The sequence below is a fragment of the Rhodoferax sp. GW822-FHT04A08 genome (assembly GCF_058801025.1).
In genome coordinates this window covers 1-55,021 of sequence record NZ_JBXAMW010000012.1, presented here as the reverse complement: position 1 = coordinate 55,021, position 55,021 = coordinate 1, and the positions used below count along the sequence as shown (strand labels likewise).

The following is a 55,021-nucleotide window of genomic DNA, read 5'->3' as shown; positions in this document are numbered from 1 at the left end:
GCCACCCCGCTGTCAGCGACTGACCCACCACAAACGCGCGCAAGTCGGTATTCAAAAAGCCCCAAAGACGAACCAAGCAAACCATGACCGATCCACACCAAACGGCAGGCCGCGTCACCACCCCGTTGGAAAACACGCCCGCCAAACCCTGGGACCCCACGGCCCCCATACCGGCACCGTTACAACTGCACTCCCCCACCGTGTTGCCGCAATGGGTGGACTACAACGGCCACATGAGCGAGTCCTGCTTTCTGCTGGTGTTTGGTGACAGCTCCGATGCCTTCTTCCGCTTTGTCGGTATCGACGAACGCTACCGTGACGAACAGGGCCTGTCGCTCTACACGGTGGAGACGCATATCCACAACATACGCGAAGCCTCAGTGGGCGATCCGCTCAAGCTCACGCTGCAGGTGCTGGATGTGGACGCCAAACGCGTGCACATCTTCCACAGCATGTTCCACGGCAAGACCGGCGTGCTACTGGCCACAGGCGAACAGATGCTGCTGCACGTGGACATGAAAGCCGAGCGCGCTGCGCCCATGCCGCCCTGGCTGCTGGAGCGCATACAGGCCATCCACACCGCACACGCTACCCTGCCGCGCCCGGCGCAAGCGGGTGCCTCCATCGGGATTCGCCGCAAGGCCGTTTGACTCACAACGCACCAGAGACTGACCATGCACTTTCAACTCAGCCACGAACACACCATGCTGGTGGACACCGTGCGCAGCTTTATCGAAACCGAGATCTACCCGCACGAAGACCTGGTGGAGCGCACCGATGAAATCCCGCCCGACCTGGCAGCAGAGATCCAGGCCAAGGCCATTGAAGTCGGTCTGTACGCAGCCAACATGCCCGAGGAATATGGCGGCGGCGGATTGGACAACTTTGGTGTGACGCTGCTCGAGCGGGAGCTGGGCCGCGCTTCCTACGGTTTGCAGATGCTGGTGGCCCGCCCCAGCAACATCCTGCGCGGCTGCACCGGCACGCAGATCGAGGAATACTTGCTGCCCACGATTCGCGGCGAGCGCCACGACTGCCTGGCCATGACCGAGCCCAACGCCGGCTCGGACGTGCGCAGCATGCAGACCAAGGCGGTACGTGATGGCGACGACTACATCATCAACGGCAGCAAGCACTTCATCAGCCACGCCGATGTGTCCGATTACGTGATCCTGTTTGCCGCCACCGACGTGGAGCAGACCAAGGCCGGCCCCAAGAAAAAGATCACCGGATTTCTGGTGGACTTTGACACACCCGGTGTAACGCGCCGCCGCGGCCCGGCTTGTGTGTCGCACCGCGGCTACCACCAGTGCGAACTGTTCTTTGACAACGTGCGCGTGCCCGTCTCCAAACGCCTGGGCGAAGAGGGCAAGGGCTTCGACCTGATGGGCGAGTGGCTGGGTGCCACCCGCCTGACCGTGGCCGCCACCAGCGTAGGACGCGGCCGCCGCGTGCTCGACATGGCGACCGAATGGGCCGCCACGCGCAAGCAGTTTGGGCAACCGATTGGCCGCTTCCAGGGCACGGGCTTCAAGCTGGCCGACATGGCCACCGAACTCGAAGCCGCCGACCTGCTCACCCTGCAAGCCGCCTGGAAGTGCGACCAAGGCAGCATGACCGATTCCGACGCCGCCATGGCCAAGCTGTTTGCGTCTGAGGCGCTGGCACGCATCACCGACCAGACGCTGCAGATCTTTGGCGGCATGGGCTTGATGAATTCGCTGCCGATCGAGCGCTTCTGGCGCGATGCGCGGGTGGAGCGCATCTGGGACGGCACCAGCGAAATCCAGCGCCACATCATCTCGCGCGCCATGCTGCGTGCGCACGGCGCATGAACCGCCTCACGCAACTGTTTTCGCCCAAAAGCATCGCCGTATTCGGCGGCAACGCCGCAGCCGAGGCGATACGCCAGTGCCGCAAGCTGGGCTTTGCGGGCGACATCTGGCCGGTGCATCCCACGCGCACGGAGATGGAGGGCCTGCCCTGCTTTGCTGACGTTGCGTCATTGCCTGCAGCACCTGACGCTGCCTTTGTCGCCGTGCCGGCACTGGCAACCGTGGACGTGGTGCGACAGCTCTCGGCCCGCGGCGCGGGTGGCGCCATCTGCTATGCCTCCGGCTTTGCCGAAGTGGGTGAAGCAGGCGCGGCGCTGCAACGGGAACTGGTGGCCGCGGCGGGTGACATGGCCCTGATCGGCCCCAACTGCTATGGGCTGCTCAACTACCTGGACGGCGTGGCCCTGTGGCCGGACCAGCATGGCGGACACCGCGAGGAGCGCGGTGTGGCCATCGTCACGCAAAGTGGCAACATCGGTCTGAACCTGACCATGCAGCGCCGTGGCCTGCCTTTGGCCTATCTGATCACCGTGGGCAACAAGGCCGGCGACAGCATGGACGCCATCATCGAAGCCCTGCTGCTGGACCCGCGTGTCACCGCTATTGGCATGCATATCGAGGGCCTGGACGATGTGGCGGCCTTCTCGCGTGTGGCGATCAAAGCGCTGGAAAAACGCATCCCGCTGGTGGCCCTCAAAGCTGGCAGCTCGGAGTTGGGCGCACGCACCACCATGAGCCACACCAGCTCGCTGGCCGGGCCGGACAAGCTGTACGACGCCCTGTTTGCTCGTTGCGGCGTGGCACGGGTGACTGACGTGTCGGGCTTGCTGGAGACGCTCAAGTTCCTGCATGTGCACGGCGGACTGGCCGGCAATCGCGTCATCTCGGCCAGTTGCTCGGGCGGCGAGGCATCCCTGGTGGCGGACCTGGCCCAGACGCATGGACTGGACATGCCGGAAATCCCGCACGCAGCGCACGACCGACTCTTCAATGTGCTGGGTGAGAAGGTTACCGTAGCCAACCCGCTGGACTATCACACCTATATCTGGGGCAATCTGGAAGCGCAGACCGAATGCTTCGCCGGCATGATGGACTGCGGCTTTGATGCCCACGTGCTGGTGCTGGACTTTCCTCGTGCCGACCGCTGCAACGGAAGCACTTGGCAGACCACGCTGGATGCCTTTGTGGCGGCACAAGCCCAGACGGGCGCCGTCGCGGTGGTGCTCAGCAGCCTACCCGAAGGTTTACCCGACGCGGTGAGCGAGCGTTTGCTGCAGCAAGGTGTGGCGCCCATGCAGGGCACCGACGATTGCCTGGCTGCCATCGCGCATGCGGCCCGTATCGGTTTGGCCCAGGCGCGCCATGCTCAGATCACGCCCGTTACGGCCACGCCGTGGACCGCCAACGCTGCACCTGCTACGACCGAGGGCAGCAGCCACATGCTCAATGAAGTGGCCAGCAAGCAGGCGCTGCATGCCTTTGGTCTGCCGATTCCGCGCGGCGCCTGTGTCACCGAAGCCGCTGCGGCGGTCACTGCGGAGGCGCTGGGCTTTCCGGTGGTGGTGAAGGCGGTGTCCGACACGCTGGCACACAAGACCGAGGCCGGAGGCGTCAGGCTGGGCCTGAAGTCGGCCGATGCGGTGCAGGCGGCCATCGAGAGCATGCGCCATCTGTCGGGCGCCTTTCTGGTGGAGCAAATGGCAACCGAGGTGGTGGCCGAAATCATTGTGGGCATCACGCGCGATGCGCAGTTTGGCCTGGCCTTGACGCTGGGCACCGGTGGCATTCTGGTGGAGCTCATACAGGACGCGGCCACGCTGCTGCTGCCCGCGTCACCGGCAGACATACTCGCCGCACTGCAATCCCTCAAGACCTGGCCGCTGCTGAACGGCTACCGCGGCAAGTCCGCCGGGGACGTGGATGCGCTGGTGCAAGCCGTTGCATCCATCGCCACCTATGGTGCAGCCCATGCTGACGATTTGCTGGAACTCGATGTGAACCCCATCCTCGTGCTGCCTACAGGGCGCGGCGTGGTGGCGGTGGACGCACTGATACGATTGGCAGGAAACACACCCCATGACTGAAGCCGTACGTACCGAAGCCCGCGATGGTGTGCTCACCATCACCCTGGACCGTCCCAAGGCCAACGCCATCAACGTGCCCACCAGCCAGGCACTCTACGCGGCGTTCCGGCAACTGCAGGACGACCCGGCCTTGCGCGTGGCCATCCTCACTGGTACGGGACGCTTCTTCTCCGCAGGCTGGGACCTCAATGCCGCCACCGAAGGCGAAGCCATCGACGCCGACCACGGCCCGGGCGGCTTTGCCGGACTGACCGAGTATTTTTCCTTGAGCAAGCCGGTGATTGCCGCGGTCAACGGCCTGGCGTTTGGTGGCGGTTTTGAACTGGCACTGGCGGCCGACCTGATGGTGGTGGCCGACACCGCCGAGTTCGCCCTGCCTGAGGTCAAACTGGGGCTAATGGCCGACTCCGGCGGCGTGCTGCGCCTGCCCCGCCGCCTGCCGCGTGCCATTGCCACCGAGCTGCTGCTCACGGGACGGCGCATGTCGGCCGCCGAGGCAGCCCAATGGGGTCTGGCCAACCGGGTGGTCCCTGCGGATGCACTACTGCAAACCGCACAGGAGCTCGCCGCCCAGATAGTGCTGGCCGCACCGCTGGCACTGGCCGCCGTGAAAGAAGTGCTGCGCGCCACCGAAGGCCAGCCCCTGGCAGAAGCCTATGGCACGCTGCGCAGTGGCACCCTGCCCCAGTACCGCGCCATGCTCACATCCGAAGATGCCCAGGAAGGCCCGCGCGCCTTTGGCGAGAAGCGCCCACCGCGCTGGAGCGGGCGCTGAGGTGCAGCGGCACAGCCACGCCAAGGGTGTGCAGCTCTCGCTGCTGTGCCTGCTGATCCTGGGGCTGCTGCCCATCATCGCAACCCTGCGCAACGGCGAGGGAAACGCCATGGCGTTTTCCTTCTGGCTCTCTTTCTGGCAACTGGTATTTGCCGTACCCGTCTACCTGCTGCAAGGCAGAACACCGCAACCCACTCCCGAGGCGCACGCCGGCAAGCCGCACTTCAGCAAAGGGAGGACATGGGCTTTGGTGCTGCTGACCGGCACCCTGTTCGGTGCTGCCACCTTCGTCTATGTGCTGGCGGTGGACCGCGCCGGGCCGGTGACCTTTGCCGTTGCCGTGCAGGCCTACCCGCTGTTCGCCGTGGTGTGGGAGGCATTCTTTCTGAAGCGGCGCAAGTCCATGGCGGAAATCGGCCTGATGCTGGTGATTGCCGCCGCCATGGTCTATCTGGGCACCCAGGGCACGTGGCAGTTGTCCGCGATTACCGGCGGCTTCTGGCTGGCCCTGGTCGTGCCGCTGCTCTGGAGCATCGCCCACGTCATCATCAAAGAGATGATGAATGCCTCGGCCATCACGCCGTCGGAGGTCATCGTGACGCGCGTGCTGATCGCCACCGTGCTGCTGGGTGCGGCATGCGTAGGAAACCAGGGACTGGACGGGCTCGTGGCAACGGCCACGGCACCCCGCTTCCAGGGGATCGCTTTCCTGATGGGCTGCGCCTATTACCTGGAACTGCTGTCATGGTTCTACGCGGTCAAGCGCATCGACGTGTCCCGCGGCGCTTCCATCACCGCCCCGGCACCGGCCTTGACGCTGCTGATCTCCCTGGCGGTCCTGGGTCAGGAAGTGCACGGCTATCAGGTAGTGGCACTGGTGCTGGTGGTGGGCAGTGTCATCGGACTGATCCACAGTGGCCACAGGCGGGCCAGCACAACACCGTAGTACCCCAAAGCCGAAAACGGGAAGCAGACTTCGTCACCGAAGCGCTATGGCTGGAGCAGCCGCTGCGCGTGGACTGTTGCAGACCGCGCCAGCATGGCGGCCCGCGAATGGGGTTCGGGTTGTCCGGACAACTGCAAGGCCACGCGCGTGATCAATGCATGGCTGGGCGAATGGTCCACGCTGTACAAGGCCAGCGCAATGCAGGCTACTAAGACGCTCGCGACCACAGGACGATGGGGAAAAACCGCTGGTGCGGGGTGCCGATGCACCCACACCGCAACGCCGCCTCCCAGTGCCCAGCCCGCCAGCACTTCAGACGGGGAATGGGCATGCAGCACCAGGCGGGACACACCTATCAGCAGGGCCAAAAGACAGCCCACTGCGAACAGCATGTTTCGGCGGTGCGAAGCGACTGGCGAACCGAACAAGGGCAGCACCACGGGGAAGACAGCGGTTGCAAGCAGCGTGTGCCCGGACACACCGGTGAAGTTCAGGGCAGCAGAGCCCAGACCCCAGCCCATGAACAGCACCTTGCTCGCTGCAGTCACCGCAATCGCCACAGCCACGCCCATGGCCCAGCGCACTGCCAGCTGACGTCCACCGGGTTGGATGCACAGGGCCAACAGCGCCAGAAGCGCTGCTGGCAACACGACTTCAGCACCTCCAAAACGCGTGAGAAAAGGCCAGAAGTTCAATGTGCCGGGGGTGAGGGGTGGGGATGAAAATCGATTGTACGGGTCCCCTGTAAACGCCCGGCACTACGGCGCAGCCTCAGGCAGGCTGAGGCTTGCGGCGTTTCACCAGCGAGGCCACCAGCCCCAAGCCAGCGAGCAGCAGCACATAGGACTCAGGCTCCGGCACGGGCACCACGGCCAAGGAAGTGACAGCCGCACCGCCGTTGCCGAACAAGGCGATGCCGGTGTTGCCGGTAACGGGGGCGGACATGTTCACCGAACGCAGCAGCGTGGTGCCGTCCACGTCGTACAAATTGCCGGTGATGCCGCTTGCCAGCCAGCTGATGGACAGCTTGTACCACTGGTTACCAAAGCTGGCCGTGCTGGCCACGCCATCGCTGAAGCTGGGCGTTTGCGAAGCGATGCCAGAGACGCCTTGGAACAGCAACTGGTTGGTGTCGGACGCGGCGGTCAAGGCATAAGTGCTTGCACTATCAGAAGCAAAGCCCAGGCTGATGCGTCCGCCCTGGCTGCCGCCGCTGGCATCCGCGCTGGGGCCGGGATTGATCCAGGCGCTCAACACTTCACCCACATGGAAATCAATGGCGGTGTTGACCGACCAAGTGGAGTCGGTGAGGTAGATGCCGCTGGTGCCATCCGGTGCGGGCGACACAAAGCTGCTGGCATCGGCGCCAATGCCGACCGACCAGCCCGGGGTGGACAGTTGGCCGCCCGTGAACGGTTCCACCACGCTTGCGTTGGCAAGCCCTGCGACGGCCATCAAGCCGGCTGCTGCGATTTTGAAAAAGGGAGTCATGGTTTTCTTCCAGAACAAAAGATGTGGGGCTTAGAAATTGAAGAGGCTGGTCAAGTCACCGATGGCCGGCTGGTTGGCAGGCAGATACGGGTTGTTGACGTTCTTGACCGGGTTGGGCAGGTTGTCGCGGCTGCGGTTGGACAAGGTGGGCAGGCTCCAGTTCTTTTCAATGAACTTGGCGATAGACACATGGTCGTGGTAGACATGGTCCACATAACCCTTCTTGGCAAACGGTGAGACAGCAATCAGAGGAATACGCGGGCCGTCACCAAAGAAGTCCAGGTTCTGGATGGCGCCGGTATCAAAGTAGCCACCGCCTTCATCCGTGGTGATCAGGATGGCTGTCTGTGCCCACAGAGCCGGATTGGCCTTGACTTTGGTGATCAGGTCGTTGAGGAATAGTTCATAGTTGCCTGGAGCCGAATAGCCGGGGTGTCCGCTGTAGATGTTTTTGGGCACCACAAACGACACAGCAGGAACGGTGTTGTTGCTGATGTCGTTGTATAGCGTGGTCAGGCCTTGCAGGTTGTTGCGCAGCGCAGAGTTCACCACATTGGTAGACACGTCGAGCGGGTCGCCAATGCTGTTGTAAATCAGTTCACGCGTCTTGCTGATGGCCACCGGCGTTGCGTAGGTGGCAATCACGGAGTCTGGGGTTCCTGCGGGAAGCTTGGCCTTGACGCCCGCAAACACCTGTGGATAGACCAGTTGGTAGAACGGGTCAGACGTCACGTCCGCGTCCTCGCGACCACCCGTGTACCACTTCCAGCTCACGCCGTTGTTGGACAGTAGTTCGCCAATGGTAGGCACGGTCTGTGGCGGGTACACAAAGTTGCCGGAGGTAGGTGCCGTGGCATTGCCATACACGTCGTAGGCCGGCGTGTAGTTGTTCACCAGGTAGTAGGCACCGCCTTCGCAGTTGCTGCTTCTGCCCTTGGCGGCGAGTACCGCATGGATCTCGGCCACGCCCGGTTGCGAGGGGTCGGAGCAATTCACATACGAGCCACCGGAATAGCCATCGTTGGTGTAGAAGTTGTCAGTGCCCGTCTGCGGGTCCGGGTTTTCAATTTCGTTGGCCGGTGGCGTGGCCAGCACACCATTGACGTTGTAGACGGCGGCATCACCTGCCGTTGCCAAGGCGAAGAAGTTGGCGCCCGTTCCACCCATCACGGCCTGGTGGTAGTTGTCGCTGATGGCGTATTGCTGGGCCAGGGACTTGAACAGGGGTGCGTCGCCCTGGTTCATGTTGTAGAAGCCCATGAGCTCGCCGCCCTGCCCGGTGGAGGCGGCGGTCACTCCGCCGGTCGCGCCGCCCGTTCCCACGGTGGTAGCCACCCACTGGAACAGGTCATGCTTCTCATTGGTGCCACCAGTTTGTTGCCACATCTGGAAGAACCGGTGCACGGGATCACCCACGTCGGAAGTGGCCGTGCCATAGGGCACGTACTTGCTGATCTGGAACGGGCCGTTGGCGGTCAGACCGTTGAAACGCGGGTCCGGTGCTGTGCCATAGAGGGTCAGTGTTGTCGGGTTATACACACCGATCAGGGTGGGTTGCGGCAACGCAGCCAAAGGGCCCTGGCGGGTGGGCGTCAGCGTGTAGCTGCCGGTCCCATTGCTGGCCTGGCTTTGCACAGCCTTGCTGTAGTTTGCACCGGGCGTGCCGTCCGCTTTGACAATGCCCTGCGACAACAGGTTGAACGCAGACTGGCCGCGCGGCGGAATGTAAGTACCGAACACCGTATCAAAGGAGTTGTTCTCCCCCACAACCACAATCACGTGTTTGATGGGCGTAGTGGTGTTGGCATCACCCGCAAAGCTGGCCGGAACCAACGCGGCTCCAGACACCAACGCGGCAATACTTTTCAAAGCAGTGTGTTTCATGCAGCTTTCCCTTGATGAATATCGGTAAAAGAAATACGTTGTGACCCGATCAACGTTAAGCAACATTTGTTACGGCTTGAGGCCAACGAATGGGTTGGAGATAGTTCGATCGGATAGGATTTCGACAAATATTTCGCGCCCACTCCGTTAGAACTCACTTCCGTGGATGCCATTGCGCGGCTCAAGGTCGGGCTCTCCATGTGTGGAGCACCTGACGAGCTGAAAGCCTTGCGATCTAAAACCTGCACCGATAGCAGGGTTTTGCGCCACACAGCGCAGACCTGAGCGACATTTGACCCATCTTCGACTGGTGGTACATTGATCGCGGCAAAGCTTGAGGGAGGTTCCCCGAATGGACAATGCGAAGCAGCAGGACAGTCTGTCCCCCGCTCCAGGCGCTTCCACGGGCGAAACACCGCGCTCCACCAGGCACCTGAATATCCGCTACACGGACCGATTGCTTGCCTCGGCGGAAATGTTGCTTTCCTTGCGCGACCCGCAGGTGTCATCGCAGCAAGACACCCTGGCCTTGATCGCGGACCTGATACACGCGGCCACGCACGACGTCCTGACCGGTATGCCCACGCGCAGTCTGCTGCTCAGCAGGCTCGAGCATGAACTTACACGGGTGGCCATTGATGACGAGCAAGTCGGTCTGCTCTTCGTGGACCTGGACAATTTCAAACAAGTGAATGACACGCTGGGCCACGATAGCGGTGACGAACTGCTGTGCGAGGTTTCCAGGCGCCTGCATGAATGCGTCAAACCCGGAGTGGGCTCCATCGTGAGCCGCGTTGGCGGCGACGAATTCGTCATTCTGTATCCCCGTGCCACGATCGAATCGGAAGACGAGCTGGCAGCCCGCATTCTGCAAGCGGTCACCCAGCCAGTCCGGATTGCCGGCAGGGATGTTGCCACCTCGGCCAGCATTGGTATGGCCAGCTGTACCCCAGGGACGCAGACCGCCGAGGAGCTGATGCAAAACGCCGACACGGCCCTGTATGCGGCAAAGGCGAGTGGCCGCAACCGCATGGTGCGCTTCAACGATGAATTGCAGGCGCGCGCATCGCGGCGGATGCAGATCGAATCGGACCTGCGCGTGGCACTGCGCGAGAAACAGCTCTTTGTGCACTACCAGCCGCAGGTAAGTCTGGTGACCGGGCGACTCGTGGGCGTGGAGGCGCTGGCGCGCTGGCATCACCCCGAGTACGGAATGCTGTCCCCGCTGGAGTTCATTCCCATTGCCGAAGACAGTCGGCTCATCGGTGAGCTGGGGCGGCAGGTGTTGCGCTCTGCGTGTCAGCAACTTGCTGCGTGGGCGGTGGCGCTGCCCGGGCGGCCGCTGTCCTTGACCGTCAATGTTTCACCGCGCCAGCTGGGCGATCCCGACTTCATCACCGAGGTCCAGGCGATCCTCAGACAGACCGGCATCAACCATTCATCGCTGTGCCTGGAGCTGACTGAAAGCGCCTTGGCCAATCAGGATGCAGAAATCCTGGCCTCGCTCCACCGCTTGCACGAAATGGGCATTTATGTGGCATTCGACGACTTCGCCACCGAGTCGTCCTCGCTGGCCCGGCTGCGCGATCTGCCGATCGAGGTCCTGAAGATCGACAAGTCGTTTATTGACGGCCTTCCCACCGAGCCCGGAGACACCGCCGTGGTCTCATCCATCCTCAGCCTGGCGTTCGCCACCGGCAAGCATGTCATTGCCGAAGGCATTGAGCGGATTGAGCAGGCGCTTGCGCTGCGCAGCATGGGATGCCATGTGGCGCAGGGCTACCTTTTCTCCAAACCGGTGGACGCCGCATTGATCGTGCCCATGATGGATTCACCGCTGTGGCAGGCACCCGTGAGCTGGGGCGTTCAATCCGGCACGACCGCCTCCGCCAGCCTGACGCGCCGTGCACACCCGACTTTCATCGAAGAATTTCTGGACCAGATCGGCGTGCCTATGGGGGTCAAGACGGGGAACGCGACATGATGGCGTTCATCATCGGCATCGGCAATCTTCTGGTGGGCATGGCCTATGTGACGCTGGGCCTGCTCAGCACTTGGGAGGCAGCAAGCCAGTACCGGCGTCGCGGCTTGTCGCGATTTGGCATCGGCTTTTCGCTCATGGCGGCAAGCTGTGGACCACACCATCTGGTACACGGCTGGTGCGTGCTGCAGGGCGGCACGGTCTCCACTCCCATGCTGGTGGTGACGCTAACGGGCTTGCCCGCAGGCATCGTATTTTGCTGGCTGCGCGCCGAGGCAATGCGGGGCGGCCGCGGTGACCGCGCGGTGCCTGTCAATGGCTCGGTGATGGGGGGCGCTGCCATTGCGTCGCTGGTTGTCGTGGGTCTGCTGGCAGGTTGGGCCATGGCCACGCCCCCAGCGCCTGAGCTGCTCCTATGCACCACGGAAGGCATACGGTTGTGGCTGGGCGGCCCGGGTGCCACCCTGGGCCCCATGCTGGTGATGCTCAGCAACTTATGGGTAACCTTTACTTACTCGATGGTAGGTTGGTACCTGGGCGACACGCAGATACGGCGCTTCATTTCCACCCACACCTGGTCACTGTCAGGCCTGGCGCTCACTGCCGTCTTTCCCTCTTGCGCGGCCATGCACCTCATCCTGGCATTGACCAACGGCCAGCAAACCAGCACCTTGTTTTTCGACCTGATTGGCGTTCCCGCTTCGGTCTATTTCCTGTGGGTGGTCAAACAGCTGCATGCCGACGCCGCCATGGACTGGAATCGTCGCCCACTGGCAGGACTTGCCGCGTTTCCCAACCGCCCTTCGCCCTGGAGCGAATCCATTGCCGACGAACGTTAAGTTTCAGTAGCTAACCGATTTCACTCAACATATCTGCAGTGAATCCACACCGCGTCCATGTGCACCTTCGTACGCCGCAAGGAACCGGGCTTGTAAATCGGCGGAAGGCATGGGCCGGGCATGGAAATAGCCTTGCACTTCATCACAGGCATTGATCTGCGTGAACTCGGCTGCGGTTTCCACGCCTTCGGCCACCACCTCCAGCGAGAGGCTTCTGGCCAGGGACACGATGGCATGCACGATGGCCCGGTTAGCGGGCAAGGTGTCAATCCCCCGCACGAAGGACTGGTCAATTTTCAGACGATCAAAAGGAAAGCGCTGCAGATAGCTGAGGTTGGAAAAGCCGGTGCCAAAGTCATCGATGGCGAGCTTGACGCCAATGCCCTTGAGTTCGCGCAAGGTGTGCAGGACTTCATCTGCGTGATGCATCGCGACGTTCTCGGTCAACTCCAGCTCAATGCAACCAGGGTCTACGCCCGTTTCCACAATGGTGGCGCGCACCGTGTCGATGAAGTCCTCGCGGCGGAACTGCACAGCCGAGATGTTGACGGCCATGCGCAGCGGCAGCTTGTGGCTGGTGTGCCAGGCACTCTGCTGCTGACAGGCTTCCTGCAGGACCCACTTGCCGATGTCAACAATCATTCCGCTGTTCTCTGCGATTCCGATGAAGGCAGACGGCAGCAGCAGTCCCCTGCGCGGGTGTTGCCAGCGGACCAGGGCTTCGACACCGACAATGGCGCCCGTGGTCACGCTCACCTGCGGCTGGTAGTGCAGCACCAGCTCCTTGCGTTCAATCGCGTGACGGAGTTCCGCCTCCAGCGACAGGTTGTCGGTGGAATGCATGGACAGTCCGGGCCGGTAGATGCGGTAGGCATTGCGGCCACTCACCTTGGCCTCGTACATGGCAGCGTCGGCCTTTGCCAACAGGTTGTCACTGTTCTTCTCGTCCGTCGGGTACACGGACAGCCCCAGGCTGACGGTAATGAATACCTCGCGGTCCAGAATATTGAAAGGAGCCGCAAAGGATTCCACGATCCGTTGCGCGGTGATGTTGGCATCGCTGGCCAGCTCCAGGTTCTGCAGCAGGACTGCAAACTCGTCACCACCCAGGCGGGCCACGGTGTCATTGCCGCGTATGCAATTGCCCAGCCGCTCGGCAACGGCCTGCAGCAGAAAGTCGCCAAAGCGGTGCCCCATGGTGTCGTTGATCTGCTTGAAGCGATCCACGTCGATGAACATGACGGCAACCAGCGTGTTGTTTCGATCGCACTCCCGGCAAGCCATCTGCAGGCGATCGTTCATCAGCATGCGGTTGGGGATTTGCGTCAACTGGTCGTAATGCGCCAGGTAGTAGAGCTCCGCCTGTTTGCGCTGGGTGATGTGGTTGAGCAGGTCGTGCCCGTTTCCCACGCCCAGGTATCTGTCGTTCAAGGTCACCACAAAACCGCTGACCATATGGCGCATGCCGGCGTCGATGATGATGGCTGCCACGTCGTCAATGCTGGTAGCCGCATCCACCACAATCGGTTGCATGTTGATGAACTCGACCTCGTCCCCGAGCTGATCGAGCCGCTTCTTTCCAAAAAGCTCGTTGGAATACAGGCGACTGAAATACTCGATATAGGCGTAGCGCTCGATCAGCGCATAGGGCCTCTCCTCGTCGTCGACCACCGGAAGCGCTGCAAGGTCTTCGTTTTCAAGGAACAGCTTGAGCACTTCGCTGCAGAGCATGGAACCCTGTACCGGTGTCAGAACCTGGTGCAACTGCCTCACGGACGGAGGCTCTTGCATTGATTTGGAATTCAGATAGGCATTTCTTCCACCGCCTGCATGGAACGGACCAACGTGCGCCAACTTGATAGACGCAGCGCTGAACCAGGCAGCGGCGCCGGATTCTGATTTGAGCATGGATATTCCCGTGTGGCTTGAGTGACAAGCTTTGCAGAAAGTCATTGCATTTCCGTGACAGGGAGCCAACTTCGGCTGGCTATTCGCACTACCGAAGGCAATGCTTTTGGGTCAGGAGTACCATGGGAGCATCCCGTATAGCAAAACGGACGCTCGAAACCTAATAAAGTCTATTTGACCAAAGCACTTCCCCACACCGCCCCCGATCCCCGCCTGAACCAGATCCTTGCCGCACTGCCAGCGGCAGACTATGCGCGACTGCTACCTGACCTGGAGCGAGTGCCCTTGCCACGACGATGGACCATGTCTGAGTCTGGCGACCATGTCAACTACCTGCACTTTCCCACCTCCGGCATTGTTTCCTTGATCTATGCACTCGAAGATGGTTCATCCAGCGAGATTGCGCTGGTTGGCAACGAAGGGCTGATCGGCATCTCCATCTACATGGGCGGTGACAGCCTTCCTTCCAGCACCGAGGTGCAATGCGCCGGAGAGGCCTACCGCCTGAGCCGCAAAGTCATGAAGCACGAGTTCGCGCTGGGCGGCAAGCTGCAGCATCTGGCGCTGCTGTACACGCAGGCACTGATCGTCCAGACATCGCAAATGGCGGTGTGCAACCAGCACCATTCGGTGGAGCAGCGTTTTTGCCGTTGGGTTCTGATGACGGTAGACCGGCTGCAGGGTGACAAGATGGCCGTCACCCACGAACAAATCTCGCTGCTGCTGGGTGTCAGGCGTGAAAGCGTCAGCCTGACGGCTGCAGCGCTGCAGAACGACGGACTGATCTCCTGCGCCCGCGGCAGCATCACCGTGGTGGACCGCGCCCAACTCGAAGAGCGCGTGTGCGAATGCTATCTGGCCGTCAAGCAGGAGTGCGAGCGCCTGCTGCCTCCCCAGCACACGCCGAAGTCAGCTGCTTAGGTAGGTCGTTCCGCCCAAAGGTGGCAACCGAAAAATGGACACAACGTCCACCAGTTCCTTCGCCTGAGACTTGAGACTGACGGCGGCAGCGGCGATCTGCTCCACCAGCGCCGCGTTCTGCTGCGTCACCGAATCCATCTGCTTGACCGCTTCATCCACCTGCGACACACCGGTGCTTTGTTCGCTGCTGGCCGTGCTGATCTCGCCCATGATGGCGGCCAGACGCGCAATGGTCTGGACGATTTCCTGCATGGTGGTGCCGGCCCGGTCCACCAGGTCGGTTCCCTTTTCCACCCGCTCCACACTGGCGGTGATCAGCATCTTGATTTCCTTGGCAGCCTCCGCGCTGCGTCCTGCCAGTGACCGCACTTCGGACGCCACCACCGCAAAGCCGCGGCCCTGCTCACCTGCGCGCGCGGCCTCCACCGCAGCGTTGAGCGCCAGGATGTTGGTCTGGAACGCAATGCCGTCGATGACGCCGATGATGTCGCTGATCTTGCGGCTGGATTCGTTGATGCCACGCATGGTGTCCACCACCTGCCCCACCACCTCTCCACCATGAACCGCCACGCTGGACGCCTGTATGGCCAACTGATTGGCCTGCTGCGCGCTGTCCGCGTTCTGCTTGATGGTGGAATCCAGCTCTTCCATGCTGGCCGAAGTTTCCTCCAGCGCGCTGGCCTGGCTTTCGGTGCGTGCAGAAAGGTCCTGGTCTCCTTGTGCGATTTCCGAGCTGGCAGTGGCAATACTCTCAGAACCGTGGCGCACCCGGGCTACCACGCCAGCCAGGTGGTCCCGCATCTGGGTCAATGACAGCATCAGCTGTCCCAGCTCATTGGTTCCGCGCACCGGAACGGCCACGGTCAGATCCCCCTCGGCCACGGCCTTGGCCACTGCTACGGCCTCATGCACCGGGTCGGTGATGCTGCGGATGAACGCCATGGACAGTGCCACGGCCCCAGCGCCACACACCAGCAAGACCAGCAGCACCAGATAGGTCCGACTCTGCAATTGGCTTGCATTGGCTTCCAACCGCTCGGTCAACGCTTTCATGGCCAAGGCATTGAACTCGAACAAGCCATCAATGGTGCGCGTGAACTCGTCGAAGTAGTCGGTTGCGGCCAGCTTGACTTCGCTGGCACCTATGATTTCCTTGCTCGCCAGGTCCAGTGCCTTGTCCACAGCGGCGCTGCCTGCATCCGCGCTGGACTGCAGCGCGCTCTTCATGTCGGGATTGGTGTCGGTGGCTTTCTTCAGGTTGCGGAACATGTCGCCCTGCAACTGGCGGGCGCGATTTTGCAGGCCGGTGAGTACGGCCTTGCCCTCCGGGGGTACGCTGCCCAGCGTAAGGAAACTGCTGCCTTGCGCCCGCATGACGCCCAGGTTTTCGGATAGCCACGGCATGTTGACGAGTGAGGCCTGGATCAGGAAGTAGGTATCCACATTGGGGTCCAGGCTGAGGCCAAACTCATCAATGAGCTGCTCACTCAGCAGTAGCTCACCTGCTACCAACTGGGTGTGCAACTTGGTGCTCTCGGGAGCCTTGAGCTCCTTGCTGGAGACGCCTTGCTCGACCGAGGACCACGCCTTGCGCAACTCTTCCCAATGACCCATGACTTTCGGCGACGCCCCCACGCCCTTGAGCTCACCATCCAGTGCGGACATGGCGGCCGCCACCTTGTCACGCATGGCCGGTCTGCGCGCGGCCAGCGCTTCGTTACCGCTCAGCATGGCTGCCGAAAGGCCTCGGTGCGACTGGGTGAACTGCACCAGATGGTTGAGCAGGACCAAGGACTGTATGCCGCGGGCCTCTGTCTGTGCAGCACGGGTGTCCTGCAACGAACGGTTGAAGTACAGAGTGGTTGGCAGCAGGACCATCAGGATTGCAATGGTGCCCAGAATGGCAAACTTCTGTGCCAAGCCCAGCCTATGTAGCAGCTTCATCTTGTATCTCCCTCATTAAAATTTTTTGGTCTGCCCGTACGCCCCGGGCGATCAAGCCGTCAACGCTCGCCGGATATCGCGACCTCGTGGCATTCAGCCAGATGGGTTTCAATTGCTTCTACAACGCTTGCATCCAGCTTGCCGTTCGCGGCCTGCTCTTTCAGTATCAGCAGGATTTCTGCCGGCGGCAACGGGTCGCGGTATGGGCGTCGTTGGGCCAGAGCCTGGAATACATCGGAAGTGGCAATGATGCGGCTCTCCAGCGATATTTCGCCGTTGGACTTGTGGTACGGATAGCCGCTGCCATCGATGCGTTCGTGATGCTGCCCGGCCCACAGTGCAATCTCCTCCAGACCATGGATATTCTTGAGGATGTTGTAGGTATCGAAGCTGTGTCGCTTGACGCTGGCGTACTCCAGCAGCGTGAGCTTGCCCCGCTTTTCCAGCAGCTCATCAGGCACGCGCAGCTTGCCCAGGTCATGCAGCAGGCCGGCAAGTTCCAGCATTTCGCAGGTGCGCTCCGGCAGCGCAAACATCTGCCCCAGATAGCGGGCTAGCGCAGCCACACCTTCGGAATGCTTGCGTGTGAAGGAGCTCTTGGCATCGACTATGCGAGAGAAGACACGTACCAGACTGCGCAGCACCTGGAAGTCGATCTCCACATCGTTCGACTCGAACACCCAGCGCGCCACATAGCCGCTGACATGCTCGCTCTCCAGCGCGAACCAGAACCCTTCCTGGGTGGACACCGCCATGAAGCAGTCCACCAGAAGGGGATGGAACCAATCGTCCCGCTTCTCCAGAATGCGGTTGCGCACCGTGTCCTTCAGCAGCAGCAGGTTACTGGACGTGCCGCGCGCATTCAGGCACGCAATATCGATGCGGTCAGCAAGGTAGATGCAGTTGGCAGCCAGCTTGTCTTCTTCGGAGAGTGCAATGCCCTTGAGCTCCTCCCAGTGCGTGTGGTGGTAGCGCACCATATTGCCCAGCGGGTTCAGCAGATTGCAGGACGCGATGAGCTCGGCACCAAGAATGCAGTGCTCTGCTTCGTTCTCCCACTCAAACTGGGCCAGACGGGCATGGATCTGGGTCTTGGAAACACCGCAATCGTGAAGAATGGCGCCCTGGAACAGGTCATCCAGACGACGCCGGCTCCAGCCAGCGTACTTTGCAATCTCGGCGGCGATGTAAGCGACTCGTTTCCCGTGATGGATATGCGTCACGCCTACCAGGTCCAACGCATCCGACAGGGAGTAGATGGCCTCATGCAAATTGATCCGAAAGCTCGACAAAATTTCTCCCGTAGAGGCGTTACTGTACAAGGCAGTTTAGCGATTCGGGTCGGAAATGTCCCTGCATTCTTGACTTGGATCATTGCAATGTGTGTATGTGCGAGCTTTCGGGTGCTGGCGAACACACAAACCACCTCTACAGGAGCATGATGAAAACGACAATTTCGCAAGGAGAGCAACATGTCCCACTATCACGCCATCGTCTGGATCGACCATGTGCAAGCCCATGTCATGCACATCAGCCCGGATGATGTGGAGAAGTCCGTCATCCAGCCACACCACCCGCACCACAAGGTGCATTCCAAGGTGGGCACCCTGGGCGATGGCCGCGCGCCGGAAGACCAGGACTACTACCACCATGTGGTGCAAGCCCTGGAAGGCGCCAGCGAAATCCTCATCGTCGGCCCTTCGCAAGCCAAGCTGCAGCTCATCAAGCACATCCATGCCCATGACGCAGGTCTGGTGGACAAGATCGTGGGCGTGGAAAGCATAGACCACCCCACGGATGGTCAACTGGTGGCCTATGCGCGCAAGTACTTCCAGAAGAAGGACCAGATGATCTAGAGCCGCCCACAACGCAAAAAGCGCCCCGCTTGCATATCCTGCAAGCGGGGCGCTTTTGCTTTTGGGGCTAGCGGGCCTGGATCGCGCCGGTCTCGTCTGACAGCGATATCTCCACGCGCCGGTTGAGCTGGCGGTTTGCCGCTGTGTCGTTGGCAGCCACAGGCATGGCTTCTCCCTTGCCGCGGATAGCAATGCGGTCGCTGGCGATGCCCATTTCCAGAAGGCCAGTGCGCACGGCATTGGCACGGCGCTCCGACAATTCCTGGTTGTGTGCCGTGGTTCCGGTGCTGTCGGTAAAGCCTTCCACCAACACCTTGCGGCTGGGGTTCTGCTGCAGCAGCGTGGCCAGCTTCTGTGCGCTGCGCATGCCTTCGGCATTCAGGCGCGCCAGGTCGGTTCCAAACAGTACGTCACCCAATGTGATGACGATGCCGTGGTCGGTCTTCTTGGCGGCCAGTTCATTGAGCTGCGCCTGCAGCTGCGCATTGCGGTCCTGCGCATTCCTTGCCGCAAGCTGTGCCGCCGCAGCATCGGCCTGCGCTGTCTCGGTGATCTGGCGTGCGCCATTGGCATCCATCTGGGCTTGTTGGGCCAGCAACTTGGCGCGGTCCGCTTCGGCCGTGCGCTGGTTCAGCAGCATCTGGTCGCGCTGCTTGCCCGCATCGGCGCTTTCCGCTTCAGCCGACTTCTGCTTGGTCACTTCCCATGCCAGTGCAATCTTCTGCTTGGCGATATAGGTCAGCTTGTCGACCTTTTCCTGGCTGTCCTTGTGGTCAGCCGACGCATTGGCCTGCGCCAACGCGTCGCCAGCCTGCTGCAGCTCCAGCGGTGCATAGGTTGCGGCCTTCGGGCTGGACTGGACGACGCGGTAGTCTTCGCGTGCCTGGTCCAACAGGCTGGTCGATGGGGTGGTACTGCAGGCCGCGGCCAGCAGGGAGGCAGCCAGCAGGCTGAGTGTGAGGTGGTAGTTTTTCATGGTTGTTTCCTTGGGGTTTAAGCACTATTTGCTATTGCGTTCCAGCTCTTCGCGCAGCACGCGGATGTCGTCCTGTAGCGCGTCGGCCTGGGCCCGTGCCTTGGCCGAGTCAGCCTTGCCTTGCGCCAGCTTGGCGTCGGCCTGGGCTTGGCTGGACAGGCTCATGGCCAGCTTGTAATCCTTGGCCGCAAGCGCCTTGTTGGCCAAGGCCAGCTTGTCGCGTGCTGCCGTCATTTCTGCGGGTGCATATTCCAGCGCACCGGCGCCGCTGGCACTGGTCACTGCCGCATTGGATACGGCCACATCTGCCGTAGCCGGTGCCTTCATGCTGGTGCAGCCCACTGCCAGCAGGATGGCCATTGCGCTCATCACAGGGGCAGCCCAGTTTCTTACTACATACATAGTCATCGTGTTTCTCCATGGATCTGATGGGCCCCGGTGAAGTCACTGGGGGTCCCTGCGTTTGTAGGTGTTAGCTGCATGCACGTCCGTGCGCTGGCGCACCGGCCACCGGTTTGGCGTGGTCAACCTATGCCAATGCGCGCTGACGCACAGATGAAAGGCTGTAACAGGAACACATTCGCAGGGTGTTCTTCAACTACAACCCACAAGGAATCAGCACCATGCTCAAACTCCAACACCTCAACACCTTGCCGCTACGCATGCTGCCCGCCGCCGCACTGGCTGTGGCCGCACTTGCAAGTACCGGCACCGCACTGGCACAGCAGACCTACAAGCCCGCCGGTCCTGCCGCCTCCATGCTCACACCCGGTGACACCTATGTCTCGCTGAGCGCTGGCACTGCCGACCTGTCACGCCCCATCACGGCCTTCGGCCTGTTCGGTGGCAACCAGCAAGGCCAGGCCTATGGCGTTGCCATTGGCAACTACTTTGCCAACCACAACTACGGCGTGGAACTGGGCTACACCGACTTCGGCAAGGTCAACCGCTACGGTGGCAGCACCAAGGTGGATGGCATCAACCTGAGCCTGATTGGTCGCATGCCGCTCAATGCCAGCTTCAACCTGCTGGGCAAGGTCGGCACCACCTATGGCCGCACCGATGTCTCCACCGATGCCGCCAACAGCAATATGGCTGGCGGTGAACGTGGCTTCGACTGGTCTTACGGCATTGGCGCCGAATTGCTGATCACACCGCAGTGGTCCGCCGTACTCCAGTACGAGGAGCATTTCGTCAAGTACCCCACCACGGGCAGCGAACGGGTGAGCGACACCACCCTGGGTGTGCGTTACCACTTCTAAGCCAACAGGAACCACCTGATGTGCTGCACACCCTGCACCGGAACAGTGTTGTTCCGGTGCAGGGTGTGTACCTGCGTTTGCGCTACTTCACCAGAGCCATTGCATGAAATACGTTGACTACTACGCCGCGCTGGGGTTGCCCCGTGATGCCGATCTGGCTCAGATCAAGAAAGCGTATCGGGCACTGGCCCACCAATACCACCCGGACGTCTCCAAACACCCTGAGGCGGAAGAGAAATTCAAGAATGCAGCCGCTGCCTACGCCACGCTGAAGAACCCGGAAAAGCGCGCCGCCTACGACGCGCTGGGCCCCCAGGTGGAGGGTGCGAACATGGATGCGCCGCAGCACGCACAGCGCGGCGCGCATTTTGAGGACATGGACCTCTCGGACTTTCTGGACAGCCTGAGCAAAGGTGGCATGTTTGGCGAACGCCATAGCCGCGCACGTGGACCACAACGCGGCCAGGACATGGAAGACACGGTGCTGGTCAGTCTGGAGCAGGCCCTGCACGGGGCCACCATGAACATGGTGCTCACCGAGAACGGTGAGCGCCGTGAACTGGAAGTCACCATTCCTGCCGGTGTGCGCGCCGGGCAAAAACTGCGCCTGCGCGGCAAGGGTGGGCGTGGCCACAACGGAGGGGTCGATGGCGATTTCTATCTGCACATCGAGTTGACCCCGCACGCGCGCTTTCGGGTGGACCATCAGGATTTGTACTTTGATCTGGCGCTGTCCCCATGGGAAGCCATGCTGGGCGCCGAGGTCAAGGTGCCCACGTTGGATGGCGAAGTGCTGCTGACCGTGCCACCGGGTACCGGCAGTGGCAAGAAGTTGCGCCTGCGCGGACACGGGCTGCCGCTGGGCACTGCTGCCAAGCGCGGCGATATGTATGCGCTGGTGCGTGTGGATGTCCCCAAGCACCTCAGCGCCCAGGAGCAGACCTTGCTCGAAGAGCTTTCGCGCATTTCCACCTTTGCACCCCGCTCCACTTCAACCGGAAATTGACATGAACGCCCCTTCCCTGGATGAACTTGCCCCCTTCAGCGTCAGCTTTGCGGAGCTGTCCATTGCATGCTCCCTGAGTGTTGCCGAACTGCAGGAGCTGGTGGAGTACGGCGCCTTGCAGCCGGTGGACGCAACCCAGGCGGAGCCTGCCTTTGCCATCAGCTATCTGGAGCCCTTGCGCACAGCCGGAAAATTGCGGCTGGACTACGACCTGGATTTGTTTGTGGTGGTCATCGTGATGGACTACCTGAACCGCATCGGACAGTTGGAGGCCCAACTGCGCAGTCTGCAGGCCCAAAGCATGTCGGCGCACTGAATGCCCGAACGGCTCTTCGGACTCCTTGCCATGGCCCATCATCCCGCACGCACGCAAAGCCGACTGTGGCTTGTGGCCGTGCTGGGATTGGCACTGGCCGGCTGTGCCAACTCACCCACTTCCCCGCGCGAACGCGTGCCTCTGGACGTGCCACTGACATGGTCCACACCCTCCATAGGCCTCAATGACGCGCCCATCAACCTGCCGCAATGGTGGCTGCAGTTTGCCGATCCGCAGCTGACCGATCTGATCACTCAGGCGCTGGACGCCAATACCGACATCCTGTTGGCACGCGCTGCCGCACAACAAGCCCTGGCCGCCCGCGACACCGCCGCCGCTGCCACATCCCCCACGCTGAGCTTCTCCACCAGCGCACAACGCAGCTTCACAGGCGATGGTGGCAAGACCGACCTGTTGCAAGCCGGCCTGATCGGCAACCTGGACACGGATATCTTTGGTGCGCAGGGGAGCGCACTGGACGCCAGCACATCGGCCTTGCAGGCCACCCGCATGCGCCTGGGGCAAGCGCAGTCCCAGGTAGCCGCCAACGTGGCGCTAACCTACATCAGCCTGCGCAGTGCGCAAGTGCGCCTGTCCATTGCCAGCGACAACCTGGCCAGTCAGCTCGAGACACTGCAAATCACCCGCTGGCGCAATCAGGCCGGCCTGATCGGCAATGTCGAAGTCGAACAGGCCCTGGTCGCCGCAGGCCAGACCCGCGCCCAGCTGGCACCGTTGCGCAATGTGCGCGATACCGCCATGCACAGCCTGGCCGCACAACTGGGCAAGCCGCCCATGGCGCTGGTCACCGTACTGTTGCCCGTCAGCAGACTGCCGCAGGCGCCACCCAGCATGCCCACCGGTACGCCACGCAGCGCACTGGATATGCGAGCCGATGTGCGCGCTGCCAAATTCGAAGTCGACCGATCTCTGGCCCTGGTGGAGCAGGCACGCGCCGCGCGCCTGCCCAAGCTGGCACTGGGTGCCAATCTGGGTGTGGGAGCTGCTACGTTGCAAGCGCTCTCCACCAGCGCAGCCGCTGTGGGTGCGCTCGCGCTCAGCCTGACGGGGCCGATACTGGACGGCGGCGCAGGCGAGGCCAACGTGCGCCTGCAGCAAGCCGCCCTGGTACAAGCCCAGACCAATTACCGCGCAGCCGAGTTGCTGGCCTTGCAGCAATCGGAAGATGCCATGGGCACCTTGCGCTCCGACCAGGAGCAACTGGCACTGCTGCAGCAACTTGCGCTGGCAGCAGGTAATGCCGCAACGCTGGCACGGCAGCAGTTTGAGGCGGGCCTGGTGGACTTCCAGGTCGTGCTGGAAACCCAGCGCAGCCTGCTCAGCATCCAGACCAGCCTGGCCCAGTCCTATGCCGACGTCAGCACCGACCAGGTCCATATCTACAGCGCGCTCGGTGGCGGCTGGAACCCCAATGCGCCCGCTGTGGGCGCCACACCGACACCCTCCCCATGACCGAAGAACACACCAGCCCGCCGACCGTGCCCGCCACTGACGCAACGGCCAACCCCATCAACGTGCTGCTGGATGTGGGCACCCCGCCACCCTGGTACCGCCGCGTCTGGGTCTGGTCTCTGGTCGCCGCACTGGCGCTGGGCGGCGGGCTGTGGTGGTACTTGCACAGCCGTGCACTGGCCAAGGCTGCACCACACTATGTGACTGAGGCCGCCGCACGCGGCAGCCTGACGCTGACGGTGCTGGCCAACGGCACCATCCAGCCGACACGCTCCATCAACATCGGCAGCGAGCTCTCGGGTACCGTGCTGGAGGTGCGCGTGGACGTGAACGACAAGGTCAAGAAAGGCCAGGTCATGGTGGTACTGGATACCGCCAAACTGAGCGACCAGATCCTGCGCTCCACTGCCACGCTCACCGGCTCCACCGCACGCGTGGCGCAAGCCGACGCCACCGTCAAGGAAGCGCGTGCTGCACTGGCGCGACTGGAAGAAGTGGCACGCATATCCAATGGCCGCGTGCCTGCGCGCAGCGAACTCGACAGCGGTCGTGCTACGCTGGACCGCGCCGTGGCCGACGCCGACAGCGCACGCGCCGTGGTAAGCGACTCGCAGGCTGCACTGGCACTGGACCGCATCAACCTGGCCAAGGCCTCCATCACCGCTCCAGCGGACGGCATCGTGCTGACCCGCACGGTAGACCCTGGCAATGCAGTGGCCGCATCGCTGCAGGCCGTCACCCTGTTCACCCTGGCAGAAGACCTCACCAAGTTACGTTTATGGGCCTATGTGGACGAGGCCGATGTGGGCGTGGTCAAGACCGGCCAGGAAGCCAGCTTCACCGTCAGCGCCTACCCGGTGCGCAAGTACCCGGCACGCATCACGCGCGTAGGCTTTGGCTCCACCATCACCGACAACGTGGTGACCTACCTCACCTATCTGGACGTGGACAACAAGGACCTGAGCCTGCGCCCCGGCATGACGGCCAGTGCCAGCATCATCGCCACCAGGCGCGATGACGTGCTGCTGGTGCCCAACACGGCGCTGCGTTTCTCACCCGCCAGTTCCGCTTCCACGCTGGCCGCCGCTGCAGCCAAGGGCGGTGCCTTTGCCAACATGGGTCCGCGCATACCCGGCGGCAACCGCCATGCTGCGGCCCAAGGTGCCAGCACGGCCAGTGCCAAGGAGGTCTGGGTATTGCAGGACGGCAAGGCGGTCGCCGTGGCGGTGGTGCCGGGCATCAGTGACGGCCACTACACCGAGATCACGGGCGGTGACTTGAAGGTGGGGATGCTGGTCATCACCGATCAGAAAAGCGAGGCCGTCAAATGAGTGGCTTGGTACAGATACCTGACATGGCGGTTGCCAGAGTCGCGGTCGTTTCCGGGGCGTGTGCGTCCGGACTGCGGTCGACGCGGCACTCAGTGCCGTTCGTGTCCCCCGGCCTGCGGCCTCCTCCTTTACATCACCGCACAGAGCGCCACGCCGCCCGCAGTCAACCACCATTGTTGGCACGCAAAAGGTATTCAGACGTTTCGCACAAGTCGTGTTCGCTGCTGCTGGCACTGGGGCGGATGGTGCAGCGAAATAAAGGAGGAGGCCGCAGGCCGGGGGACATTCACGGAACCGTCTGCCCCAGTGCCAGCGGCATACACATAGCTCTGCAGCCGGTTTCTTTCAGCAGCAGCGTCAACAAGGCGACATTCCCATGACCGACCTGCTGATCCAGCTGCGCCAGGTCACACGCCGCTACGGCCAGGGCGCGAACGAACTGCTGGCGCTCAAAGGCATTGACCTCGACATCCACGCCGGCGAGTTTGTGGCCATCATGGGGCCCAGCGGATCGGGCAAGTCCACTGCGATGAATGTGCTGGGCTGCCTGGACACACCCACCTCGGGCGAGTACCTGTTCATGGGTGCCCATGTGGAATCGCTGCAGCGTGACCAGCGCGCACGCCTGCGCCGGCGCTACCTGGGGTTTGTGTTCCAGGGCTTCAACCTGCTGGCGCGCACCTCGGCACAAGAGAATGTCGAACTTCCCCTGCTCTACCGCGGCGACGATGCCGTCGCGCGCCGCACCAAGGCAGCCAAGGCCCTGGAATCGGTAGGCCTGGGTGGCTGGGAGAAGCACACACCGGCTGAGCTCAGTGGCGGCCAGCAGCAGCGTGTGGCCATTGCGCGCGCCATAGCGACCGAGCCTGCCGTGGTACTGGCCGACGAGCCTACCGGCAATCTGGACACGCAGCGCAGCCACGAGATCATGGGCCTGCTGCTGGCACTCAACCGCGACCAGGGCATTACCGTGCTGATGGTCACGCACGAACCCGACATGGCGGCCTACGCGCGACGCATGGTGCATTTTCTGGATGGGCGCATCGTCAAGGACGAGGCCAATACCAACCCGACCACCGTGATGCCTACCGACCTGGCCACACCGTCCGACACGGCGGGCACCACCTGATGCTGTTCAACGTCTTCATGCTCGCCCTGCGTTCGGTACAGCGCAATATGCTGCGCTCGTTCCTGACCATTCTGGGCATTGTCATTGGCGTGTCCGCCGTGATCACCATGGTGACGCTGGGCAATGGTGCGACTGCGTCGGTGGCTGCCAAGATTTCCGGCCTGGGCACGAATCTGCTGATGGTGTCGCCAGGCCAGCGCCAAGGTGGCAACGGCGGTGGCGGTGTGGCGCAGTTCACCGAAAACGATGCGCTGGCCATTGGCGGCGAAATCGGCGGCGTACGCGCCATCGCGCCGCTGGCGCGTACCTCCGCCACGGTGGTGGCCAATGGGCCCAACTGGGTTACCACGGTGGTAGGCAGTACCAACGCCTGGTTTGACACCGGCAACTGGGTGATGGCCAGCGGGCGCATCTTCAGCGAAGAAGAGCAGTTGGGCGGCTCGGCTGTGTGCATCGTGGGCGAGAGCGTGCGCCGCGAAATCTTCGGCGGCGCCATCGGGCAGACCGGGCTGGGCCAGCTGCTGCGGGTGAAACAGTTTTCCTGCACCGTGGTGGGCATTCTGGTGGCCAAGGGCCAGGGCGGCGCGGGCGACCAGGACGACACTGTGGTGCTGCCGCTGCACACCTTGCAGCGCCGCGTCACCGGCAGCCGCAAGGTCAGCATGCTGATGATTTCCATGGAGGAAGGCAGCGACAGCAAACCACTCAAGGCCAGCCTGACCCAGTTGCTGCGCGAGCGCCGCAAGCTGGCCGAGAGTGACGACGACAACTTCAACATCTTCGATACCCAGCAACTGGCCGAGACGCTGTCCAGCACCATGGGCGTTCTGACCAATCTGCTGGGCGCGGTGGCTGCCGTCAGCCTGCTGGTGGGCGGCATTGGCATCATGAACATCATGCTGGTGAGCGTGACCGAGCGCACCCGCGAGATCGGCCTGCGTCTGGCCATAGGCGCGCTGGAGCGCGAGGTGCTGCTGCAGTTCCTGATCGAGTCGGTGGTGCTGTCAGCACTGGGCGGGATGATCGGCATCCTGATCGCCACCGGTGCTTCCTTTGCGCTGTCGGGCTACATGGATGTACCCTACAGCTTCGACATCCAGATCAACATCCTGTCCTTTGTATTTTCCGCAGGCATAGGCGTGCTGTTTGGCTACTTTCCGGCCCGACGGGCTGCGCGCATGGACCCGATCGAGGCGCTGCGCCACGAATAACTCTTTACAGAAAGCACCCATCCCATGCTCCATATGAAAGTCGGCTTTGAAATCGAGTTCAACTGCCCTGCCCCCACACCCATGCTGCTGGCCCTGCATGTGCACAGCTCGCGTGCGGCCGACCTGTTGCAGCCCGAGCAACTGCACAGCTATCCGCCAGTGCCCATCCATTACTACCACGACATGTTCGGCAATTACTGCGGCCGCATCGTGGCGCCTGCAGGCTCGCTGGTGTTGCACAACGATGCATGGATAGGCGATAGCGGCCTGCCCGATACTTACGCACCCTGGGCTATGCAACTGCCGGTCGAGCAGTTGCCTGAGGACACGCTGGTGTATCTGCTGGGCAGCCGCTACTGCGAAACGGACTTGCTCAGCGAGATGGCCTGGCAGCGCTTTGGCCATGGCCCCATGGGTTGGGAGCGGGTGCAGGCGATCTGCGACTTTGTGCACGAGCACATTGCGTTCGGCTACCAGCACGCACGCCGGACCCGCACCGCCTGGGAGGCCTACAACGAGCGCCGCGGCGTATGCCGCGACTATGCCCATCTGGCCATTGCCATCTGCCGCTGCATGAACATCCCGGCACGCTACTGCACCGGCTACCTGGGCGACATCCGCATTCCACCCATCCCCGCGCCCATGGACTTTGCCGGCTGGTTTGAAGCCTATCTGGGCGACCAGTGGTACACCTTCGATGCGCGCAACAACACGCCGCGCATTGGCCGTGTGTTGATGGCCCGGGGCCGCGATGCCTGCGATGTGGCACTGGCCACCACCTTTGGTGCCAACACGTTGCAGCGCTTTCAGGTGTGGGCGGATGAAGTGCCCATGCGGTAAGGGTGCACGCCCGGCCGTGCGTCAGCTCACTTCCTTGAGCACATGCTGCTTGAACGCCAGTGCCAGCGGCGACAGCTTCTTGCTAGCCGGGTGCACGATGTGCCATGCCGAGGTCAGCGGGAAGCCCTCGATATCGATGACACGCACACCGTGCTCCTTCTGCAAACCATGCAGCGCGTGGCGTGACACCACGCCCACGCCCAAGCCACCCGCGACAGACTCCTTGACCGCTTCGTTGCTGCCCAGCTCCAGGCGCACATCGGGGCGGAACTTCTGCTTGCGGAAGAACTGGTCACCGGCCATGCGCGTGCCGGAGCCCTTTTCGCGCAAAATGAAGCGGCGCTCGGCCAGTGCCTGTAAGGGCACCTGCTTGCGTTTGGTCAGCGGGTCGGTGGTGGACGCGATCACCACAATGGGGTTGGGCATGAACACTTCGTCGCCCAAGTCCATATCCACCGGTGGCATGGACATGATGTAGAGGTCATCCAGGTTCTCGCGCAGGCGTTGCACCACGCCGTCGCGGTTGAGAATCTGCAGCGACACATCAATCTCCGGATGCCGCGTGCAGAAGCTGCCGATCAGACGCGGCATGAAGTACTTGGCGGTGCTGACCACGGCTACACGCAGCTTGCCGCGCGACAGGCCCTTGATCGCATCCACGTTCTGCGCAAACCCGTCCCATGCCTGGGCCACGGCGCGCGCCGTGGTGGCCAGCTCCTTGCCCACATCGGTGAGGTAGATCTTCTTGCCCACCACCTCGTACAGCGGCAGCCCGACGGATTGCGCCACTTCCTTGAGCTGCATGGAAGCCGTGGGCTGCGTCACATGCATGGCCTTGGCAGCCGCGCTGACGCTGCCGGTATCGGCCAATGCCAGGAACAGTCGCAGTTGACGGAAGGTGATATTCATAGAGTTTTATCTATTCATGATGGTATGAGAATCGATTTTACAAAATAGCACCAAATTCCTAGGATGCGGGTCAGGAGTAACCCATGCAAAACATTCTTGATCCCGCCATCCTCTTCTTCGTGTTTGGCGTATTGGCCGGCACGGTCAAATCCAACCTTGAAATTCCCCCTGCCATCTCGCGCTTCCTCTCCCTGTACCTGCTGATGGCGCTGGGCCTCAAGGGCGGGTTTGCCCTGTCGCATTCGGGGCTCACGGCCTATGTGGGGCTGAGTCTGGCTGCTGCAGTGGCACTGGCCATCACCATCCCGGTGGTCGGCTATTGCGTGCTGCGGCGGTTTGTGTCCGACTTTGACGCTGCAGCCGTGGCTGCCACCTATGGCTCAGTCAGCGCGGTGACGTTTGTCACGGCGGTGCAGAACCTGGAGTCCCAGCACGTGGCATATGGTGGCCACATGGCAGCGGCCATGGCCCTGATGGAGTCGCCGGCCATCATCATGGCGGTCATCTTTGCCAATGCATTGCGGCGCAAGGCTGCACCCGCAGTGGTTGCGCTGGGTGGCGGCGTTGCGGCCCTGGGCACACAACCGGCCAAGGCGGGCATTCCCCTGGGCAAAATCCTGCACGAGTCCTTTACCGACGGCGCGCAATTGCTGCTGCTGGGCGCCATGGCCGTGGGGCTGATCACCGGCGACGCCGGCAAGGCCGCCATGCAGCCCTTCTCCGGCGACCTGTTCAAGGGCATGCTGTCGTTCTTTTTGCTGGACATGGGTTTGATGGCTGCGCGCAATCTGCCCCAGATCAAAGGCAAGTCCCCCGCGCTGATCGCCTATGCCGTGCTGGGGCCGCTGGTGCACGCCAGTCTGGCACTGGGTCTGGCGTACCTGCTGAACCTGCCGGTGGGTGATGGCACGCTGCTCATGGTGCTGGCGGCAAGCGCCTCCTACATAGCGGTACCCGCGGTATTGCGCTACGCGCTGCCCGAGGCCAACCCGTCGCTGTACTTCGGTCTGAGTCTGGGCGTGACGTTTCCGCTGAACATACTGTTCGGCATACCTGTCTACGCAGCGTTGGCGCAGGCTGTGTTGACCTGAACTTCAGGGGCTGTGCTGGACCGACTTTTCCAGCTTGTTCAGGTCCAGTCCCATGGACGTCAATCTCTGCATCAGGGCAGCGTAGCGCGACGGATCGACCGTCGACGTGCGGGACAGGATCCAGAGGTACTCGCGCTTAGGCTCACTGACTGCCACCAGTTCATAGGCGGCGTCCAGGTCGACCACCCAGTAGTCGCCCCACACAAAGGGCAGGAGCGAAAGCCATGCAGGTGCAAACCGCACCTGCAACTTGGCCGATGTGTTGCCGCCCACCTGGCGCGCCACGCCCAGCGCTTGCTCCATCTCGCCATTTTCCAGACGGCATTGGTTCAGAACGCGCAGACCGCCTTCAGGCAGCAGGCTGTATTCGGCCGAGGTGTCGGACACGCATTTCTTCTGAAACCGGTTGGGAAATTTGGCAATCTCATACCAGCGCCCGAGGTAACGGGAAACATCCAGGGCAGGGATCGATTGCAGTGGCGCACTGGCCTGCGTCCAGACCTGGGCAGTTGCCAGGACCAAGGCGGCAAATGTGACGTGCTTCAAAAGTTTCATGGTCATTCTTTTACAACATGCGGTGTGCAGACATCGTGGCGGATATGGCTGGGGTTTACCGCCTTGTTCCGGCTTTCGCGGCCATCGATGCAAATCAAAATCGTCTCAACGAGGAGATGTCATGCAATTGCAGTACGAGCTTAAAAAAGGAAACTACCACCTGTACGACCTGAGCACACCGGCCAGCAAGGTCACCGGTGAGCATAAGCTGCGCCTGATGACCGATACGGTAGCCATTGCGTTTGACCGCAGCACCGGCACGCTGCATGAGCATGGCAGCCCGCAACGCATCCACTCCTGGGCCACCAACACGCGCAGGCGGCTGCGCGCTGCCGGCGCCTGGGATAGTGCCGAAGACTTGGTGGTGGTCTCCGGCCCGCTGCCCGTGGACGAGATCAACAAATGCCTGGCCATCAAGGGCTACTGCCGCAACATGTTCAACCGCCTGTCCACCCTGCCGCATGGCAAGCTGATCGCGCGGGCGCGACCAGCCCAATAACAACTTACGGTGTGGCAGCAGCCTTGCTGCCCTGCACTTCCACGTCCACACGACGGTCAGGCTGCAGGCAGGCAATGATCTTGGCACTGCGGCGGCCAACGCAATCTTCGGGCTTGGTCACCGGATCGGTCTCACCGACCCCAATGGCTTCCATGCCCGTGGCTGGCACACCCTTGAACACCAGATAGTCGCGCACCGCATAGGCACGGCTTTCGGACAGCTTCTGGTTATAGGCCGTGGTGCCGATGCGGTCGGCATGACCCACCACACGCACCTTCTCGCCATTGAGGCTCAGAATCTTCGCGCTGGCGTCATCCAGCACTGCCTTGCCCTTGGGCGTGATGGTTGCCTTGTCAAACGCGAACAGCGTGTCTGCCGAGAAACGCATCATTTGCACAGGCGTAGCCACCACTATGGCCTTGGGAACCGGAGCAGGCTCAGGCTCTGCCATGGGGGCAGCGGCGACCACCACGGGAGCGGGAACGGCAGCCTTGGCTACCGGGTCGCAAGGCTCTTGCGCCAAGGCAGGTGTCCACTCCCCTGTGTGCCAGCATTGTCCTGGTGTTGCGCTGTAGACAAAGTTGCCATCGCGGTCGAGCAGATAGCCCTCCTTGACGGTACCTTGCGCCAGGGCTGCAATAGGCAAGAGCAGCAGCATGGCAACCTGCAGGATCGATTTGGAATGGAGGGGAATGGGGGATACGAACATTTTGGTTTTCTCTGAAAAAGGAAGTGCAGAAAGACTGCGCATGGAAGGCACGGTTCAGCGGTTGAGCAAAAGCTCCAGAATGATTCCGGTGGTGATGGCTACCAGCACATAGTCACCGCCGGTTTGTACCCAGTGGTAGCCGCGGGGCGGTGAATGCAAACCGTGACCACGCCAATCGTCCACTACGTATTGCCGCCCGCGGTAGTACTCTGGAAGTCGCTCGCCCCGATAGAAGGAACGGTCCGGGCCTGCACCACGTTCGCCATCGTCATGGTGCCCGCCCATATCCTGGCGCCGGTTGTCATGGCGATAGTCACCACGATCCCGGCTGTTGCCCGGACCTCGATCGCAGTTTTGTCGGCCATTGCCGCAGTCATTGCCGCGACCGTTGTCGCTGCCACGGCCATTGTCGTTTCCGCGTCCGGGTTGGGCCCAGACGCCGGCCTGGCACAAGCACAGTGCGGCGACCAGCGCCACACGAAATAGCATTTTGTTTTTCATATAAGTCCTTTGGGTTGCCAATGCAGTTACATCCTGCCTGTGAGCAGCAGGATGAGAAGGATCAGAACGATCAGGCCCAGTCCGCCGCTGGGTCCGTAGCCCCAGCCGCGGCTGTGCGGCCAAGCCGGAACAGCACCGATGAGCATGAAGATCAGGATGATTAAAAGTATGGTTCCCAGCATGGTGTGATTCCTCGTGTTGATGTATGCCCCAAGCGTATGCAGAGAGCCTCTGATGGTCTGTGCGACAACGCACCGACGTAAAGCCACTGCGTACCTAAGCTACAGACGTCCTGGCATTTCTGTCACGCACTTACCCCCCGAGGATCCCCATGAAGAACCACCACCCTGCCTCCACTCTCCTGGCCTTGGCCATCGGCCTGACCTGCGCTGGCAATGCCTTGGCCCAGGCCATGTCCAAAGCCGAATTCCAGTCCGGCAAGAACAGCATCAGCAGCACCTACAAGGCGGCCAAGGCAGCCTGCGCATCTCTCTCGGGCAACGCTCGCGACATCTGCATCGTGGACGCCAAGGGACAGGAAAAGACCGCACGCGCCGAACTCGATGCACGCTACGAGCCCTCGCGCAAGCACACCTACGAAGCGGAAGTGGTCAAGGCACACAGCGCCTACACCCTGGCCAAGGAAAAATGCGATGACCTGGCCGGCAACCCCAAGAGCGTCTGCGTCTCCGAAGCCAAGGCCCAAGAAGTCACAGCCGAAGCCGATGCCAAACTGCGCATGAAGACCCAGGACGCACGAGCCGATGCCAACAGCACATCGTCCGACGCACAGGTCAAGGCCAATGACAAGACCGCTGCGGCCCGCACCGAAGCCAGCACCGACAAGTCCGACGCGCAGTACAAGGTTGAAAAAGACAAGTGCGACACCTTTGCCGGTACCGCCAAGGACAACTGTCTGGCCCAGGCCAAAGCCCGTTTCGCCAAGTAACTCCATCAAGGAATCACCATGTTTGAAAAATCCGTCACCGACACCACCGTGCAACGTGCAGACAGAGCCCTGGATAGCGCGCAAAGCGCTGCCGACCAAGCCATCAGCGGCGTGAGCAACGCCATCGACAAGGGCGTGGACCGCGTACGCGTAGCCACGCACCAGGTACACGACGGCGCCTTGCGTGCCACCGAAAGTACATCCAGCTACATCCGCCAGGACCCTATCAAATCGGTGCTGATCGCTGCTGCCACCGGCGCTGCCCTCATGGCCCTGGTGAGCCTGCTCACACGCTCCAACGGCCGCGGCTGAAGCGCAGGCTGACGGGCGCGCGATGCCAATGCATCCACTGCTTCAGTTGCTGGTCAGCCAGCCCGCGCTGCTGGGTGAACACGCCCAGGGCTACCTGGCACTGCTGGGCAGTGAAGTGGCCGACCTCACGCGCACCACCCGCAAACGCCTGATATGGGCAGTGGCGGCGGCATTGTGTGGCACGGTCACCCTCCTATTGGGCGGCGTGGCGCTGATGCTGTGGGTCGCCTTGCCCGGCATGGCCTACAACGCGGCCTGGGTGCTGGCACTCACGCCCTGCGTTCCCCTGCTGGCCACGCTGGGCTGTTGCCTGTCCTTGCGCTTTGGCGCAAACGCCCCCGCCTTTGCCAACATCAAGGAACAATTGCAGGTAGACCTGCAACTGCTCAGGGAAGTCAGCCCCCCATGACCACACCTCACGACATTCCCCCGCGACCGCTGGTGCGGCTGGCGCTCTCGCGCAGCCGCCTGAGCGTCGCGCTCCATCACCTGCATGCCGAGCAAAAAGCCGCGACCCGGGAGCAGGCTCAGCCTGGCTGGATGGACGCACTGCGCTCCGATCCGGCTGCCCGTGTGGTGATTGATGCACTCACCCTTTGGTGGACGCGCCAACCCTGGCACAGGTCGGCCGCCCTGGTGGGCGACTCCATCCGGCGTCTGTTGATGCCCGTGGCGCAGCGCAACCCGCTAGGCCTGGTATTGGGCGCATGTGCACTGGGCGCAGCACTCATGCTGGCCAAGCCCTGGCGCTGGATTTCCGTGCCGGCACTGGCTGCGGGCCTGCTTCCCGCCTTGATCGCCAAGCTGGCTGTACTGGTGCAGCCTCTATCCTGGCTGGAGGTATTGCAGAGCTGGCTTCAATCCGGTGTGAAGGCAGACAGCCCGCAAACACCGCTCTGACACGGCATGTAGCAGGCCAACGTTTGCCCCTTGTGCGCCAGCGCACAGATGGCGCACGCGCAAATGGAAATACTCAGCCCATGAGGAACGATTCACCTGCTCCTTAAGCGCCCATTGATGGTGGCGCCCTTCACCATCGCACTTGATTTCTTGTCTTTGTACATAACTGGAGAATCCCTATGAAAATCCGCACCACTCTCGCCATTGCCATCACCGCTGTCGTGATGCTCTCCGCCACCGGCTGTGCCGTCCAACGCGGCCAGGAAACCGTGGGCGCCTATGTCGACGATGCCAGCATCACCTCGCTGGTGAAGTCACGCTTCATTGAAAACAAGCAAGTCGATGCCAGCGCCATCAGCGTGGAAACGCTCAAGGGCACCGTGCAACTCTCCGGCTTCGCCAAGAGCAGCACCGAACGCAATACGGCTGAAGCCATTGCGCGCGGTGTCAAGGGTGTGAACTCCGTCAAGAACGACATTGTTGTGCGTCCGTAATCGCCCATAGCTCCCTGACCGCCCCGCGCCTTGTGATTGAGGCGCGGGGCGTTTTACCTTTTGCCCCCCAAAGAAGCACACACCATGAACAAACTCCCCTCCCCTTGGGTCACCCATCTGGCGCTGGCAGGCCTGCTGGTCGCTTCCCTATCGGCCTGCGGCAACAAGACAGCCGAGACAGCCAGCGCGCCTGCAGCATCCACTACGGTGGGCAACGACATTGACGACACGGTGGTGACCGCACGCGTCAAGTCGGCGCTGATGGCCAACCCCAAGATCAACAGCTACGACTTCAAGGTGGAAACGCGCAAGGGCGAGGTCATGCTCAGCGGCTTTGTGGACAACCAGGCCCAGCTGGATCTGGCAACCTCCACCACACGCGATGTGGAAGGCGTCAAGACCATACAGAACAATGTGACGCTCAAGGGCGTTGCCGCCACGGTGGGCAACAAGGTTGATGATGGCATCACCACCGGCAAGGTACGAGCCGCCCTGCTTGGCGATCCCGGCGTCAAGAGCGTGGATATCACCGTGGTGACGCGCATCGACGAAGTGCAACTCAGTGGCTTTGTGGACAACCAGGAGCAGATGAACCGCGCCGTGGAAATCGCCAGCAATGTGCCGGGCGTGCGTACGGTGAGCAACCACATGCAGATCAAGCGGTAAACCGCCGCGGGGCGATGTGTCGGCGGTACTTCAGGCCTGCCGGTACAGCACGTCGTTCTGCAGACGGTCCAGTTCCTTCTTCACCACGCCATAGCATTCACAGGAGCGCTGCTCCAGGCCAGCGCGGTTGAGCACACCGATATGGCCGCGCCGGTAGCGGATATAGCCCGCTGCCTGCAGATGCCCTGCCGCCTCGGTCACACTTTCGCGTCGCACGCCCAGCATGCTGGCCACCAGCTCCTGGGTCATGACCAGTTCGCGGTCCGGCAAGCGGTCCATGGTCAGCAGCAGCCAACGGCAGAGCTGTTGCTCTACCGAGTGGTGCCGATTGCAGGCTGCCGTTTGTGCCATCTGCGTCATCAGTGCCTGGGTATAGCGCAGCAGCAGCCCTTGCAGCGCACCCGCCCGATTGAACTCCTGCTTGAGCCAGCTTCGTTCCACGCGAAACGCCTGACCGGCCGTTTGCACCACGGCCGAGCTGGACGTGGTGTTGCCTCCCATGAAAATCGATACGCCCACCATGCCCTCATTGCCCACGCCAGCGGTTTCAGCCGACGCGCCGGTCTCCGTCACATAGTGCAAAGACACGATGGCCGTGGTAGGAAAGTAGGCATGGCGCTGTGGTGTGCCCGGCTCATACAGCATTTGTCCCAGCGGCAAGGCGACGGGCTCTAGGTACTGCGACAGCGCTTCAAATTCCGGCGGCGGCAGTGCCGACAGAATGTGGTTGTAACGGGTTGCAGACGCCACCATCATGACGCCTCGACACCCGGCACCGGCCGGTTCTGCGTGCCATCGGTGATCTCCACGCCAATACCGCGGTAACCCAGGAAGCGGCCGCTCAGGTTGAACATGGGCTCGCCGCTGACACGGTAGCGTTGGGTAGAGCCGTCCGCATGATCCCGGTGAAAGACGAAGTCCAGAAACGGCTCGCGCGCCGCAATGCTGTTGCGCAACTGCGCCCGCTCCTGCGGGTTCCAGCCCTGTGCCAAGTCCGCATCGCTATCTTGCGCACCCGACGTCTGCAGGCCCAGCATCTCGCGTACCGGACCGGATACGCGGATGAACTGGTCATTCTCGTCCTGCTCCCAGTACCAGTCCGAGGCCAGTTCCGTCAGGCCACGGTAGCGCGCTTCACTCTCCCGCAATTCGGCAGTGCGCTCCAGCACCTTCTGTTCCAGCAGCCGGTTGAAATCGGCCAGCTTCTTGTACAGCAGGCGCACTTCCAGCATGTTGTGGATGCGCGTCTTGACTTCGGCCAGGTCAAAGGGCTTGCTGATGAAATCCTTGGCGCCAGCCTGCAACGCACGCAACTTGTGGTTGGGCTGGGCCGTCAACACAATGACGGGGATGTAGTCGTCCGCCGTTTGCGTCTTGAGTTGCTGCATGACTTCAAAGCCGTCCATTACCGGCATCTGCAGATCCAGCAGGATGAGGTCAAAGTCCGCGCTCTTGTGCAGGGCACTGACTTCCGCTGGCTGCATGCAGGAATGCAGATTGGTGTAACCCGCGGCGGTCAGCACCCGTATCAGCAGTTCAATATTGGCCTCCTGATCGTCGACGATCAGGATGTTGGCGCTAAGAATTTCGTCCGGATGGATCATGGTATGGGTTCCGCAAGGTTGGATGGGATGTGGGGAGTAATACGTTCAAGTCCATTTGTGCTTTCGTCAACCAGCTTCAAGCCACCGTCCAGAGCCACCATGAACTCTGCAACCTTCACGGGCTTGGTCAGGTAGCCGTAAAAGCCCGCGTCCAAGCCGCGTTCGACATCGCGCGGCAAGGCGTTCGCGCTCAGAGCCAGCACAGGAATGTGGCGGGTGGTCGGGTCATCGCGCAGGATCTTGAGTGCCTGCAGCCCGCTGATGCCGGGCAGGTTGATGTCCATCAGGATCAGGTCTGGCAGATGCAATCGCGCCAGCAGCACACCGCGCATGCCGTCTGCAGCGCCGAGCAGCCGCATGCCGGGTCGGCGCGCGACCAGTTGCTCCACCAGCTCCATGTTGGCGCGGTTGTCCTCTATGTACAGCAGGGTACGCACATGCACTGCATCGATTGGCACAATGGCCGGAGTGTCCGGCAACAGCACGTCGCCTGCATTCAAAGTCAATGCTTCACACAGGGGTAATTCAATCCAGAAGACGCTGCCCACCCCCACTTGGCTACTTACACCTATCTCGCCATCCATGAGTTCGACCAGGCGCTTGCTCACCACCAGGCCAATACCGGTGCCCTCGCCAGCGCTGGCTTCCTGCCCCAGGCGATTGAAGGGTTGAAAGAGCTGCACGACTTTGTCTGCCGAAAGGCCTTCGCCGGTGTCACGCACACCGATGCGCAAACGCATGCCGGGCACTTCGGTGCACGACACCAGCACATTGCCACCCTCGCGGTTGTACTTGATGGCATTGGACAGCAGGTTGATGATCACCTGCTTGACACGGGTGCGGTCCCCCAGCACGTGATGTACCCCCGTGGCCAAGGGAAAGCGCATCGCAATGCTGCGCTTGTCGGCCTGCGGCTCAAACAGAGTGCGGCAGTCATCCAGGATTTCCGATACCGACACCGGCTCGATCGACAGGGACAGCTTGCCCGACTCTATGAGCGACAGGTCCAGCACCTCGTTGATCAGCTCCAGCAGATACCACCCCGCCCGCAATATCTGTTCAATGCTGGCTCTTTGGGATGCCGAAGGCTCCGGCACGGCGGACTCCATCAACTGGGCAAAACCCAGGATGGCGTTCAGCGGTGAGCGCAGCTCGTGGCTCATGCTGGAAAGAAAGTCCGATTTCGCCTGGTTGGCCTTGTCGGCCTCGACACGTGCCAGCTGCAGCTCCTCGTTCTTGTCCTGCAATACCTGGTCCAGTCGCAAGCGCTCCGCGTCCACCGCCTTGCGCGCCGTATTGTCCGTACCGATCAGCAGGTAGCCGATGATGGCCTGGGCGTCATCACGCAATGCTGTGACCGACACCAGCGCGGGAAAGCGGCTTCCGTCCTTGCGTATGTAGGTGAGCTCATAAATATCCTCTATGCCGCGTGAAGCCTTGAACACCAGTGCCTCAAAGCCTGGCTGGATAGATACACCCAACTCGGCGCTGAGGGTCTGGGCGCGGTCCTTGATTTCCTGTGGATCGGAAATTTCGGCCGGCGTGATTTTGTCCAGCACATCCGCCGCGCTGTAACCCAGCATGCGTTCGGCTCCCACATTGAAGATCTGTATCACCCCGTTGGCATCGGTGGCGATGCTGGAAAAGTTGGCGCTGTTGAATATGGCGCTTTGCAGTGTGCTGTTCTGCCGCAAGGCTTCTTCGGCCTGCTTGCGCGCACTGATGTCGCGCAACACACCGGCAAAGAAGTGCTGGCCCCGCAGAACCATTTTGCTCAACGCGATTTCCAGCAGAAACACGCTGCCGTCTTTGCGCCGGCCCAGCAATTCATAACCGGTGCGCTGGTCGGCTTTCTCGTGGGTGCCACGGTAGTTGAACAGCGCAGCGGGATCATTCAGCTCCAACTCCGGAACCAGCATGCCTAGGCTCTTTCCGTTGAGCTCTGCAGCACTGTAGCCAAACATTCTTTCTATGGCCGGGTTGACCGACTCCAGGATGGCGCCCTGTTCATGGATGGTGAGGATGCCGTCCATGGCCGTATTGAAGATGGCCTGCACCAGGGCGGAGCTGTCTACCAGCGCTTGCTGCACGGCATGCTCCTGGGTCACGTTGCGAAACACCAGTACCGCCCCTACGACAGCGTTGCCGGCGTCACGGATGGGAGCGCAACTGTCTGCAATATCGAACTCGCGGCCATCGCGCGCTATCAGCACGGTGTGGTTGGTCAGAGCCTGTATTGCTCCCTGGGTCAACGCCCGGCTGACCGGACTCTCCACCGTGGCCCGCGTATTTTTGTTGACGATGCAAAACACTTCGGCAATGGGGTGGCCCAAAGCGTCCTCCTGAGTCCAGCCCGTCAACGTCTGGGCCGTCGGATTCAGACGGGTAATGGCGCCTGCGGCATCGGTGGCGATCATCGCGTCCCCGATGGACGCCAATGTGACGGCCAGCTTCTCTTCGCTCTCACGCAGTGCCGCGTTGGCTAGCAGCAATTGCGCATTGGTGGTACTTTGAATCTGCAACTGGTTACGCGCTTCGGTATGCAGCAAGTCCCCCAATCGCTGCCGCTCGTTGCGCAACAGCGAGTAGACAAAGAACAGCGCATACAAGATAGCCACTACACCGGTGAGAACGATGCAGATGTACAGATTGCGCAGCCGCACTTGGTAGGCCGCGTCAAACTGCTGAAATGCGGTGTTTTCGAACTGGATCAACGCCCCCATTTCGGCGCGGATGGTATCCATCAGCGCTTGGCCGCGCCCGGTCTCCACGATCAACGTGGCCGCTTTCAGGTCGTGGCGCTGTCTGGCTGCGATGGATTCTGCAAGCTCCAGCAATTTGGCCTGCAGAACGGGCGCCATGGCAGACAGGTGAGCCAGGGGCGCTGCTTGCTGCACCCCTGCTTGCAAGGCCTGGACATCCAGCGGCAAGGCAGCAACCGCGCTGGAGTAGGACTGCAGGTAGCTGGCTTCACCGGTCAGGATATAGCCGCGCTGCCCCGACTCGGCATTGTTCAGATTGGCCAGGAAATGGTTGGCATTGGTAAGCACCTCCGCGCTGTCTCCCCTGCCCCGGGCGGCCTCCTCCATCTGTTTGAAAGTCCAGAATACCGTCAACATGCCAGCCAGCAGAAAAGCCACCATGGCCGCTGTCCATCCCGTGATTGAAAGCGGCACTTTCACTGGTCAGCCTCTTTGCAGACACCGGGGGAGAAAGTCATAGGACAGGCCTTTGTAATTGCGCGAAGAAGCGCCGGGCTTGCGCGGTAATGGCGCGAATGCACCTTATGCCCTCTTATACACGTGCCATTGCACCGACTCAATTTTTCTTTGACACCGAGCCTATGCCATGGCACTCCACCGCTCGGTGCGCCAGGCCACATAGTGCAGTAAAGGAGGCTTGGGCGCACTGAATGCGGTTGTTCGGCCTGTGTGTGCAAGCACACCGACAGAAGCGTCTGCAAGGCAAACAATGGCATTTCTCCCGTGGCAGTCATCCCAGTGTTCCACGCCCCTTTCCCTTCACTTTGGAGTTTCACCATGAAGCAACCCCTTCCCCTGACCCGCGTGGTCTGCGCCACGCTGCTTGCGTCCATCTTTGTTCTGGGCGGCTGCTCCGGCATGACCCGCCAAGAAAAGGGAACCGCCACCGGCGCCGTAGTCGGCGGAGTAGTCGGCAATGTGTTGTGCGGAGGCATTCTGTGTACGGGTGCCGGTGCAGCTGCTGGCGGCGCCATTGGTCACGAAGTCAGCAAGTGAGCATTTCCCGCTCCGCACACCTCTTTGCCCGACTTCAGGAAACCACCATGCGAACCCATCTCAAACAGGCCCTGGTTGTCAGTGCCGTTCTGATTGCCACCCACGCGAGTGCGCAAATCACCTTTTATGAGACCGAGAACTTTGGTGGACGTTCCTTTACGACCAGCCAACAGACCAACAACCTCAACCGCATCGGCTTTGGTGACAGTGCATCCTCTGCCTATGTAACCACGGGACGTTGGGAAGTGTGCGATGACGTGCGCTTCAACGGGCGATGTGTGGTACTGCGCCCCGGACGTTACCCCTCCTTGCAGGCCATGGCCATGAATGACCGGATATCCTCCGTGCGCATGGTTGCCGCAAGCGCCAGGGTAGACGAGCGCCGCTACGCGCCACCGGCCGCATTGCCGCAAATTACCTTCTACGAAAACGATAACTTCCAGGGTCGCCATTACAGCACCGACCATTCGATCGACGACTTCATACCTATTGGCTTCAACGACAGAGCATCATCCGTTGTGGTGCTGGGCGACCGTTGGGAAGTCTGCGATGACGTGCGCTTCAAGGGCCGCTGCATGGTGCTGCAACCCGGACGCTATCCGTCGCTGGCCGCCATGGGCATGAATGACCGCCTGTCTTCGGTTCGTGCCATGGACCCGGTGACGCGTGTGGACGACCGCCGCCTGGCTCCCCCACCCGCCCCGGTCTACGACAACCGCCGACGCAACCAGGAACGCCTGTATGAAGTACGCATCAGCTCGGTGCGCGCAGTGGTCGGCCAACCCGAAGAACGCTGCTGGATGGAACGCGAAGACGTGCCGGCAACCAAGGGAGCGCCCAATATGGGCGGCGCTCTGGTGGGTGGTCTGATAGGCGGCATCCTGGGCCACCAGGTCGGCGGAGGTGTGGGCAAGGACATCGCCACCGTAGGCGGCGCAGTCGCCGGTGCGGCTGTGGGCGCCAACGTGGGCCGCAACGACTCCGGACAACCTGCCACGCAACGCGACGTCAAGCGCTGTGCCACACAGCCGGCCTCAACCAAGCCTGCCTTCTGGGACGTGAGCTACAACTTCCGTGGCCAGGAACACCGCGTGCAGATGAGCACCGAGCCGGGTGACGTCATCACGGTCAATGAGAATGGTGAGCCGCGAAGCGAATAACGCCAGCATCACAAAAAAGCCGGACGGGTACATAGCCCGTCCGGCTTTTTTTTGCGTGGCACTGATTGCACCACGGACCCTGCAGCCTACTTGACTTGCGAGCGGAAGTAGCTGAAGGAATGCTTGAACGCATCGCGGACTTTTTCCATCTCGGTCACCAGGGACTCCCATTTGTCTTCCGTGGTGCTGCGCACTTCTTCCAGCTTGGCCACGGCCAGTGCGGACTGGTGACGCAGGTTGGCCATTTCCTGCTTGTATTTCTCGCGTGCTTCGACTTTGGCCTCGTTGGTCTTGGCTTCGAGCTGGTTCATGGAGTCGTTCAACTCGTCGAGTTGCAGCTTGATCTTGGCGATGTAGACATCCTTGGTAGACATGGGGTTTCCTTGTGTTGAAGTGCTTTGGGGTGCATGCAAGACGCATGTGAAGCCAGCTTAGACCGCCCGACCCTGCAGGTCTGTGCGGGCGCACACGGACGGCGTCTGCCTGCGCGGCTATCGTCGGAGCATGCCAATCCTGTACCCCATGCGCCAGTTGATCGGGCGCACGGCGCTCTGCTTGTGCTGTCTCAGCGTGGCCGCATGTGCGAGCCTGCAGGATGTTTCTTCCATGGATGATCCCGATATCGGCAACGCACCTCCATCCGTCACGAATGCCCAAGGACCCATGCGTCCCCAGGCCGCGCAATCGCTGCTGCTGCGCCACTGGAAGAACAGCCATGCGGACACCCAGGCCATGGCTGCCGTGGAAGAACTGGCTACCAGCAAACCGTTGATCGCCGGCAATCGTGTGACTCTGCTGTCGGACGGTCCGCAAACCATTGCCGCCATGCGGCGTGCCATAGCGGCGGCAAAAGACCACATCAATCTGGAAACCTACATCTTTGATGAGGACACGGTGGGTACACCCATTGCCGAGCTGCTGATGGAGCGCCAGCGCGCGGGCGTGCAGGTGCACATCATCTACGACGCGGTGGGCACCATTGGCACACCCCAGGCGTTCTTTGAGCGCATGCGCTCTGCCGGCATTCAGCTGGTTGCCTTCAACCCCGTCAACCCACTGCGCGCCACAGGCCCCCTGGAATTCAACCAGCGTGACCACCGCAAACTGCTGGTGGTGGACGGACGCATTGCCTTTACCGGCGGCGTGAACATCAGCAGCAGCTACGCCAACAGCTCGCTGTTTCGCAGCCATCGCCACAGCCAGGAAAAGGTCGGCTGGCGCGACACGCATGTCCAGATCGAGGGCCCAGCCGTCGCCGCCCTGCAGTGGGAGTTCCTGAACCACTGGGTTTCCCAGCAGGCTGCGCCCTTGAGTGACAGCGACTTCTTTCCCGCACCGGTGACTGCCGGAGCCACGCTGCTGCGCGTGCTGGCCAGCGAACCCGAGGGCGACCAGGAAATCTACCGTGCCTACCTGCTGGCCATACGCTCGGCTAAGACGTCCGTGCACATCACCACTGCCTACTTTGCGCCCGACACCAACATTCTGCGGGCCTTGATGGAGGCGTCACGCCGCGGCGTGGACGTGACCCTGATATTGCCGGCGGTGCGCGAAAGCAGTCTGGTGTTTTACGCAGGGCATGCGCTGTACCAGCAGCTGCTGGAGAGTGGCATCCATCTGTACCAATTGCAGATCTCGGTATTGCACGCCAAGACCGCCGTCATCGATTCGGTCTGGTCCACCGTCGGGTCGGCCAACATGGACACGCGCAGCTTTCTGCACAACCACGAGCTCAACGTGATGGTGTTTGACGAAGCCTTTGGCCAAGCCATGGAGGGCGCCTTTGAAGAGGACCGACGCTTCAGCCTGCCCATGACGCTGCAGCAGTGGCAGGAGCGCCCCGCACTGGACCGGCTGAAGGAATGGCTGTCCAGCCGCCTGGCGTATTGGTTGTAGCTTTCGCCGCTCGCCCAAGGGCCCAGCTACTTGGGCAACTGGTGGCGAATCTGCTCCAGCTGGGTTGACAGTTGCTGGATGGCCTCGGTCAGCACCTGCAGTTCGCGCTCTTTCATCAGGTCTATCTTGTCGTGCAGAAGTTCTATTTCCAGTTCGGCCTTGACATTGATTTCGTAGTCGTTGCGGGCGTGACTCCGATCCAGTTCCGACTGACGGTTCTGGCTCATCATGATGGCAGGCGCGGTGTAGGCGGCCTGAAACGACAACAGCAGATTGAGAAGAATGAATGGGTACGGGTCCCAGGCGTGTGAACCACTGAGCACGTTGCCCGTGATCCACACGATGATGGCCGTGCTCTGAATCAGGATGAAGCGCCAGGAACCAATAGTGGCCGCCACCCGATCCGCCAGATACTGACCGCGGGTCAGCGGTACGGTATCGAGCTGATCGCTGATGGCCTTGGGGTCGGCCGCGAGGTTCTGGCGCCGCAGCTTGCGTTGCGCGCGCAGTTGTTTCAAGAGCTGCATTTCTGCAGACGCCGCGGCGAGCATGGAGGGCTCAGCCGACTCGGGCGATGTGGGTTGATTCATGGGGATGGACTCCTTGAATGGGGTGCGGACGCCGCGAGCCAAAGGTGTTGGCATACACCCAGGTGAACTCCGCACCGATCAGAAAGATCTGCGCCGAGTAGTAGATCCACAGCAGAATGACCACCAGCGAACCGGCGGCCCCAAAGCCGGAAGCAACGCCGCTGCGCAAGACGTACCAGCCGATCAGCGTGCGGCCCAGTGAAAACAGCAGCGCAGTGAATATGGCGCCTATCCACACGTCCTTCCACTGCACGCGGGCGCGCGGCATGACCTTGTAGATGAGCGCAAACATGGTCGCAACCAGCACAAAACCTCCCACCGCGTTACCCATGGCCGCGATCGCATACCAGCCCTGAAACACCGTGGCGCCCCAACGCCCCAGCAGGGCCAGTGCGGCGCTGGCCATCAACGACACCACCAGCAGAAAACCCAAGGACAGAATCATCCCGAACGACAGCAGCCGCGTACGCACCAGCGTCAACCAGCCCGAGTGCGCAACGCGATCTGGCACACGCCATATGCGGTCCAGTGCATCTTGCAGTTCGCCAAAAACCGTCGTGGCACCGATGAACAGCAGCACCATACCCAGCACCGAAACCGATGCCCCGGTCTGCGGCCTGCGCACATCGACCAGCAGGTCCTGCACCACGCTGGCGCTGTGCTGCCCCATCAGGTCACCCAACTGCGCGGAAATTTCGCCACGCGCCGCATCTTCGCCAAACACCATGCCCGCCACCGACACCACGATCAGCAACAAGGGCGCCAGCGAAAACAACGTGTAGTAGGCCAATGCCGCACCCATGCTGGGTACGTAATCCTCCAGCCAGGACTGCCCCACTTTTCGCAAGACGATCCACAGCGCCTGCATGCTGGCCGGCACGACCAGACGCGGGTTCATTCGGTGTTGCGCTCGTCCAATGCCGCCAGCACGAGATCGGGGTTCATCGACTGCTTGAGCGACGCGGCTTCAGGATCGTGGCGGTTGGATACGTTGGGCAGATCGCGCCGCAGCTCTTCCAGCAGCTCAATCAGTTTGGCCGCCTTCTGTTCAGTGAGCAGGTTGACCTTGAGGTCCAGATGCGCCCTTTGCTCTTCCAGCCGGGCCAGGCGGTTCTGCTTGATCAGCACCACGGTGGTGGTCAACAGGGCCGCAAGCCCCACCAACCCCTGCAGCGCAAAGTAGGGGGCCGGATCAAACTCGATCTTGTGCATCATGCGCAGTGCGCTGTCCCAGGCGGTCCAGCAAGCAACGAACAGCAAGGTCAGCCCGAGAAACGCGGGCTGGCCGATCCAGTCACCCACGCGCTCCAGCACGCGTTGCCAATAGGTCATTTTCTCGCGGTCCCGACTGTAGAAGTCCAGCACGGCTTCGATGTTCTGGCTGATCTGGTCGCGCTCATCCGTGGACGTGGTGGCCGTGCCCGTCGCGCCGTTAGTCGCCTTGGTAGGTGCATCTGCTGGATTGGTCATGGGAATTTACGCGCAACGATTCGCAACCCCATTCTGTTCGGCACGCCCCTGGCTGGCTGTGTGCTGGCGCACAGACCTGACATCTGCCCGGCGCAGCAAGCGTTCGTACCAAATTCAGTTCTGTGGCTGCGTGCGCAAGCTGCGCATGCCCCAGGTCGCCAGACCGCAACCCAACACCGCAAACACCACGGCAGGCAGGACCATGGCACGCGCACCCATGTGCGCAATGCACACGGCAACCAGCGGCGGCCCCAGCGTGGAGCCCAGGTTGCCGAGCTGGGCCACGGCACCGGTCGCGCGCGCCTGCGCCGCCGTGATGTGATTGAGATGCGGCACCAGGGCAAACGACGATCCCCCGGCCACGCCCAGCAGGTACATCAGCAGGATGGCCGCAACGCTCATGACGCCGCCCCATGCAAGCGCGCCACCCAGGTACAGACCGGCCAGCGCCACGCCGCCAAAGGCCCAGCGCACCAGCCGGTCGGGCGCCAGCAGCGACTGCGCCAGCCAGCCAGCCGAAAAGGTCCCGCCTATGGTGACCAGGGGCAACAGGGGCGCCAGCCACACGCGGTCGGCTCCGGCATGCTGCGGCAAAAAGGTGAACAGCGCGATGGCACTGCTGGTGTAGCAAAAGAAGCAGAAGCCTGGCAGTGCGGTGGCCCACTGGCTGTAAAGCTGCAGGTGCAGCCGGGGCAAGGCAGACAGTGCAGGCCATGCCGGTCTGCCGTTGCCGTCGGCAGGAACCAGGGCCAGCACCAGCAGGAACATCACCGACATGCCCAGGCCATGCGCCAGCAGCAGGCCGTCCAGACCAAAGCGCTGCATTACCCAACCGCCACCTGCTGCTGTCAATGCAAATGCCACACCGACAAAGGTGCTCCACAGTCCCATGGCAATGGAGCGATGGCGCGGCTCGGCGTACTGGATGATGAGTGTGGGTGCGGCAACCACCACCGACACCTGTGACACGCCCTCTAGCAAACGCGTGACCCACAGTAGGGGCAGCGCTGGTGTAAAAGACTGCACCCATGCCAGCACGGCGCCCAGCCCCATGCCGATCAGCAGCAGGCGCCGGTAGCCTATGGCTGGCGCACACAACCCCGCCACCACGCCAAACACCAGCCCCACCATGCCCACCGTGGACAGAATCCAGCCCATGGTCGAGGCCGAAGCCGCGTAGTGCGCCTGCAGCGCCTGGAAGGCAAATGACACCTTGGAAAACTGCATGGCAGCCAGCACACCGCTGAGCCACAGAACCAATACCAGATGCCAGCGCGTGGTTTCAAACTTGAGAGACATCAGGCAATCTTCGCGGCCGCCCGGCCAGGCGTCAACGCATAAGTTATGCGTGGCACTCCAGGCTGGTGCACAGGCGCGCAGGTAACCCGTTTGCCAGCCAGACGCGCTCCCAGAGCATGGTGCCGGCGTGGATATGCAACCCTTCCGTCTGTGGTGATCGCAGATGCACCAGGACAGGCTCAGGCGCTTCCTGCTCCCACCAGCCGACGGCACCCAGACGCAATTCCGCAGCCACGATGTCCGTGGTGGCGAACTTCCACAGCGACGTTTGCAGCAGCGCATTTTCCGCAATGCCCCACATGCGCTGGCGGGGAATGGAGGCCGCCAGCAAACGGTGGTCCACATCGGTAATGAGGTGCACCGGCAATGAACTGGTATGGACCAGACGCTGCAGGGCCGAGTCCATGAACGGTATCTGGTCGAGTGCACGCAGCAGCCGTTGCATGGTTTCCTGCGGCGGAGCGATGGCTCCGGATTCCCAGCGCGACACCGTCGCCTGGTTCACGTTGGCCAGCGCGGCAATGGTCTCCTGCTTCAGACCTTTGACACGGCGCAAGCGCTTCAGGCGCTTGCCAAACGAAGGCAATGGTGTCGTCATACGTGATTCCCGTTGGTGCATCTGCACAGCAATCATCGCAGACGCAACAACATCAGCTCCAATGCACAGGATCCGTGCGGTAGAACCGGGCCAATTCTTCGTAGAGCTGCGCATGCTCCTGGGCCAGGAGCCGGGATTGCTCAAAGAAGACCTCGGTGGCCACCGCAAAAAACTCCGCCGGGTTGGTTGCACCGTAGGGGTTGAGCAATGTGGGCGCGCCCAGCAGTGCATCCTGTTGCAGCCGGTCGAATTCCCTTTGCATCACACCCGCCCAGCGGCCGCCGTCCTGAAGGCTCCTGAGCTGCGGCGCGCCGTTGGCCGCGCCGTCTTCCTGGTCCAGCTGGTGCGCAAACTCGTGCAGCACCACGTTGTGACCGTCATCGGGGATGGCCGCGCCTTCGAGCACGTCCTGCCAGGACAGCACGACCTGACCTTGCGACCATGACTCACCCGACAGCACATTGCTGCCCTGGTGCGCAACGCCTGCGCTGTCGGTGTGCAGCCGCGGCACCACAAAACGCGTGGGATAGACCAGGATCTGCCGCAGATTGGGGAAGTTGTGGTGGGGCCGGTTGAGCAGCAGCAGGCAAGCTTGCGCAGCAATGGTCACCCGCACCTCGTCGGTGATGGACTGGCCGGCACAGCCGATGAACGGCTTCTCCGCGATGAAGATTTGAATGCACTGCTTGAGCTGCAACTGCAGATCGGCGGGCAGGCTCTGGAACAGGGGCACACGCCTGCGCAGAATCGTGCGCCATGCCCTGGGGAAAGGCCGTGCGGCCACCCTGGTGCGCTGTCTGCGCCGCCACCAGGGTTCGACCAGCAGCCACACCACCGCGACCACAGCGCACAGCACCAGCAGGGCAAACGCCAGCGTGCCGGTCGGCAACATTCGATCAAGAAGGGTTGTGGGCATGGTGCGTGTCGTGGTGAGACTCGCAGTTTGGACTGCTTCGGTGGTTTTCAAGTGCCTGTTGCGTACAGGCACCTCCGCCCCGTCGGATGGTCAGCGCGCCCTGACCTTTGCGCCGTCCTGCAGTTTGGTATCCGGATACACGACCACCCGGGAGTTGAGCGCCAGCCCTTCCGGCACCCAGGCCAGGGTTCCATTGCGTGCCTTGACCGTGACCTCCTTGAGGTGCACACGGTCACCGTCCAGTACAAACACGCCCGATCGCGAACCCAGCGGGAACAGTGCGCTCACCGGCACCATGACGGCGTTGTCCACGGTCTGCACCAGCACGCGCACATCCACCTTGAAGCCGTCACCCAGGCTTTTCCATGTGTCCGGCGGCGAAGTGATGTCGGCGATCACATTGACGCGCTGCTCCTCCACCCCCAGTGCCGAGACCTTGGTGAACGCGGCGGGCTCCACGTAGCGCACCTTGCCCTGCAACGCGCCCGGTCCGCCCCAGTTGAGCAATTGCACCGGCGTGCCAGGTGCCACCTGCACCGCTTCTTCAGTGAGGATGTCCACCACCACTTCGAGCTTGTCGGGGTTGCCGATCTCCATCAGTCCGGCGCCCGATGTCACCACACCCTCGCTTTGCTGCAGCACCTTCAGGACCTTGCCCGCAACCGGTGACACCACGGCCACCTGCTTTCTTGCAGGTGCACTTCCGGCTGTGGGCTCCGTGCCGTACTGGCGCAGTGGCGCGCGCGCCTGGTCCAGATCAAAGCGGGCGGCCGCTTCGGCATGGCGTGCGGCTTCCCACTCCTGGTTGCGCAGCTGCTCGGCAAGGCGCAGTGCCTCACTTTGCGTAGGCGAGGTGAATCCCTGCTGTTCCAGCGCATTGTTGCGCCGCACATCCAGCCGACTCTGCGCCAGCGCCGCCGCAGCGTGCTCCAGGTTGGCCTGCGCCGATGCCAGTCCAGCCTGCGCGGCGCCCACGCGGGCGGCTTGCTCGGCCTGGCTCCTGGCGTCCAGCAACGCAGGAGCCAGTGGCGATATCAGCGCGACAGTGGCCCCCTGCGCCACGCTGTCGCCCTCAACGAGTTGTATGCGCGCCAGTCTGCCCGCCAGTGTGGAGGACACCACATAGCGCTCACGCACGCGGGTCTTGCCGTCCTCCTGCACGGCGCGCTCAAAACGTCCCTGGGTGACGGTGGCAGTCTCTACTTCCATGGGACTGGGCCAGAACGCCCAGGTCAGCGCGACCAGAAGCAGCGCCGCACTGGCGCCTGAAATCAGTTTGTTGTTCATGGTGACTCCGATGCAGTATTCATAGGTGTAGCGGCCGTCACTCGCGCGTCTTGAGGACACCGACCAGGTCCAGCTGGTCTACGCGGCGACGCACGATCAAGGCGCTGACGATGCCCGCCGCCAGAACGCAGACCGCCGCAAAGGCGTAGGTGGCCGGCTGGATGACAAAGGGAAAAGAAAAATCGTCACTGCGAATGAGGCTGACGATGCCGCGCGCCGTCAGATAACCCAAACCCATCCCCAGGGGGAGTGCCAGTGCAATTTCGATACCCAGTTCGCCCAGCAAAATAGCCGAGACTTCGGCGCGCGTAAAGCCCAGCACCCGCAGGCTCGCCAGTTCCCACGCACGCTCGGCCAGGGCAATGCGGGCGTGGTTGTAGACCACGCCGACGGCAATGGTGGTGGCAAACAGCGTGAGCACCAGGCTGAACATGAGGATGTTGTGCGCCGTCACTTCGGTGATGTTGCGTGCCATCACCCCTTTGCTGATCGCCACGCCCACACGAGGCAACTCCTTGAGCCGCTCCAGCAGCTCCGGCTCAAAACCACGCTCCACCGCCACCGTGATCTGGTTCACCATGTCTCCTTCGTGCAAGAGGGTGTTGAGCGCTCTGCGCTCGATGTAGGCATTCATGGCCAGAAGCTCGTGCACGGTGCCGATAACCGGCAAGCTCAAGACGTCACGCCGCCCCTCCTGCAACTCCACCTGCACGTAGTCGCCGGGGCGTACCTCCAGCTTTTCGGCCAGTCGATCGGTCAGCAGCAGTCCATCGCGCGGCGCAGGCTGGGCACGCTTGTCCATGTCCACGATGCGAAAGAGGTCGGGCTCTTCGGTCTTGCCCTGGATGGCGCCACGGTGATGGTGGTTGCCATGAACCAGCCGCACTGCCACATTGCGTGCACCCTCTACTGCCGTCACGTGCGGCAGGTGCGCTGCGGCTTGCAGTGCGCGCGCGGGCCCGGGGTCCACCAGATTGATGAACACGTCGCCGCGCAGCACTTGGTGGAACTGGGTTTCCATCAGCAAGGCGATGGCATCGCGCATAAAGGCACCCGTAATCACTGTGGCCATGGCCATGGCCACGCCCAGAATCGTCAGCAGCGTGCGCAGGCGCTGGCGTTCCATGCTGCGCAGAATCATGCGCAACGAAGGTGAAAACCAATGCTTGAGTCCCAGACGCTCCAGCAACATGGGTTGAAAGTTGCCCGGCGACGGCGGGCGCATGGCTTCCGCCGGAGCCAGCATCACCGTCTTTCGAATGGCACCCATGGTGGCCAGCACAGCTGCGCCCATGGTCACTGCGGTGGCAATCAGGAGCAGGGCCGGCTGCACACGAAAAAGCATGCGCGGGAAGTGGAACGTCCGGGCGTACAGCTCCACGAACGCGTGCCCCAGCAGCGTTCCCAGCGCAAAGCCCATCACCAGCCCCATCGCCACAATGGCCAGTACCATCTTCAGGTAGTGCAGGCCAATCGCGCCATTGGTGTAGCCCAGTGCCTTGAGGGCCGCCACCTGCTCGCGCTGCGTTGCGATCTGGCGCCCCACAACCACGTTGAGCAGAAAAGCAGCCACCGCCAAAAAGATGGTTGGCAGAACCGTGCCCAGCACCTGCTGCTCCCGAATTTCGGAGTTGAGCAACATGTTGGACACCTGCAGATCCCGGCCATGCGCGTTGAGTCCGCCGTAGGGAGCCAACATGCGGTCCAGCTGGTCAATGACTGCGCCTTCGCTGGCGCCCGGGCCGAGGCGCACGGCAACCTGGTTGAAGGCGCCCTCCATGTTGTAGGCGGTGGCAAGCGCGCGGCGGTCTATCCAGAAGATGCCAAAGCCGCGCTGGTCAGGAGAGCCGCCTAGACCCGCAAAGATGTACTCCGGCGACAACGCAGTGCCCACCATGCGCAGCCGCTCGCGCTTGCCGTTGATGAGCGCGTCCACCTCGTCACCTGCCTTGAGCTGGCGCGCACCGGCAAAGGCTTCAGAGACCAGCACCTCCATGGCGCCGCTGTGGTGGGCCGCAATCATGCGTCCGCTGCGCAGGCCAACCCGGTTGAGCCGTTGCGGCTCCTCGGTGTCCAGGCCAATCAGCTGTCCGGCAATCGGGTCGGACACGCCGGGAATGCTGATGGGAACAATCTGGGCCAACGAGGTTTGCACATGTGCCGCCCCGGCCACGGCGTCCAGCTGATGCTGCAGCGCCAGGGGCGCACTCTTGAGGCTGGAGAACACGTCGGCAAAGCGCGACTCGCTGTAGTACGCGTCGCGCGACAGGGACAGGGATTGAAAGGCACTGAAGCTGGTGATGAAACCACCTACGCCACTGGCCACAACCAACGCTGTAGTGAGTGCCTGACTCCACATCAGGCGCAAATCACGCAACAGTTTGCGGTCCAGTGCTTTCATGGTGAGTCACTCACCATGTCAACTCGGACGGTGCGAGCTTGTGTTCGTTGTGCAGAACGCGCTCAATCCGGCCGCCGCCCAGGTACAGCACGCGGTCGGCCATACCGGCAATCGCCGCGTTGTGCGTGATCACGACTGCCGTCGTACCCAGCTCCCGATTGATACGCGCAATCACCTCCAATACCAGTTTGCCAGTGACGTAGTCCAGCGCGCCGGTGGGTTCATCGCAGAGCAGAACCTCGGGGCGCTTGACGATGGCACGGGCAATCGCCACCCGTTGCTGCTCGCCACCAGAGAGCTGCGACGGAAAGTGATCGACACGCTCGGCCAAACCCACCAAGGCCAAGGCCTCCAACGCGGGCATGGGGTTGGCAACAATGTCGGTGACCAGCTCCACGTTTTCCAGCACAGTCAGGCTGGGAATCAGGTTGTAGAACTGGAACACAAAGCCGACATGGTCACGCCGGTACGTGGTGAGTTCTTCATCGGTGGCGTGCGTCAGGTCGTGGTCGGCAAACTTGGCGCTGCCACTGGTCGGCCGGTCCAATCCGCCCAGAATGTTCAGCAAGGTGGACTTGCCGCTGCCCGAAGGGCCGAGCAGCACGATGAACTCACCTTTTTGGATGGTCAGATCCACATCCACCAGCGCGTGGACCTTGATCTCACCCATGTCATACATCTTGGCCAGCCCCTTGGCGGTGAAGACGGTTTGCTGGGCGGTGGTGGACGCAGGCTGCATGGTTGTTCCTGGCAGAGATCCGGTGGTTCCGGATACCCGATGGTCAGGGGATAGGACGCCCCTTGCCTTGGGTGCCCTCGGCCCGAGCCGAGAGATAGGCATAGAGATCCGCAATATGGGCGCTCACGCTGGGGTTGCCCTCCCAGGCCGGCATGGTGATGACGGGTTCCTTGCGCTGCAGGACGTCATCGATCAAGGCGTCCGCTGAAGGGCCGGAACCGGTGGTAGACGGCGGCGGCAGATTCCAGTCATAGCGCTTGAGCACCAGGCCCACAAACCGGCGCGGGCCCATCTGCTGGACTCTGGGCAGCAGGTCGGGCGCCCTGCCGGTCCCCGTGGCATCCGGCCCGTGGCAGCTGGCACACCGGTCCTGAAACACGCGCCAGCCCGTGTAAATGGAGCCGGGCGGCCTGGACAGACGTGCCGCTTCCTGTGCCGCCTGCGTGTTCTCGATGGTCACCCCCACATCGCCAGCACATCCAAGCAGGGCCAGTGCTGACGCCATGACGGCTGCACGCAACACACCCTGCCCTGTTGCCAGAGGCAGCCCGAGATCGGGATTCTTGAAAAAGCGAGGGAGATCAGCCATGTTGCCCACCGTTCGGATAGTCTGGCCTCCAGCCTAATCCGATGGGTGCGGCAAATATTGAGGAAGGTCAAGTCATGTGCACAACTTGGTCACCAACGCGCTGACCACGCATTGGCCCGGCTCTGCGGGGTCGAGTAATGGGGCCAGATCAGTCCGCGGGCCTTACTGTGCCGCCAATTCGTTCCAGGTTGACCAGGAAGCCTCGTCGTCCAGCTCGATCGCCTCTGGGCAGGGAATGCGCCGCAGATGCCGTCGCCGTTCAATCAGCTCGGGATTCAACAGCATTTCGATTTCCGCTTGCGACAACAGGGGCGCCGAAGCGTCTTGGGTGTAGTCAAACATTGATTGATTTGCCATGATGAAACTGTGTGAAAGAGTCGAGACCAATCGCCTCACCCTGAATGTAGGGCACGAATGTTGATTTCGTATGTGCGATAAGTAACACTTTGTACGACTAGGCAACGCGTGGCTGCCGCCCCGGGCATCCGCCGGTTCAAATTGTTACAGAACACGCGGGGATCAGCTGCAGGCGGAATACCAAGCGGCGGGCTGAAATCGGTCGACCTTGCGCTGGTCACTTGGGCGTGAAGCTGAAAGAGCTTACTTGGGTTTCTTGCCCAAAAAGTCGGCCGGGTTTGTCACTTCCCCTGGATGCCTTTCTTTGGGTTTTCCAAAAAAATGACTGGACGCAAATGCCGAAATCAATACCAGCAATATTGTTGAAAAAATCCAGAAAACCCTTTTATTGACTTCTTTCTGCTTTTCCTCGGCAGCCATGAATTGGTCCACAGCAGCGCGGACATTCTTCAATGCCGCGCGCTCCGCTGCACGACGAATCCGAGCGTTCTTTTCTCCTTTCAAATCCTTGGCTCTAATACCAAATATGTTTCCAAAGGGGTCCAGAAATTCGGCGACAGATTGTTCAAAAGCATTGGGAGTTGTCGGATGCGACTTGACCTCTGCAAATTCGCTGATCCGTTTGAATTCCTCTTGAATATCCTCAGCACTCCAATATATGCCAATGCCATCCTGCTCTTTGGAATGGCTGAGCCTAAGCATCAGTTCGCACCCGCCAATGTCGTAAAAAACCCCTTCTTCATTGGAGTAGGACGGCGATGCAT

At 61.8% G+C, this 55,021-nt stretch carries 57 protein-coding genes; 28 read left to right on the top strand and 29 right to left on the bottom strand.

Features of this window, described 5'->3' with window-relative positions:
* The first annotated feature begins 83 nt into the window (after window positions 1–83).
* Genes AC1RMF_RS20015 through AC1RMF_RS19995 form a run of 5 tightly spaced genes read left to right on the top strand, consistent with a single transcriptional unit; the run spans window position 84 to window position 5,640 of the window.
* Window positions 84–650: a thioesterase family protein gene (locus tag AC1RMF_RS20015; protein ID WP_493143812.1), complete on the top strand. Its 567-nt coding sequence runs from the start codon at window positions 84–86 to the stop codon at window positions 648–650.
* 24 nt (window positions 651–674) lie between these two features.
* Complete coding sequence (locus tag AC1RMF_RS20010) at window positions 675–1,835, top strand: acyl-CoA dehydrogenase family protein (protein WP_493143811.1); 1,161 nt, start codon at window positions 675–677, stop codon at window positions 1,833–1,835.
* Window positions 1,832–3,919 (top strand): acetate--CoA ligase family protein, encoded by a 2,088-nt coding sequence (locus tag AC1RMF_RS20005; RefSeq protein ID WP_493143809.1) that lies wholly within the window; start codon window positions 1,832–1,834, stop codon window positions 3,917–3,919. Before AC1RMF_RS20010 ends, AC1RMF_RS20005 begins: the two co-directional genes overlap by 4 nt.
* Complete coding sequence (locus tag AC1RMF_RS20000; protein WP_493143808.1) at window positions 3,912–4,694, top strand: enoyl-CoA hydratase-related protein; 783 nt, start codon at window positions 3,912–3,914, stop codon at window positions 4,692–4,694. Before AC1RMF_RS20005 ends, AC1RMF_RS20000 begins: the two co-directional genes overlap by 8 nt.
* Complete coding sequence (locus tag AC1RMF_RS19995) at window positions 4,657–5,640, top strand: DMT family transporter (RefSeq protein WP_493143807.1); 984 nt, start codon at window positions 4,657–4,659, stop codon at window positions 5,638–5,640. The genes AC1RMF_RS20000 and AC1RMF_RS19995 overlap by 38 nt, the downstream gene beginning before the upstream one ends.
* A 44-nt stretch (window positions 5,641–5,684) precedes the next feature.
* Here the strand turns inward: AC1RMF_RS19995 and AC1RMF_RS19990 are convergent, their stop codons facing one another.
* The 3 genes from AC1RMF_RS19990 to AC1RMF_RS19980 all read right to left on the bottom strand — a co-directional run bounded on the left by AC1RMF_RS19990 (window position 5,685) and on the right by AC1RMF_RS19980 (window position 9,015).
* Window positions 5,685–6,290: a phosphatase PAP2 family protein gene (locus AC1RMF_RS19990; RefSeq protein ID WP_493143805.1), complete on the bottom strand. Its 606-nt coding sequence runs from the start codon at window positions 6,288–6,290 to the stop codon at window positions 5,685–5,687.
* A 121-nt stretch (window positions 6,291–6,411) separates the two neighbouring features.
* Window positions 6,412–7,131 (bottom strand): PEP-CTERM sorting domain-containing protein, encoded by a 720-nt coding sequence (locus AC1RMF_RS19985; protein ID WP_493143803.1) that lies wholly within the window; start codon window positions 7,129–7,131, stop codon window positions 6,412–6,414.
* Between the two features lie 30 nt (window positions 7,132–7,161).
* Window positions 7,162–9,015: an alkaline phosphatase family protein gene (locus tag AC1RMF_RS19980; RefSeq protein WP_493143801.1), complete on the bottom strand. Its 1,854-nt coding sequence runs from the start codon at window positions 9,013–9,015 to the stop codon at window positions 7,162–7,164.
* 352 nt (window positions 9,016–9,367) lie between these two features.
* Between AC1RMF_RS19980 and AC1RMF_RS19975 the strand changes: the two genes are divergently transcribed.
* On the top strand, window positions 9,368–10,999 hold the full coding sequence (locus AC1RMF_RS19975) for a putative bifunctional diguanylate cyclase/phosphodiesterase (RefSeq protein WP_342618329.1): 1,632 nt from the start codon (window positions 9,368–9,370) through the stop codon (window positions 10,997–10,999).
* Entirely contained in the window at window positions 10,996–11,835 is an 840-nt protein-coding gene (locus AC1RMF_RS19970; protein WP_493143798.1) for a hypothetical protein, read from the top strand. The genes AC1RMF_RS19975 and AC1RMF_RS19970 overlap by 4 nt, the downstream gene beginning before the upstream one ends.
* A gap of 24 nt (window positions 11,836–11,859) precedes the next feature.
* On the opposite strand, the gene AC1RMF_RS19965 is transcribed toward AC1RMF_RS19970, so the two are convergent.
* Window positions 11,860–13,743: a putative bifunctional diguanylate cyclase/phosphodiesterase gene (locus AC1RMF_RS19965; protein WP_493143797.1), complete on the bottom strand. Its 1,884-nt coding sequence runs from the start codon at window positions 13,741–13,743 to the stop codon at window positions 11,860–11,862.
* A gap of 174 nt (window positions 13,744–13,917) precedes the next feature.
* Here AC1RMF_RS19965 and AC1RMF_RS19960 point away from each other — a divergent pair, with 174 nt between their 5' ends.
* A complete protein-coding gene (locus tag AC1RMF_RS19960; RefSeq protein WP_342618332.1) occupies window positions 13,918–14,664 on the top strand; it encodes a Crp/Fnr family transcriptional regulator in 747 nt (248 codons plus the stop codon).
* On the opposite strand, the gene AC1RMF_RS19955 is transcribed toward AC1RMF_RS19960, so the two are convergent.
* Both AC1RMF_RS19955 and AC1RMF_RS19950 read right to left on the bottom strand, forming a co-directional pair.
* Window positions 14,653–16,608 (bottom strand): methyl-accepting chemotaxis protein, encoded by a 1,956-nt coding sequence (locus tag AC1RMF_RS19955; protein ID WP_493143795.1) that lies wholly within the window; start codon window positions 16,606–16,608, stop codon window positions 14,653–14,655. The genes AC1RMF_RS19960 and AC1RMF_RS19955 overlap by 12 nt on opposite strands.
* Before the next feature lie 59 nt (window positions 16,609–16,667).
* Complete coding sequence (locus AC1RMF_RS19950; RefSeq protein WP_493143793.1) at window positions 16,668–17,900, bottom strand: HD domain-containing phosphohydrolase; 1,233 nt, start codon at window positions 17,898–17,900, stop codon at window positions 16,668–16,670.
* 180 nt (window positions 17,901–18,080) lie between these two features.
* On the opposite strand from AC1RMF_RS19950, the gene AC1RMF_RS19945 reads away from it, so the two are divergent.
* On the top strand, window positions 18,081–18,464 hold the full coding sequence (locus AC1RMF_RS19945; protein WP_493143791.1) for a translational machinery protein: 384 nt from the start codon (window positions 18,081–18,083) through the stop codon (window positions 18,462–18,464).
* 67 nt (window positions 18,465–18,531) lie between these two features.
* Here the strand turns inward: AC1RMF_RS19945 and AC1RMF_RS19940 are convergent, their stop codons facing one another.
* Both AC1RMF_RS19940 and AC1RMF_RS19935 read right to left on the bottom strand, forming a co-directional pair.
* The gene (locus AC1RMF_RS19940) at window positions 18,532–19,440 is read right to left on the bottom strand and encodes an OmpA family protein (RefSeq protein ID WP_493143789.1); all 909 of its coding nucleotides are present in this window, start codon (window positions 19,438–19,440) and stop codon (window positions 18,532–18,534) included.
* Between the two features lie 24 nt (window positions 19,441–19,464).
* Entirely contained in the window at window positions 19,465–19,848 is a 384-nt protein-coding gene (locus AC1RMF_RS19935; protein WP_342618337.1) for a DUF4398 domain-containing protein, read from the bottom strand.
* A gap of 215 nt (window positions 19,849–20,063) precedes the next feature.
* Between AC1RMF_RS19935 and AC1RMF_RS19930 the strand changes: the two genes are divergently transcribed.
* From AC1RMF_RS19930 to AC1RMF_RS19895, 8 genes are all read left to right on the top strand, one after another.
* Entirely contained in the window at window positions 20,064–20,702 is a 639-nt protein-coding gene (locus AC1RMF_RS19930; protein WP_493143788.1) for an outer membrane beta-barrel protein, read from the top strand.
* A gap of 103 nt (window positions 20,703–20,805) precedes the next feature.
* Entirely contained in the window at window positions 20,806–21,708 is a 903-nt protein-coding gene (locus AC1RMF_RS19925; RefSeq protein WP_493143786.1) for a DnaJ C-terminal domain-containing protein, read from the top strand.
* Window position 21,709: 1 nt separating this feature from the next.
* Window positions 21,710–22,024 (top strand): chaperone modulator CbpM, encoded by a 315-nt coding sequence (locus AC1RMF_RS19920; protein WP_493143785.1) that lies wholly within the window; start codon window positions 21,710–21,712, stop codon window positions 22,022–22,024.
* 30 nt (window positions 22,025–22,054) lie between these two features.
* Entirely contained in the window at window positions 22,055–23,497 is a 1,443-nt protein-coding gene (locus AC1RMF_RS19915; protein ID WP_493143783.1) for an efflux transporter outer membrane subunit, read from the top strand.
* The gene (locus AC1RMF_RS19910; protein WP_493143781.1) at window positions 23,494–24,828 is read left to right on the top strand and encodes an efflux RND transporter periplasmic adaptor subunit; all 1,335 of its coding nucleotides are present in this window, start codon (window positions 23,494–23,496) and stop codon (window positions 24,826–24,828) included. Before AC1RMF_RS19915 ends, AC1RMF_RS19910 begins: the two co-directional genes overlap by 4 nt.
* A gap of 376 nt (window positions 24,829–25,204) precedes the next feature.
* On the top strand, window positions 25,205–25,957 hold the full coding sequence (locus tag AC1RMF_RS19905; protein WP_493143780.1) for an ABC transporter ATP-binding protein: 753 nt from the start codon (window positions 25,205–25,207) through the stop codon (window positions 25,955–25,957).
* Complete coding sequence (locus AC1RMF_RS19900; RefSeq protein ID WP_493143779.1) at window positions 25,957–27,168, top strand: ABC transporter permease; 1,212 nt, start codon at window positions 25,957–25,959, stop codon at window positions 27,166–27,168. Before AC1RMF_RS19905 ends, AC1RMF_RS19900 begins: the two co-directional genes overlap by 1 nt.
* A gap of 24 nt (window positions 27,169–27,192) precedes the next feature.
* On the top strand, window positions 27,193–28,008 hold the full coding sequence (locus AC1RMF_RS19895; protein WP_493143777.1) for a transglutaminase-like domain-containing protein: 816 nt from the start codon (window positions 27,193–27,195) through the stop codon (window positions 28,006–28,008).
* A gap of 21 nt (window positions 28,009–28,029) precedes the next feature.
* Here the strand turns inward: AC1RMF_RS19895 and AC1RMF_RS19890 are convergent, their stop codons facing one another.
* Entirely contained in the window at window positions 28,030–28,917 is an 888-nt protein-coding gene (locus tag AC1RMF_RS19890; RefSeq protein ID WP_493143775.1) for a LysR family transcriptional regulator, read from the bottom strand.
* Between the two features lie 83 nt (window positions 28,918–29,000).
* Between AC1RMF_RS19890 and AC1RMF_RS19885 the strand changes: the two genes are divergently transcribed.
* Window positions 29,001–30,008, top strand: coding sequence for a sodium-dependent bicarbonate transport family permease (locus tag AC1RMF_RS19885; RefSeq protein WP_493143774.1), 1,008 nt, complete (start codon window positions 29,001–29,003; stop codon window positions 30,006–30,008).
* 3 nt (window positions 30,009–30,011) lie between these two features.
* Here AC1RMF_RS19885 and AC1RMF_RS19880 read toward each other — a convergent pair whose 3' ends face one another.
* Window positions 30,012–30,563: a lipocalin family protein gene (locus tag AC1RMF_RS19880; protein WP_493143772.1), complete on the bottom strand. Its 552-nt coding sequence runs from the start codon at window positions 30,561–30,563 to the stop codon at window positions 30,012–30,014.
* 121 nt (window positions 30,564–30,684) lie between these two features.
* Between AC1RMF_RS19880 and AC1RMF_RS19875 the strand changes: the two genes are divergently transcribed.
* Window positions 30,685–31,062 (top strand): hypothetical protein, encoded by a 378-nt coding sequence (locus AC1RMF_RS19875; protein ID WP_342618349.1) that lies wholly within the window; start codon window positions 30,685–30,687, stop codon window positions 31,060–31,062.
* A gap of 4 nt (window positions 31,063–31,066) precedes the next feature.
* Here the strand turns inward: AC1RMF_RS19875 and AC1RMF_RS19870 are convergent, their stop codons facing one another.
* Genes AC1RMF_RS19870 through AC1RMF_RS19860 form a run of 3 tightly spaced genes read right to left on the bottom strand, consistent with a single transcriptional unit; the run spans window position 31,067 to window position 32,454 of the window.
* On the bottom strand, window positions 31,067–31,771 hold the full coding sequence (locus AC1RMF_RS19870; protein ID WP_493143771.1) for an OmpA family protein: 705 nt from the start codon (window positions 31,769–31,771) through the stop codon (window positions 31,067–31,069).
* A 54-nt stretch (window positions 31,772–31,825) separates the two neighbouring features.
* On the bottom strand, window positions 31,826–32,272 hold the full coding sequence (locus AC1RMF_RS19865; protein WP_493143769.1) for an RcnB family protein: 447 nt from the start codon (window positions 32,270–32,272) through the stop codon (window positions 31,826–31,828).
* Between the two features lie 26 nt (window positions 32,273–32,298).
* Window positions 32,299–32,454 (bottom strand): DUF3309 family protein, encoded by a 156-nt coding sequence (locus tag AC1RMF_RS19860; protein WP_342618352.1) that lies wholly within the window; start codon window positions 32,452–32,454, stop codon window positions 32,299–32,301.
* A 149-nt stretch (window positions 32,455–32,603) separates the two neighbouring features.
* Here AC1RMF_RS19860 and AC1RMF_RS19855 point away from each other — a divergent pair, with 149 nt between their 5' ends.
* The 6 genes from AC1RMF_RS19855 (at window position 32,604) to AC1RMF_RS19830 (ending at window position 35,593) form a co-directional block, all read left to right on the top strand.
* Window positions 32,604–33,221: a hypothetical protein gene (locus AC1RMF_RS19855; RefSeq protein WP_493143767.1), complete on the top strand. Its 618-nt coding sequence runs from the start codon at window positions 32,604–32,606 to the stop codon at window positions 33,219–33,221.
* Between the two features lie 18 nt (window positions 33,222–33,239).
* On the top strand, window positions 33,240–33,533 hold the full coding sequence (locus tag AC1RMF_RS19850; RefSeq protein ID WP_493143765.1) for a hypothetical protein: 294 nt from the start codon (window positions 33,240–33,242) through the stop codon (window positions 33,531–33,533).
* 28 nt (window positions 33,534–33,561) lie between these two features.
* The gene (locus AC1RMF_RS19845; protein WP_493143764.1) at window positions 33,562–33,942 is read left to right on the top strand and encodes a hypothetical protein; all 381 of its coding nucleotides are present in this window, start codon (window positions 33,562–33,564) and stop codon (window positions 33,940–33,942) included.
* Window positions 33,939–34,433 carry a hypothetical protein gene (locus tag AC1RMF_RS19840; protein ID WP_493143762.1) on the top strand — a complete coding sequence of 165 codons (495 nt, stop codon included), beginning with the start codon at window positions 33,939–33,941 and terminating at the stop codon, window positions 34,431–34,433. Before AC1RMF_RS19845 ends, AC1RMF_RS19840 begins: the two co-directional genes overlap by 4 nt.
* A 179-nt stretch (window positions 34,434–34,612) precedes the next feature.
* Window positions 34,613–34,927 (top strand): BON domain-containing protein, encoded by a 315-nt coding sequence (locus AC1RMF_RS19835; RefSeq protein ID WP_493143760.1) that lies wholly within the window; start codon window positions 34,613–34,615, stop codon window positions 34,925–34,927.
* An 84-nt stretch (window positions 34,928–35,011) separates the two neighbouring features.
* Window positions 35,012–35,593, top strand: coding sequence for a BON domain-containing protein (locus AC1RMF_RS19830; RefSeq protein WP_493143758.1), 582 nt, complete (start codon window positions 35,012–35,014; stop codon window positions 35,591–35,593).
* A 30-nt stretch (window positions 35,594–35,623) separates the two neighbouring features.
* Here AC1RMF_RS19830 and AC1RMF_RS19825 read toward each other — a convergent pair whose 3' ends face one another.
* The 3 genes from AC1RMF_RS19825 to AC1RMF_RS19815 are packed head-to-tail and all read right to left on the bottom strand — an operon-like array spanning window position 35,624 to window position 40,340.
* Window positions 35,624–36,349: a Crp/Fnr family transcriptional regulator gene (locus AC1RMF_RS19825; protein ID WP_493143756.1), complete on the bottom strand. Its 726-nt coding sequence runs from the start codon at window positions 36,347–36,349 to the stop codon at window positions 35,624–35,626.
* Entirely contained in the window at window positions 36,346–37,197 is an 852-nt protein-coding gene (locus tag AC1RMF_RS19820) for a response regulator (protein WP_493143754.1), read from the bottom strand. The genes AC1RMF_RS19825 and AC1RMF_RS19820 overlap by 4 nt, the downstream gene beginning before the upstream one ends.
* Window positions 37,194–40,340 (bottom strand): PAS domain S-box protein, encoded by a 3,147-nt coding sequence (locus tag AC1RMF_RS19815; RefSeq protein WP_493143753.1) that lies wholly within the window; start codon window positions 40,338–40,340, stop codon window positions 37,194–37,196. Before AC1RMF_RS19815 ends, AC1RMF_RS19820 begins: the two co-directional genes overlap by 4 nt.
* A gap of 396 nt (window positions 40,341–40,736) precedes the next feature.
* Between AC1RMF_RS19815 and AC1RMF_RS19810 the strand changes: the two genes are divergently transcribed.
* Both AC1RMF_RS19810 and AC1RMF_RS19805 read left to right on the top strand, forming a co-directional pair.
* Window positions 40,737–40,955, top strand: coding sequence for a YMGG-like glycine zipper-containing protein (locus AC1RMF_RS19810; RefSeq protein ID WP_493143751.1), 219 nt, complete (start codon window positions 40,737–40,739; stop codon window positions 40,953–40,955).
* 47 nt (window positions 40,956–41,002) lie between these two features.
* Window positions 41,003–42,115: a beta/gamma crystallin-related protein gene (locus AC1RMF_RS19805; protein ID WP_493143750.1), complete on the top strand. Its 1,113-nt coding sequence runs from the start codon at window positions 41,003–41,005 to the stop codon at window positions 42,113–42,115.
* A gap of 86 nt (window positions 42,116–42,201) precedes the next feature.
* On the opposite strand, the gene AC1RMF_RS19800 is transcribed toward AC1RMF_RS19805, so the two are convergent.
* Window positions 42,202–42,489, bottom strand: a complete 288-nt coding sequence (locus tag AC1RMF_RS19800; protein WP_342618364.1) for a sll1863 family stress response protein — start codon at window positions 42,487–42,489, stop codon at window positions 42,202–42,204.
* A 130-nt stretch (window positions 42,490–42,619) separates the two neighbouring features.
* On the opposite strand from AC1RMF_RS19800, the gene cls reads away from it, so the two are divergent.
* Complete coding sequence (gene cls / locus AC1RMF_RS19795) at window positions 42,620–44,011, top strand: cardiolipin synthase (RefSeq protein WP_493143748.1); 1,392 nt, start codon at window positions 42,620–42,622, stop codon at window positions 44,009–44,011.
* 26 nt (window positions 44,012–44,037) lie between these two features.
* Here the strand turns inward: cls and AC1RMF_RS19790 are convergent, their stop codons facing one another.
* The 12 genes from AC1RMF_RS19790 to AC1RMF_RS19735 all read right to left on the bottom strand — a co-directional run.
* Window positions 44,038–44,601, bottom strand: a complete 564-nt coding sequence (locus AC1RMF_RS19790; RefSeq protein WP_493143747.1) for a DUF1003 domain-containing protein — start codon at window positions 44,599–44,601, stop codon at window positions 44,038–44,040.
* The gene (locus AC1RMF_RS19785) at window positions 44,570–45,469 is read right to left on the bottom strand and encodes a YihY/virulence factor BrkB family protein (RefSeq protein ID WP_493143902.1); all 900 of its coding nucleotides are present in this window, start codon (window positions 45,467–45,469) and stop codon (window positions 44,570–44,572) included. Before AC1RMF_RS19785 ends, AC1RMF_RS19790 begins: the two co-directional genes overlap by 32 nt.
* A gap of 26 nt (window positions 45,470–45,495) precedes the next feature.
* Window positions 45,496–46,071: a DUF1003 domain-containing protein gene (locus AC1RMF_RS19780; protein ID WP_493143746.1), complete on the bottom strand. Its 576-nt coding sequence runs from the start codon at window positions 46,069–46,071 to the stop codon at window positions 45,496–45,498.
* A 114-nt stretch (window positions 46,072–46,185) separates the two neighbouring features.
* The gene (locus tag AC1RMF_RS19775; RefSeq protein ID WP_493143745.1) at window positions 46,186–47,370 is read right to left on the bottom strand and encodes an MFS transporter; all 1,185 of its coding nucleotides are present in this window, start codon (window positions 47,368–47,370) and stop codon (window positions 46,186–46,188) included.
* Window positions 47,371–47,413: 43 nt separating this feature from the next.
* The gene (locus AC1RMF_RS19770) at window positions 47,414–47,968 is read right to left on the bottom strand and encodes a helix-turn-helix domain-containing protein (protein WP_493143744.1); all 555 of its coding nucleotides are present in this window, start codon (window positions 47,966–47,968) and stop codon (window positions 47,414–47,416) included.
* Between the two features lie 52 nt (window positions 47,969–48,020).
* Window positions 48,021–48,884 carry a M90 family metallopeptidase gene (locus AC1RMF_RS19765; protein WP_493143743.1) on the bottom strand — a complete coding sequence of 288 codons (864 nt, stop codon included), beginning with the start codon at window positions 48,882–48,884 and terminating at the stop codon, window positions 48,021–48,023.
* Window positions 48,885–48,974: 90 nt separating this feature from the next.
* On the bottom strand, window positions 48,975–50,171 hold the full coding sequence (locus tag AC1RMF_RS19760) for an efflux RND transporter periplasmic adaptor subunit (RefSeq protein ID WP_493143742.1): 1,197 nt from the start codon (window positions 50,169–50,171) through the stop codon (window positions 48,975–48,977).
* A gap of 37 nt (window positions 50,172–50,208) precedes the next feature.
* Complete coding sequence (locus AC1RMF_RS19755) at window positions 50,209–52,572, bottom strand: ABC transporter permease (protein WP_493143741.1); 2,364 nt, start codon at window positions 52,570–52,572, stop codon at window positions 50,209–50,211.
* Between the two features lie 10 nt (window positions 52,573–52,582).
* Window positions 52,583–53,311, bottom strand: a complete 729-nt coding sequence (locus AC1RMF_RS19750) for an ABC transporter ATP-binding protein (RefSeq protein WP_493143740.1) — start codon at window positions 53,309–53,311, stop codon at window positions 52,583–52,585.
* A gap of 43 nt (window positions 53,312–53,354) precedes the next feature.
* A complete protein-coding gene (locus AC1RMF_RS19745) occupies window positions 53,355–53,900 on the bottom strand; it encodes a c-type cytochrome (protein WP_342618375.1) in 546 nt (181 codons plus the stop codon).
* Window positions 53,901–54,062: 162 nt separating this feature from the next.
* Window positions 54,063–54,257 carry a hypothetical protein gene (locus tag AC1RMF_RS19740; protein ID WP_342618376.1) on the bottom strand — a complete coding sequence of 65 codons (195 nt, stop codon included), beginning with the start codon at window positions 54,255–54,257 and terminating at the stop codon, window positions 54,063–54,065.
* A gap of 243 nt (window positions 54,258–54,500) precedes the next feature.
* A partial coding sequence (locus tag AC1RMF_RS19735) for a VOC family protein (protein WP_493143738.1) occupies window positions 54,501–55,021 on the bottom strand: 521 nt, incomplete at its 5' end.

What these genes read in the sequence shown, in the direction of transcription:
- AC1RMF_RS19890 (WP_493143775.1), bottom strand. Translation starts at nt 28,917, where the DNA reads ATGAATATCACCTTCCGTCAACTGCGACTGTTCCTGGCATTGGCCGAT.
- AC1RMF_RS19830 (WP_493143758.1), top strand. Translation starts at nt 35,012, where the DNA reads ATGAACAAACTCCCCTCCCCTTGGGTCACCCATCTGGCGCTGGCAGGC.
- AC1RMF_RS19860 (WP_342618352.1), bottom strand. Translation starts at nt 32,454, where the DNA reads ATGCTGGGAACCATACTTTTAATCATCCTGATCTTCATGCTCATCGGT.
- AC1RMF_RS19985 (WP_493143803.1), bottom strand. Translation starts at nt 7,131, where the DNA reads ATGACTCCCTTTTTCAAAATCGCAGCAGCCGGCTTGATGGCCGTCGCA.
- AC1RMF_RS19800 (WP_342618364.1), bottom strand. Translation starts at nt 42,489, where the DNA reads ATGTCTACCAAGGATGTCTACATCGCCAAGATCAAGCTGCAACTCGAC.
- AC1RMF_RS19775 (WP_493143745.1), bottom strand. Translation starts at nt 47,370, where the DNA reads ATGTCTCTCAAGTTTGAAACCACGCGCTGGCATCTGGTATTGGTTCTG.
- AC1RMF_RS19895 (WP_493143777.1), top strand. Translation starts at nt 27,193, where the DNA reads ATGCTCCATATGAAAGTCGGCTTTGAAATCGAGTTCAACTGCCCTGCC.
- AC1RMF_RS19820 (WP_493143754.1), bottom strand. Translation starts at nt 37,197, where the DNA reads ATGATCCATCCGGACGAAATTCTTAGCGCCAACATCCTGATCGTCGAC.
- AC1RMF_RS19755 (WP_493143741.1), bottom strand. Translation starts at nt 52,572, where the DNA reads ATGAAAGCACTGGACCGCAAACTGTTGCGTGATTTGCGCCTGATGTGG.
- AC1RMF_RS19870 (WP_493143771.1), bottom strand. Translation starts at nt 31,771, where the DNA reads ATGTTCGTATCCCCCATTCCCCTCCATTCCAAATCGATCCTGCAGGTT.
- AC1RMF_RS19770 (WP_493143744.1), bottom strand. Translation starts at nt 47,968, where the DNA reads ATGACGACACCATTGCCTTCGTTTGGCAAGCGCCTGAAGCGCTTGCGC.
- AC1RMF_RS19940 (WP_493143789.1), bottom strand. Translation starts at nt 19,440, where the DNA reads ATGAAAAACTACCACCTCACACTCAGCCTGCTGGCTGCCTCCCTGCTG.
- AC1RMF_RS19850 (WP_493143765.1), top strand. Translation starts at nt 33,240, where the DNA reads ATGTTTGAAAAATCCGTCACCGACACCACCGTGCAACGTGCAGACAGA.
- AC1RMF_RS19865 (WP_493143769.1), bottom strand. Translation starts at nt 32,272, where the DNA reads ATGAAAAACAAAATGCTATTTCGTGTGGCGCTGGTCGCCGCACTGTGC.
- AC1RMF_RS19975 (WP_342618329.1), top strand. Translation starts at nt 9,368, where the DNA reads ATGGACAATGCGAAGCAGCAGGACAGTCTGTCCCCCGCTCCAGGCGCT.
- AC1RMF_RS19740 (WP_342618376.1), bottom strand. Translation starts at nt 54,257, where the DNA reads ATGGCAAATCAATCAATGTTTGACTACACCCAAGACGCTTCGGCGCCC.
- AC1RMF_RS19765 (WP_493143743.1), bottom strand. Translation starts at nt 48,884, where the DNA reads ATGCCCACAACCCTTCTTGATCGAATGTTGCCGACCGGCACGCTGGCG.
- AC1RMF_RS20000 (WP_493143808.1), top strand. Translation starts at nt 3,912, where the DNA reads ATGACTGAAGCCGTACGTACCGAAGCCCGCGATGGTGTGCTCACCATC.
- AC1RMF_RS19745 (WP_342618375.1), bottom strand. Translation starts at nt 53,900, where the DNA reads ATGGCTGATCTCCCTCGCTTTTTCAAGAATCCCGATCTCGGGCTGCCT.
- AC1RMF_RS19750 (WP_493143740.1), bottom strand. Translation starts at nt 53,311, where the DNA reads ATGCAGCCTGCGTCCACCACCGCCCAGCAAACCGTCTTCACCGCCAAG.
- AC1RMF_RS19920 (WP_493143785.1), top strand. Translation starts at nt 21,710, where the DNA reads ATGAACGCCCCTTCCCTGGATGAACTTGCCCCCTTCAGCGTCAGCTTT.
- AC1RMF_RS19900 (WP_493143779.1), top strand. Translation starts at nt 25,957, where the DNA reads ATGCTGTTCAACGTCTTCATGCTCGCCCTGCGTTCGGTACAGCGCAAT.
- AC1RMF_RS19915 (WP_493143783.1), top strand. Translation starts at nt 22,055, where the DNA reads ATGGCCCATCATCCCGCACGCACGCAAAGCCGACTGTGGCTTGTGGCC.
- AC1RMF_RS19905 (WP_493143780.1), top strand. Translation starts at nt 25,205, where the DNA reads ATGACCGACCTGCTGATCCAGCTGCGCCAGGTCACACGCCGCTACGGC.
- AC1RMF_RS19780 (WP_493143746.1), bottom strand. Translation starts at nt 46,071, where the DNA reads ATGACCAATCCAGCAGATGCACCTACCAAGGCGACTAACGGCGCGACG.
- AC1RMF_RS19840 (WP_493143762.1), top strand. Translation starts at nt 33,939, where the DNA reads ATGACCACACCTCACGACATTCCCCCGCGACCGCTGGTGCGGCTGGCG.
- AC1RMF_RS19955 (WP_493143795.1), bottom strand. Translation starts at nt 16,608, where the DNA reads ATGAAGCTGCTACATAGGCTGGGCTTGGCACAGAAGTTTGCCATTCTG.
- AC1RMF_RS20005 (WP_493143809.1), top strand. Translation starts at nt 1,832, where the DNA reads ATGAACCGCCTCACGCAACTGTTTTCGCCCAAAAGCATCGCCGTATTC.
- AC1RMF_RS19885 (WP_493143774.1), top strand. Translation starts at nt 29,001, where the DNA reads ATGCAAAACATTCTTGATCCCGCCATCCTCTTCTTCGTGTTTGGCGTA.
- AC1RMF_RS19925 (WP_493143786.1), top strand. Translation starts at nt 20,806, where the DNA reads ATGAAATACGTTGACTACTACGCCGCGCTGGGGTTGCCCCGTGATGCC.
- AC1RMF_RS19930 (WP_493143788.1), top strand. Translation starts at nt 20,064, where the DNA reads ATGCTCAAACTCCAACACCTCAACACCTTGCCGCTACGCATGCTGCCC.
- AC1RMF_RS19810 (WP_493143751.1), top strand. Translation starts at nt 40,737, where the DNA reads ATGAAGCAACCCCTTCCCCTGACCCGCGTGGTCTGCGCCACGCTGCTT.
- AC1RMF_RS19880 (WP_493143772.1), bottom strand. Translation starts at nt 30,563, where the DNA reads ATGAAACTTTTGAAGCACGTCACATTTGCCGCCTTGGTCCTGGCAACT.
- AC1RMF_RS19785 (WP_493143902.1), bottom strand. Translation starts at nt 45,469, where the DNA reads ATGCAGGCGCTGTGGATCGTCTTGCGAAAAGTGGGGCAGTCCTGGCTG.
- AC1RMF_RS19910 (WP_493143781.1), top strand. Translation starts at nt 23,494, where the DNA reads ATGACCGAAGAACACACCAGCCCGCCGACCGTGCCCGCCACTGACGCA.
- AC1RMF_RS19835 (WP_493143760.1), top strand. Translation starts at nt 34,613, where the DNA reads ATGAAAATCCGCACCACTCTCGCCATTGCCATCACCGCTGTCGTGATG.
- cls (WP_493143748.1), top strand. Translation starts at nt 42,620, where the DNA reads ATGCCAATCCTGTACCCCATGCGCCAGTTGATCGGGCGCACGGCGCTC.
- AC1RMF_RS19945 (WP_493143791.1), top strand. Translation starts at nt 18,081, where the DNA reads ATGTCCCACTATCACGCCATCGTCTGGATCGACCATGTGCAAGCCCAT.
- AC1RMF_RS19805 (WP_493143750.1), top strand. Translation starts at nt 41,003, where the DNA reads ATGCGAACCCATCTCAAACAGGCCCTGGTTGTCAGTGCCGTTCTGATT.
- AC1RMF_RS19875 (WP_342618349.1), top strand. Translation starts at nt 30,685, where the DNA reads ATGCAATTGCAGTACGAGCTTAAAAAAGGAAACTACCACCTGTACGAC.
- AC1RMF_RS19760 (WP_493143742.1), bottom strand. Translation starts at nt 50,171, where the DNA reads ATGAACAACAAACTGATTTCAGGCGCCAGTGCGGCGCTGCTTCTGGTC.
- AC1RMF_RS19825 (WP_493143756.1), bottom strand. Translation starts at nt 36,349, where the DNA reads ATGATGGTGGCGTCTGCAACCCGTTACAACCACATTCTGTCGGCACTG.
- AC1RMF_RS19815 (WP_493143753.1), bottom strand. Translation starts at nt 40,340, where the DNA reads ATGGTGGCTTTTCTGCTGGCTGGCATGTTGACGGTATTCTGGACTTTC.
- AC1RMF_RS19845 (WP_493143764.1), top strand. Translation starts at nt 33,562, where the DNA reads ATGCATCCACTGCTTCAGTTGCTGGTCAGCCAGCCCGCGCTGCTGGGT.
- AC1RMF_RS19790 (WP_493143747.1), bottom strand. Translation starts at nt 44,601, where the DNA reads ATGAATCAACCCACATCGCCCGAGTCGGCTGAGCCCTCCATGCTCGCC.
- AC1RMF_RS19970 (WP_493143798.1), top strand. Translation starts at nt 10,996, where the DNA reads ATGATGGCGTTCATCATCGGCATCGGCAATCTTCTGGTGGGCATGGCC.
- AC1RMF_RS19965 (WP_493143797.1), bottom strand. Translation starts at nt 13,743, where the DNA reads ATGCTCAAATCAGAATCCGGCGCCGCTGCCTGGTTCAGCGCTGCGTCT.
- AC1RMF_RS19935 (WP_342618337.1), bottom strand. Translation starts at nt 19,848, where the DNA reads ATGACTATGTATGTAGTAAGAAACTGGGCTGCCCCTGTGATGAGCGCA.
- AC1RMF_RS19855 (WP_493143767.1), top strand. Translation starts at nt 32,604, where the DNA reads ATGAAGAACCACCACCCTGCCTCCACTCTCCTGGCCTTGGCCATCGGC.
- AC1RMF_RS19980 (WP_493143801.1), bottom strand. Translation starts at nt 9,015, where the DNA reads ATGAAACACACTGCTTTGAAAAGTATTGCCGCGTTGGTGTCTGGAGCC.
- AC1RMF_RS20010 (WP_493143811.1), top strand. Translation starts at nt 675, where the DNA reads ATGCACTTTCAACTCAGCCACGAACACACCATGCTGGTGGACACCGTG.
- AC1RMF_RS20015 (WP_493143812.1), top strand. Translation starts at nt 84, where the DNA reads ATGACCGATCCACACCAAACGGCAGGCCGCGTCACCACCCCGTTGGAA.